The sequence below is a fragment of the Paraburkholderia diazotrophica genome, assembly GCF_900108945.1.
GTDB lineage: Bacteria > Pseudomonadota > Gammaproteobacteria > Burkholderiales > Burkholderiaceae > Paraburkholderia > Paraburkholderia diazotrophica.
On record NZ_FNYE01000013.1, the window covers coordinates 57672 to 113592 of the forward strand.

At 63.4% G+C, this 55921-nt stretch carries 58 protein-coding genes, 1 tRNA gene and 2 pseudogenes (2 of these 61 only partly in view); 33 read left to right on the forward strand and 28 right to left on the reverse strand.

The window, feature by feature from the left end; translation table 11 throughout:
* Positions 1–1480: the 3' portion of a sigma-54-dependent Fis family transcriptional regulator gene (locus BMW76_RS17975; RefSeq protein ID WP_090867395.1), read on the forward strand. It extends 473 nt beyond the left edge of the window; 1480 of the gene's 1953 nt are visible here — the last part of the coding sequence; its start codon lies off the left edge, out of view; it ends in the stop codon at positions 1478–1480.
* Between the two features lie 132 nt (positions 1481–1612).
* On the opposite strand, the gene BMW76_RS17980 is transcribed toward BMW76_RS17975, so the two are convergent.
* On the reverse strand, positions 1613–2584 hold the full coding sequence (locus tag BMW76_RS17980) for a helix-turn-helix transcriptional regulator (protein WP_090867397.1): 972 nt from the start codon (positions 2582–2584) through the stop codon (positions 1613–1615).
* A gap of 92 nt (positions 2585–2676) precedes the next feature.
* Here BMW76_RS17980 and BMW76_RS17985 point away from each other — a divergent pair, with 92 nt between their 5' ends.
* The 7 genes from BMW76_RS17985 to BMW76_RS18015 all read left to right on the forward strand — a co-directional run bounded on the left by BMW76_RS17985 (position 2677) and on the right by BMW76_RS18015 (position 10092).
* Positions 2677–3072, forward strand: a complete 396-nt coding sequence (locus BMW76_RS17985) for a putative quinol monooxygenase (RefSeq protein ID WP_090867399.1) — start codon at positions 2677–2679, stop codon at positions 3070–3072.
* Entirely contained in the window at positions 3069–4346 is a 1278-nt protein-coding gene (locus tag BMW76_RS17990; protein ID WP_090867402.1) for an APC family permease, read from the forward strand. Before BMW76_RS17985 ends, BMW76_RS17990 begins: the two co-directional genes overlap by 4 nt.
* A 275-nt stretch (positions 4347–4621) precedes the next feature.
* A complete protein-coding gene (locus BMW76_RS17995) occupies positions 4622–5008 on the forward strand; it encodes a DUF2917 domain-containing protein (protein WP_090867405.1) in 387 nt (128 codons plus the stop codon).
* Positions 5009–5153: 145 nt separating this feature from the next.
* A complete protein-coding gene (locus tag BMW76_RS18000) occupies positions 5154–5870 on the forward strand; it encodes an ABC transporter ATP-binding protein (protein WP_090867407.1) in 717 nt (238 codons plus the stop codon).
* The gene (locus BMW76_RS18005; RefSeq protein ID WP_090867409.1) at positions 5863–8484 is read left to right on the forward strand and encodes an FtsX-like permease family protein; all 2622 of its coding nucleotides are present in this window, start codon (positions 5863–5865) and stop codon (positions 8482–8484) included. Before BMW76_RS18000 ends, BMW76_RS18005 begins: the two co-directional genes overlap by 8 nt.
* On the forward strand, positions 8484–9617 hold the full coding sequence (locus BMW76_RS18010) for a lipocalin-like domain-containing protein (protein WP_090867411.1): 1134 nt from the start codon (positions 8484–8486) through the stop codon (positions 9615–9617). The genes BMW76_RS18005 and BMW76_RS18010 overlap by 1 nt, the downstream gene beginning before the upstream one ends.
* 163 nt (positions 9618–9780) lie before the next feature.
* Complete coding sequence (locus tag BMW76_RS18015; RefSeq protein WP_090867414.1) at positions 9781–10092, forward strand: DUF4148 domain-containing protein; 312 nt, start codon at positions 9781–9783, stop codon at positions 10090–10092.
* Positions 10093–10532: 440 nt separating this feature from the next.
* Here BMW76_RS18015 and BMW76_RS18020 read toward each other — a convergent pair whose 3' ends face one another.
* On the reverse strand, positions 10533–11888 hold the full coding sequence (locus tag BMW76_RS18020) for a TAXI family TRAP transporter solute-binding subunit (RefSeq protein ID WP_090867416.1): 1356 nt from the start codon (positions 11886–11888) through the stop codon (positions 10533–10535).
* A 197-nt stretch (positions 11889–12085) separates the two neighbouring features.
* Between BMW76_RS18020 and BMW76_RS18025 the strand changes: the two genes are divergently transcribed.
* A tRNA-Val gene (locus BMW76_RS18025) sits at positions 12086–12162 on the forward strand.
* 299 nt (positions 12163–12461) lie between these two features.
* Here BMW76_RS18025 and cyoD read toward each other — a convergent pair.
* The 4 genes from cyoD to cyoA are packed head-to-tail and all read right to left on the reverse strand — an operon-like array spanning position 12462 to position 16333.
* Positions 12462–12803, reverse strand: coding sequence for a cytochrome o ubiquinol oxidase subunit IV (gene cyoD / locus BMW76_RS41175; RefSeq protein ID WP_177200420.1), 342 nt, complete (start codon positions 12801–12803; stop codon positions 12462–12464).
* On the reverse strand, positions 12804–13418 hold the full coding sequence (gene cyoC / locus BMW76_RS41180) for a cytochrome o ubiquinol oxidase subunit III (protein WP_245763266.1): 615 nt from the start codon (positions 13416–13418) through the stop codon (positions 12804–12806).
* Positions 13418–15430: a cytochrome o ubiquinol oxidase subunit I gene (cyoB, locus tag BMW76_RS18035; RefSeq protein ID WP_090867419.1), complete on the reverse strand. Its 2013-nt coding sequence runs from the start codon at positions 15428–15430 to the stop codon at positions 13418–13420. The genes cyoC and cyoB overlap by 1 nt, the downstream gene beginning before the upstream one ends.
* A gap of 3 nt (positions 15431–15433) precedes the next feature.
* On the reverse strand, positions 15434–16333 hold the full coding sequence (gene cyoA, locus BMW76_RS18040) for a ubiquinol oxidase subunit II (RefSeq protein WP_090867421.1): 900 nt from the start codon (positions 16331–16333) through the stop codon (positions 15434–15436).
* A gap of 589 nt (positions 16334–16922) precedes the next feature.
* Between cyoA and BMW76_RS18045 the strand changes: the two genes are divergently transcribed.
* From BMW76_RS18045 to BMW76_RS18055, 3 genes are all read left to right on the forward strand, one after another.
* Entirely contained in the window at positions 16923–17423 is a 501-nt protein-coding gene (locus tag BMW76_RS18045) for an OmpA family protein (RefSeq protein ID WP_090867656.1), read from the forward strand.
* A gap of 180 nt (positions 17424–17603) precedes the next feature.
* A complete protein-coding gene (locus tag BMW76_RS41880; protein ID WP_245763267.1) occupies positions 17604–18143 on the forward strand; it encodes a septal ring lytic transglycosylase RlpA family protein in 540 nt (179 codons plus the stop codon).
* A gap of 71 nt (positions 18144–18214) precedes the next feature.
* Entirely contained in the window at positions 18215–18610 is a 396-nt protein-coding gene (locus BMW76_RS18055; RefSeq protein WP_090867424.1) for a hypothetical protein, read from the forward strand.
* A 6-nt stretch (positions 18611–18616) separates the two neighbouring features.
* On the opposite strand, the gene BMW76_RS18060 is transcribed toward BMW76_RS18055, so the two are convergent.
* The 4 genes from BMW76_RS18060 to ahpC all read right to left on the reverse strand — a co-directional run bounded on the left by BMW76_RS18060 (position 18617) and on the right by ahpC (position 22877).
* The gene (locus BMW76_RS18060) at positions 18617–19759 is read right to left on the reverse strand and encodes a branched-chain amino acid ABC transporter substrate-binding protein (RefSeq protein WP_245763273.1); all 1143 of its coding nucleotides are present in this window, start codon (positions 19757–19759) and stop codon (positions 18617–18619) included.
* 356 nt (positions 19760–20115) lie between these two features.
* A complete protein-coding gene (locus BMW76_RS18065) occupies positions 20116–20328 on the reverse strand; it encodes a DUF3079 domain-containing protein (protein ID WP_090867428.1) in 213 nt (70 codons plus the stop codon).
* 192 nt (positions 20329–20520) lie between these two features.
* Positions 20521–22113 (reverse strand): alkyl hydroperoxide reductase subunit F, encoded by a 1593-nt coding sequence (ahpF, locus tag BMW76_RS18070; protein WP_090867430.1) that lies wholly within the window; start codon positions 22111–22113, stop codon positions 20521–20523.
* Between the two features lie 200 nt (positions 22114–22313).
* Positions 22314–22877, reverse strand: coding sequence for an alkyl hydroperoxide reductase subunit C (gene ahpC, locus BMW76_RS18075; RefSeq protein WP_090867432.1), 564 nt, complete (start codon positions 22875–22877; stop codon positions 22314–22316).
* Positions 22878–23105: 228 nt separating this feature from the next.
* Here ahpC and BMW76_RS18080 point away from each other — a divergent pair, with 228 nt between their 5' ends.
* Complete coding sequence (locus BMW76_RS18080; RefSeq protein ID WP_090867658.1) at positions 23106–25475, forward strand: DNA polymerase II; 2370 nt, start codon at positions 23106–23108, stop codon at positions 25473–25475.
* An 18-nt stretch (positions 25476–25493) separates the two neighbouring features.
* Here the strand turns inward: BMW76_RS18080 and BMW76_RS18085 are convergent, their stop codons facing one another.
* The 3 genes from BMW76_RS18085 to BMW76_RS18095 form a co-directional block, all read right to left on the reverse strand.
* Positions 25494–26519: a S1C family serine protease gene (locus BMW76_RS18085; protein WP_090867434.1), complete on the reverse strand. Its 1026-nt coding sequence runs from the start codon at positions 26517–26519 to the stop codon at positions 25494–25496.
* Positions 26520–26656: 137 nt separating this feature from the next.
* Positions 26657–26848 carry a hypothetical protein gene (locus BMW76_RS18090; protein ID WP_090867436.1) on the reverse strand — a complete coding sequence of 64 codons (192 nt, stop codon included), beginning with the start codon at positions 26846–26848 and terminating at the stop codon, positions 26657–26659.
* Between the two features lie 221 nt (positions 26849–27069).
* Entirely contained in the window at positions 27070–27276 is a 207-nt protein-coding gene (locus BMW76_RS18095) for a hypothetical protein (protein ID WP_090867438.1), read from the reverse strand.
* A 398-nt stretch (positions 27277–27674) separates the two neighbouring features.
* On the opposite strand from BMW76_RS18095, the gene BMW76_RS18100 reads away from it, so the two are divergent.
* Entirely contained in the window at positions 27675–27965 is a 291-nt protein-coding gene (locus BMW76_RS18100) for a hypothetical protein (RefSeq protein ID WP_090867441.1), read from the forward strand.
* 64 nt (positions 27966–28029) lie between these two features.
* Entirely contained in the window at positions 28030–28173 is a 144-nt protein-coding gene (locus tag BMW76_RS41185; protein ID WP_177200421.1) for a hypothetical protein, read from the forward strand.
* A gap of 400 nt (positions 28174–28573) precedes the next feature.
* On the opposite strand, the gene BMW76_RS18110 is transcribed toward BMW76_RS41185, so the two are convergent.
* Positions 28574–28951, reverse strand: coding sequence for a DUF427 domain-containing protein (locus tag BMW76_RS18110; RefSeq protein WP_090867445.1), 378 nt, complete (start codon positions 28949–28951; stop codon positions 28574–28576).
* Between the two features lie 524 nt (positions 28952–29475).
* Here BMW76_RS18110 and BMW76_RS18115 point away from each other — a divergent pair.
* Both BMW76_RS18115 and BMW76_RS18120 read left to right on the forward strand, forming a co-directional pair.
* Positions 29476–30063 carry a DUF3331 domain-containing protein gene (locus BMW76_RS18115; RefSeq protein WP_090867447.1) on the forward strand — a complete coding sequence of 196 codons (588 nt, stop codon included), beginning with the start codon at positions 29476–29478 and terminating at the stop codon, positions 30061–30063.
* 186 nt (positions 30064–30249) lie between these two features.
* Positions 30250–30798: a YbaK/EbsC family protein gene (locus tag BMW76_RS18120; RefSeq protein WP_090867449.1), complete on the forward strand. Its 549-nt coding sequence runs from the start codon at positions 30250–30252 to the stop codon at positions 30796–30798.
* A gap of 168 nt (positions 30799–30966) precedes the next feature.
* Here BMW76_RS18120 and wrbA read toward each other — a convergent pair whose 3' ends face one another.
* A complete protein-coding gene (gene wrbA / locus BMW76_RS18125) occupies positions 30967–31566 on the reverse strand; it encodes an NAD(P)H:quinone oxidoreductase (RefSeq protein WP_090867452.1) in 600 nt (199 codons plus the stop codon).
* A 180-nt stretch (positions 31567–31746) separates the two neighbouring features.
* Positions 31747–31917, reverse strand: a pseudogene (locus BMW76_RS18130) (MgtC/SapB family protein); the annotation flags it as partial.
* 313 nt (positions 31918–32230) lie between these two features.
* Here BMW76_RS18130 and BMW76_RS18135 point away from each other — a divergent pair.
* Genes BMW76_RS18135 through BMW76_RS18145 form a run of 3 tightly spaced genes read left to right on the forward strand, consistent with a single transcriptional unit; the run spans position 32231 to position 33506 of the window.
* Complete coding sequence (locus tag BMW76_RS18135) at positions 32231–32599, forward strand: hypothetical protein (RefSeq protein WP_090867454.1); 369 nt, start codon at positions 32231–32233, stop codon at positions 32597–32599.
* A gap of 14 nt (positions 32600–32613) precedes the next feature.
* Complete coding sequence (locus tag BMW76_RS18140) at positions 32614–32979, forward strand: hypothetical protein (protein WP_090867456.1); 366 nt, start codon at positions 32614–32616, stop codon at positions 32977–32979.
* A 32-nt stretch (positions 32980–33011) separates the two neighbouring features.
* Entirely contained in the window at positions 33012–33506 is a 495-nt protein-coding gene (locus tag BMW76_RS18145; RefSeq protein ID WP_090867458.1) for a lytic transglycosylase domain-containing protein, read from the forward strand.
* 28 nt (positions 33507–33534) lie between these two features.
* Here BMW76_RS18145 and BMW76_RS18150 read toward each other — a convergent pair whose 3' ends face one another.
* A complete protein-coding gene (locus BMW76_RS18150) occupies positions 33535–33939 on the reverse strand; it encodes a helix-turn-helix domain-containing protein (protein ID WP_090867460.1) in 405 nt (134 codons plus the stop codon).
* 644 nt (positions 33940–34583) lie between these two features.
* On the opposite strand from BMW76_RS18150, the gene BMW76_RS18155 reads away from it, so the two are divergent.
* The 3 genes from BMW76_RS18155 (at position 34584) to BMW76_RS18165 (ending at position 35971) form a co-directional block, all read left to right on the forward strand.
* Positions 34584–34976: a hypothetical protein gene (locus BMW76_RS18155; protein ID WP_090867462.1), complete on the forward strand. Its 393-nt coding sequence runs from the start codon at positions 34584–34586 to the stop codon at positions 34974–34976.
* Between the two features lie 66 nt (positions 34977–35042).
* On the forward strand, positions 35043–35651 hold the full coding sequence (locus BMW76_RS18160; protein WP_090867466.1) for a copper resistance CopC family protein: 609 nt from the start codon (positions 35043–35045) through the stop codon (positions 35649–35651).
* A gap of 92 nt (positions 35652–35743) precedes the next feature.
* Entirely contained in the window at positions 35744–35971 is a 228-nt protein-coding gene (locus BMW76_RS18165; protein WP_090867660.1) for a DUF2964 family protein, read from the forward strand.
* A 56-nt stretch (positions 35972–36027) separates the two neighbouring features.
* On the opposite strand, the gene BMW76_RS18170 is transcribed toward BMW76_RS18165, so the two are convergent.
* The 3 genes from BMW76_RS18170 to BMW76_RS18180 all read right to left on the reverse strand — a co-directional run bounded on the left by BMW76_RS18170 (position 36028) and on the right by BMW76_RS18180 (position 37439).
* Positions 36028–36222, reverse strand: a complete 195-nt coding sequence (locus tag BMW76_RS18170) for a YqaE/Pmp3 family membrane protein (protein WP_087738637.1) — start codon at positions 36220–36222, stop codon at positions 36028–36030.
* Positions 36223–36275: 53 nt separating this feature from the next.
* The gene (locus tag BMW76_RS18175; protein ID WP_090867468.1) at positions 36276–36611 is read right to left on the reverse strand and encodes a YbjQ family protein; all 336 of its coding nucleotides are present in this window, start codon (positions 36609–36611) and stop codon (positions 36276–36278) included.
* 105 nt (positions 36612–36716) lie between these two features.
* Entirely contained in the window at positions 36717–37439 is a 723-nt protein-coding gene (locus BMW76_RS18180; protein ID WP_090867662.1) for a sulfite exporter TauE/SafE family protein, read from the reverse strand.
* 186 nt (positions 37440–37625) lie between these two features.
* Between BMW76_RS18180 and BMW76_RS18185 the strand changes: the two genes are divergently transcribed.
* The 8 genes from BMW76_RS18185 (at position 37626) to rpoD (ending at position 47337) form a co-directional block, all read left to right on the forward strand.
* On the forward strand, positions 37626–38780 hold the full coding sequence (locus BMW76_RS18185; RefSeq protein ID WP_090867470.1) for an acyl-CoA dehydrogenase family protein: 1155 nt from the start codon (positions 37626–37628) through the stop codon (positions 38778–38780).
* A 42-nt stretch (positions 38781–38822) separates the two neighbouring features.
* Positions 38823–39035: a hypothetical protein gene (locus tag BMW76_RS40380; RefSeq protein ID WP_143062279.1), complete on the forward strand. Its 213-nt coding sequence runs from the start codon at positions 38823–38825 to the stop codon at positions 39033–39035.
* A gap of 200 nt (positions 39036–39235) precedes the next feature.
* The gene (locus BMW76_RS18190; protein WP_245763275.1) at positions 39236–41467 is read left to right on the forward strand and encodes a DUF3141 domain-containing protein; all 2232 of its coding nucleotides are present in this window, start codon (positions 39236–39238) and stop codon (positions 41465–41467) included.
* 101 nt (positions 41468–41568) lie between these two features.
* Positions 41569–42522: a phosphate acetyltransferase gene (locus BMW76_RS18195; protein ID WP_090867474.1), complete on the forward strand. Its 954-nt coding sequence runs from the start codon at positions 41569–41571 to the stop codon at positions 42520–42522.
* 19 nt (positions 42523–42541) lie between these two features.
* Positions 42542–43723 (forward strand): acetate/propionate family kinase, encoded by a 1182-nt coding sequence (locus BMW76_RS18200; RefSeq protein WP_090867476.1) that lies wholly within the window; start codon positions 42542–42544, stop codon positions 43721–43723.
* Between the two features lie 2 nt (positions 43724–43725).
* Complete coding sequence (gene fabI / locus BMW76_RS18205; RefSeq protein WP_090867478.1) at positions 43726–44505, forward strand: enoyl-ACP reductase FabI; 780 nt, start codon at positions 43726–43728, stop codon at positions 44503–44505.
* A 272-nt stretch (positions 44506–44777) separates the two neighbouring features.
* A complete protein-coding gene (locus tag BMW76_RS18210) occupies positions 44778–45038 on the forward strand; it encodes a hypothetical protein (RefSeq protein WP_245763268.1) in 261 nt (86 codons plus the stop codon).
* A 301-nt stretch (positions 45039–45339) separates the two neighbouring features.
* Positions 45340–47337 carry an RNA polymerase sigma factor RpoD gene (gene rpoD / locus BMW76_RS18215; RefSeq protein ID WP_090867483.1) on the forward strand — a complete coding sequence of 666 codons (1998 nt, stop codon included), beginning with the start codon at positions 45340–45342 and terminating at the stop codon, positions 47335–47337.
* Between the two features lie 120 nt (positions 47338–47457).
* On the opposite strand, the gene BMW76_RS18220 is transcribed toward rpoD, so the two are convergent.
* The 6 genes and pseudogenes from BMW76_RS18220 to BMW76_RS18245 all read right to left on the reverse strand — a co-directional run bounded on the left by BMW76_RS18220 (position 47458) and on the right by BMW76_RS18245 (position 52418).
* A complete protein-coding gene (locus BMW76_RS18220) occupies positions 47458–47898 on the reverse strand; it encodes a PRC-barrel domain-containing protein (RefSeq protein WP_090867484.1) in 441 nt (146 codons plus the stop codon).
* 117 nt (positions 47899–48015) lie between these two features.
* On the reverse strand, positions 48016–48771 hold the full coding sequence (locus BMW76_RS18225; RefSeq protein ID WP_245763269.1) for a hypothetical protein: 756 nt from the start codon (positions 48769–48771) through the stop codon (positions 48016–48018).
* A 459-nt stretch (positions 48772–49230) separates the two neighbouring features.
* Positions 49231–49923: pseudogene (locus BMW76_RS18230) on the reverse strand (fumarylacetoacetate hydrolase family protein); the annotation flags it as partial.
* A 78-nt stretch (positions 49924–50001) separates the two neighbouring features.
* Complete coding sequence (locus BMW76_RS18235) at positions 50002–51009, reverse strand: LacI family DNA-binding transcriptional regulator (protein ID WP_090867488.1); 1008 nt, start codon at positions 51007–51009, stop codon at positions 50002–50004.
* A 217-nt stretch (positions 51010–51226) separates the two neighbouring features.
* Positions 51227–52117, reverse strand: a complete 891-nt coding sequence (locus BMW76_RS18240) for an SMP-30/gluconolactonase/LRE family protein (protein WP_090867490.1) — start codon at positions 52115–52117, stop codon at positions 51227–51229.
* 67 nt (positions 52118–52184) lie between these two features.
* The gene (locus BMW76_RS18245) at positions 52185–52418 is read right to left on the reverse strand and encodes a hypothetical protein (RefSeq protein ID WP_090867492.1); all 234 of its coding nucleotides are present in this window, start codon (positions 52416–52418) and stop codon (positions 52185–52187) included.
* Positions 52419–53073: 655 nt separating this feature from the next.
* Here BMW76_RS18245 and cobA point away from each other — a divergent pair.
* Positions 53074–53835, forward strand: coding sequence for a uroporphyrinogen-III C-methyltransferase (cobA, locus tag BMW76_RS18255; RefSeq protein WP_090867496.1), 762 nt, complete (start codon positions 53074–53076; stop codon positions 53833–53835).
* Positions 53836–53885: 50 nt separating this feature from the next.
* Here cobA and BMW76_RS18260 read toward each other — a convergent pair whose 3' ends face one another.
* A complete protein-coding gene (locus BMW76_RS18260; RefSeq protein ID WP_090867498.1) occupies positions 53886–54494 on the reverse strand; it encodes a CBS domain-containing protein in 609 nt (202 codons plus the stop codon).
* A gap of 225 nt (positions 54495–54719) precedes the next feature.
* On the opposite strand from BMW76_RS18260, the gene mnmH reads away from it, so the two are divergent.
* A complete protein-coding gene (mnmH, locus tag BMW76_RS18265) occupies positions 54720–55766 on the forward strand; it encodes a tRNA 2-selenouridine(34) synthase MnmH (RefSeq protein ID WP_090867500.1) in 1047 nt (348 codons plus the stop codon).
* Between the two features lie 43 nt (positions 55767–55809).
* On the opposite strand, the gene BMW76_RS18270 is transcribed toward mnmH, so the two are convergent.
* Positions 55810–55921, reverse strand: the 3' end of a protein-coding gene (locus BMW76_RS18270; RefSeq protein WP_090867502.1) for a diguanylate cyclase. Its footprint extends 2231 nt past the window's final position; the window shows 112 of its 2343 coding nt (coding positions 2232–2343); the start codon falls outside the window, past its right edge; its stop codon occupies positions 55810–55812.

Consider the following 55921-nt stretch of genomic DNA (forward strand, 5'->3'; position numbering starts at 1 on the left):
GCTCACGTGCAGCGCATCGCCGATCTTTTCGCCGTCGGGCGAACTGATCGGCGTGCTCGATGCGTCGGCCGTGCAGTCGCCCGACAACCGCGACAGCCAGCGGCTCGTGTTTCAGCTCGTGCGGCAAAGCGCGACGCTGATCGAAGACGGCTACTTCCTCAATCAGACGGCGCAGCATTGGGTGATCTTCGGACACCAGAGCCGCAACTTCGTCGAGGCGCAACCCGAAGTGCTGATCGCCTTCGACGAATGCGGCAACATCGCCGCGTCGAACCGCAAGGCGCAGGAGTGCATCGCGGGGCTCGCCGGGCCGCGTCATGTCGACGAGATCTTCGATACGTCGGCCGTGCATCTGCACGACGTGGCGCGCACGGATACCATCGTGCCGCTGCGTCTGCGCGCGACGGGCGCATTGCTCTATGCGCGCATTCGCGCGCCGTTGAAGCGCGCTTTGCGTGTCACGCCTGTCGCGTCTTCCGCGAGCGCCTTCAATGCATCATCATCCGATGCACGCGCGGACACGAGCCTCGACGCGATCAGCCGCTTCCTGCACAGCCGCGATTCGCGCATCGCGCGCAATGCGGAAGTCGCGTTGCGGATCGCCGGCAAGCATCTGCCCATCCTGATTCTCGGCGAGACGGGCGTCGGCAAGGAAGTGTTCGCGCAGGCGCTGCATGCGTCGGGCGCGCGGCGCGCGAAGCCGTTCGTCGCCGTGAATTGCGGCGCGATCCCCGATTCGCTGATCGAGAGCGAACTGTTCGGCTACGCACCCGGCGCGTTCACGGGCGCGCGCAGCCGTGGCGCGCGAGGCAAGATTGCGCAGGCGAACGGCGGCACGCTGTTCCTCGATGAAATCGGCGACATGCCGCTCAATCTGCAGACGCGTCTGTTGCGCGTGCTCGCGGAAGGCGAAGTGCTGCCGCTGGGCGGCGATGCGCCCGTGCGCGTCGATATCGACGTGATCTGCGCGACGCATCGCGATCTTGCGCGCATGGTCGACGAAGGCACGTTCCGCGAAGACCTGTACTACCGGCTGAGCGGCGCAACGCTGCATATGCCGCCGCTGCGCGAACGCGCCGATATTCTCGATGTCGTGCATGCCGTCTTCGACGAGGAAGCGCAAAGCGCGGGACATGTGCTCACTTTGGACGCGCGCCTCGCCGGGCGCCTCGCGCGTTTTGCGTGGCCGGGCAACATCCGCCAGTTGCGCAACGTGCTGCGCTATGCGTGCGCAGTGTGCGATGCGACGCGCGTCGAGCTGCGGCATGTGTCGCCGGATGTGGCGGCGCTGCTCGCGCCCGATGAGGCAGCGCCGCGCCCCGCGCTCGCCTCGATCGACGACGAGCGCGCGCGCATTGTCGATGCGCTCACGCGGCATCATTGGCGGCCGAACGCGGCGGCCGAAGCGCTGGGCATGTCGCGTGCGACGCTGTATCGGCGGATCGCCAAGCTGGGGATCGTCGGGCCGCATCGGGTTTGATGCTTGCGTTTGCTCGCCTGCGCGCGTTTGTGCCTTGTATGCATGAGTGCCTGCGTGTGAGTGCCTGCGTGTGAGCGCCTGCATGCGTTGTGCCGTCTGAACTGCCCTTGAGGTGCCTTCGCGTTCGCCCGATCAGCCCGCGTTGAGCGTTGCGATCTGCTCGCCGAGCTGGCGCAAACGCTCCCGCAATTCCGACGGATCGAGCACTTCGACATGGCCCGCGAAGCCGAGCAATTGCTCGGCCGCATAGCCGAACTGTTCGACGGGCAGCGTCACCTCCTGCCAGCCGTCCGGCTCCGAGGGCGGCATGATCTGCGCCTGTTCGACGGCCGCCGCGCCGAGCCGGTGCAGACGCGTCATGCCTTCCGGCGACAGGCGCAAGCGCGCCGTGTGCTTGAGCAGGCCCTTTTCGAACGCCGCGACAGCCGACGTCCATTCGTCGCGCAAGTCGAATCCGTCCGGACGTTCGAACGTTTCGTCATGCACCGTCAACTGCGTGATGCTCGACACGCGATAAGTGCGCAACTGCGTGCGCACGCGCGCGACCAGATACCATTCGCCGCCCTTCAGCACGAGCCCGAGCGGGTCGCGCACGCGCACGGCTTCGTTTTCGTCGCGGCCGTTCCACGTGCGGTATTGCATCGAGATGCGCTTCTGTTCCCACACCGCGCCCGCGAGCATCGTGAGCCACGGCGTGGGCGATGGCCGCTGATACCAGCCGACGGGATCGATGTGCAGGCGCGAGCCGATGCGCGAGGTGTCGGGCGCGGCGTCGGGCAGCGCGGTGACGAGCTTGAGCTGCGCGGCCCTTAGCTGCTCGGACAGGCCGAGATCGGATGCCGCGCCCGTCAGACCGGCAATCGACAGCGTTTCGGCTTCGGCCTTCGTGATGCCCGTCAGCTTCGCGCGATAGCCGTCGAGCAGCGCGAAGCCGCCGCCCGGCCCGCGATCCGCATAGACGGGCACGCCTGCCGCGCTCAGCTGGTCGATGTCGCGATAGACGGTGCGAATCGACACGTCGAACTCGTCGGCGAGCGCCTGCGCGGTCACGCGGCCCTTGACCTGCAGCATCAACAGCATCGATACGAGGCGGCTCGTCGCCAATTTTGAAACCCTTCCTAATTCATGACATCCGTTGTCAGCTATTGAAGAGTATAAAGGTAATCATCGTCGATGATCCAATGAGGATACGCAGTATGCATGTTACGTATGTGGTCCGTTTCCAGGTGCGGCCCGACAAGCTCGAACGCTTCTTGACGCTGCTGCACGGTGTGCTCGACGCGATGCGCGACGAGCCGGAGTTTCGCGAAGCCGTGCTGCATCGCGACCCCGATTCGCCCTGTCGTCTGATGCTCTACGAGACGTGGGAAATCCGCGAAGACGCGAGCGACGAACAGATTCACCGCCCATATCGGCGTGCGTATCACGAGGCACTTGCCGATCTGCTCGTGCGTCCTCGTGAGGTCACGGAATGGCGCACGATGCGCGCGGACCGCACCGAGCACGTCAAGCGCGCCGATCTTCACGGCCGTCACAGCACGCCGTCGCTTCAATCGCGCGACGCAAATGAGCCGGTCGGAGTTCACGCATGAGCGGCCCGCCGCGCGCCGGAAGTCTGAGCGTGATGCAGGGTGCCGCGCTCTATGTGGGCGCAGTGCTCGGCACGGGCGTGATCGCGCTGCCCGCGCTCGCGGCGGAGGCCGCGGGCCCCGCGTCGCTCGTTGCGTGGCTCGCGCTCGTCGTGCTGTCGGTGCCGCTCGCGGCCACGTTTGCGGCGCTTGGCGCGCGCTATCCGGACGCAGGCGGCGTATCGACGTATGTGCGCAACGCGTTTGGGCCACACATCGCGGCCATCGTCGGCTGGTGCTTTTACTTTGCGGTGCCCGCGGGCGCACCAGCCGCGGCGATGTTCGGCGGCGTGTATGTCGCGGCTGCATTCGGTGGCGGCGAATGGGCGGTGATTGGCACGGCCGCCGCGTTGATGCTCACCGTGACGCTCGCCAACGCGTTCGGGCTCACGGTATCGGGAAGGCTGCAACTGGTGCTCGCCGCGTTGCTCGTCGGGCTGCTGCTCGCGGCCGTGATCGCGTCGGCGCCGCATGCGCAAACGGCCAATCTGCATCCCTTTGCGCCGCACGGCTGGCTCGCGGTATTTCCGGCGGCGGCGCTGCTGGTCTGGAGCTTCGCGGGCTGGGAGGCCATCACGCATCTCGCCGCCGAGTTTCGCCGTCCTGCGCATGATCTGCCAATGGCGGCGGGCATTGCCGTCGTCGTGGTCGGCGTGCTGTACATGGGCGTCGCGACGGCGAGCGTGATGGTGCTCGGGCCGAACGCAGGCGCATCGGGCGCACCGCTTGCCGAACTGCTAGCGCGGGGGCTCGGCGGGAAGGTGCAGATACTGGCCGCCGTCGCCGCGCTGCTGCTCACGCTCGGCACGATGAACGCCTATTTCGCGGGCGCCGCAAAGCTCGGCGCAGCATTGGGGCGCGACGGCGCGCTGCCGGAATGGCTCGCACAAGGCAGCCGCGCCGGCGACGTGCCGCGCCGCAGCCTGTTCGTGATCGCAGCGCTCGCCACGTTCGCGCTCATCGTCGTGGTCATCGCGGGTGTCGGTCCGAAGCCGCTCGTGCTGCTCACGACGGGTTCGTTCGTCACCGTCTACGCGCTCGGCACGGCGGCAGCGCTGCGGCTGTTGCCGCGCGGCAGCTGGGCGCATCGTTGCGCGCGCGTTGCGCTCGTTGCGGTGGCGGGATTGTGTTGCGCGACGGGCTGGTATCTGTTGTGGCCGCTCGTCATCACAGGCTGCACATTGCTGTATCTGCGCGTGCGCCGTGTTTTCGTTTCGAGTTCGAGAGCCATTTCATGATGATGCAACGCGCGCGAGAAAACTGGTTGACAACGCATCGGCGTCACGACAAACTCGAATGCATGCTGACGCTCACCACCATCGCCTACGCGATTATTAATAACCCAATGGAACGCCATCGCGGCGGGCCTATGGGAGCGTGCGTGCGTTAGCTATCCGCAGCAGTAGTCAGCAGAACGATCAGCTGAACGATCCCAAGGCCCCGCCGGTAAACGGAAGGGGCCTTTTGTTTTAATGGCGCCTTCCGTCCTCCGGCTCATTTGACGGAGTGCATGATGGACAAGGTTTGCCAGCAGTTCACCGATGACGATTCGCTCTGCACATCGCGCTTGCAGGAAGAGCGATTACCCAGAGTCGTCGTCCACTTCGAAGTACAACCCGGCGCGACGATGTCATGGCGCGTCGAGGCGAACACCGAACTTATGGTGCAAGGCGCGCGTGTATGGCTGACGCGCGCGGCGTCACCGTATGACCACTGGCTGCAGGTCGGCGATACGTTTCGCCTGCAGCGCGGCGAGCGTGTCTGGGTCAGCACGGATGGCGATACGGCTGCACGGCTTTCGCTGACCGCCCATCTCGTGACATCACGCGGCATGCTGGCGCGATTGATGAAGCGTTGCACTTCGCTGGGCGCGGATATCTTTGCACCGTGGTCGCGATGAGTGTCTTGCGTTGCGGGGCGGGTTTCGTCGGTTGCTATCGTCGGTTGTTTGTACGCGCTGCGCGGCCAATAGCATGCGCGGATCGCAGCGGCATGCTAAAAAGACCAAATCCAAAGCCGCCGCAGACCCACAAGCACGGAGTTCCATGCAGCCTGCCGATAGCCCCGTCCTGCCCGCGCTCGAATGCCGTGCTTTGAGCAAGACATACGACATGAAGCGCGTCGTGCTCGATCGCCTCGATTTCGCCCTCGGCGCGGGCGAGTTCGTCGCGATCATGGGCGACTCGGGCGTCGGCAAGTCGACGTTGCTGAATCTGATCGCGGGCCTCGATCGCGCGGATAGCGGCGACGTGCTGATCGACGGCACGCCCATCTCCACGCTCGACGACGACGCGGCCACGCGCCTGCGCCGTCAGAAGCTCGGCTTTGTGTTTCAGGCGTTTCATGTGCTGCCGCATCTGACGCTCGCGCAAAACGTCGCGTTGCCGCTGCTGCTGAACGGCATCGCGACGGCGCGCGCGAACGAAATGCTTGCGGCCGTCGGACTCGAAGGACGCGGCGACGACCTGCCGCGCCAGCTTTCGGGCGGCGAACTGCAACGCGTCGCGATCGCGCGTGCGCTGGTGCACCGGCCCACGCTGATCCTCGCCGACGAGCCGACGGGCAATCTCGACCCCGACACCGCGCACGAAGTGCTGGCGCTGCTGCGCGAAGAGACAAAAGCAAACGGCGCGGCGGCGATGATGGTCACGCATTCGGAGGCGGCCGCGGCATTCGCGGACCGTGTCCTCGTTTTGAGCGACGGCAAGCTGCACGCAACGCACGTCCGCTCGTCGCATGCGCTGCGCCCCTCCGATGAGTGACTCGATATTCACGGGCAACACGCGACGCAAGACCCACGGTCTGCGCACGCTCACGCGCTGGCTGCTGGCCGCCGAATGGAAGAGCCACAAAGGCCGCGCGCTTATCGCGATTGCGACGATCGCGCTGGGCGTCGCGCTCGGCTACGCGGTCCAGCTGATCAACAGTGCTGCGTTCAACGAGTTTTCGGCGGCCACGCGCAGCCTGTCGGGCGAAGCGGACTTGCAGGTACGCGGCTCGCAGCCCACGTTCGACGAACGCGCGTATCCGCAGCTTGCGACACAGGCGGGCGTCGCGCTCGCGAGCCCCGTGCTCGAACTCGACGTGACGGTGCCGAGCCGCACGGCGCCGCTGAAAGTGCTCGGCATCGACGTATTCCGCGCAAGCCGCATCGCGCCCGATCTGACGGGCGTGATGGACAGCGATCATCCATTCGACTCGCTCGCCGACGACGCAATCTTCCTCTCACCCGCTGCACAGCAGTGGCTCGGCGTGCGCATCGGCGATACGGTGACGCTGCGCAGCGGCACATCGGACGTGCGCTTGCGCGTCGCGGGCGGCATTGTCCGTGCGCGGGCCGGGCAGCGCATCGGCGTGATGGATATCGCGGCCGCGCAGTGGCGCTTCGGGCGGCTCGGCAAGCTGTCGCGCGTCGATCTGCAACTGGAACGCGGCGTCGATCGCGAACGTTTTCGGCAGGCATTGCAGGCTCGGCTCGGTGGCCGTTTCATGGTGACGGCGGCGCGCGATGTCGAAAGCCGCACCGATCGGCTCTCGCGCGCCTACCGGATCAACATGAACGTGCTCGCGCTCGTCGCGCTTTTTACGGGCGCGTTTCTCGTGTTCTCGACGCAGGCGCTCGGCGTCGTGCGCCGGCGCGCGCAATTCGCGATGCTGCGCGTGCTCGGCATCACGCGCGCGCAGTTGCTGCGGCAGATCCTGCTCGAAGGCGCGTTGCTCGGTACGTTCGGCGCAATCGGCGGCATCGCGCTCGGCTTCGCGCTCGCTTATGCCGTGCTGCGCGTTTTCGGCAGCGATCTGGGCGGCGGCTATTTTCCGGGCGTGCAGCCGAGTGTCGGCTTCGAGCCGATTGCCAGCGCGATATTTCTCGTGCTCGGCATCGGCGTCGCGCTGCTCGGCAGTCTCGTGCCCGCGCTCGAAGCGGCGCGCGCGCATCCCGCGCCGGCGCTGAAGGCGGGCGGCGAAGAGACCGCGCTCGGCAAGCTCTCGACGCCGTGGCCGGCGCTCTGCTGCCTCGCGCTCGGTGTGGCGTTGACGCAAGCGCCGCCCGTCTTCGATATGCCCATCGCGGGCTATGTCGCCGTCGCGCTGCTGCTGATCGGCGGCATTGCGCTGATGCCGCGCGTCACGTCGCAGTTGTTCCGGGCACTGAGCCGTGCGCGCAACGGACGGCAGCGCGCGCCCGTCACGGCACTCGCGTTTGCGCGGCTCGCGAATGCGCCGGGGCAGGCGTCGATTGCAATGGGCGGCGTGCTGTCGAGCTTCACGCTGATCGTCGCGATGGCGATCATGGTGTCGAGCTTTCGCGTGTCGGTCGAGGAATGGCTCGCGCATCTGCTTTCCGCCGATGTCTACCTGCGTGTCGCGCCGAACGGCGACACGGGCGGACTGAATCCGCAGCAGCAGGCGGCAATCGCCGCGACGCGCGGCATCCGACACGCGGCGTTCGCGCGCACGTCGCAACTGACGCTCGATCCGTCGCGGCCGGCAGTGGCGTTGCTCGCGCGCGAAATCGACGCTGCCGACCCGGGCGCGAACCTGCAGATCACGGGCGAGACACTTTCACCGTCGGCGTTGAGAGAGGGCGAAACGCCCGTCTGGGCATCCGAAGCGATGGTCGATCTGTATGGCTATCACGTCGGTCAACGGTTGATGCTGCCCATCGGTACATCGGGGACATCCGGCGCATCGAGCGCACCTGGCACGCCCGGCGGGCGCGGCTCGGTGTTCGTCGTCGCGGGCATCTGGCGCGATTACGTGCGGCAGACGGGTGCGCTCGAAATCCGTCTCGCCGACTACCGGCGCCTGACGGGCGACACCAGCGCCACTGACGCCGCCCTCACGCTCGATCGCGGCGTAAGCGCTGCGCAGGCGATCGCCGCCTTGCGCGCGCTGCCGTTTGCAAGCGCGCTCGACTTCGCGCAACCCGGCGAGATCCGCGCGCGCACACTGACGATCTTCGACCGCAGCTTCGCCGTCACGTATCTACTGGAGGCCGTCGCCATTGTGATCGGGCTGTTCGGCGTCGCGGCGACCTTTTCCGCGCAGACGCTCTCGCGCTCGCGCGAGTTCGGTATGCTGCGTCACGTCGGCGTGACCCGCGGACAGATTCTCGCGCTGCTCGCGACGGAAGGGGGGTTGCTCACGGCGCTCGGCATCGCGATGGGCTGCGCGCTCGGTTTCGCGATCAGTCTGATACTCGTGTTCGTCGTCAATCCGCAGTCGTTTCACTGGAGCATGTCGCTGCATGTGCCGTGGATGTTGCTGTCGGTGCTGGCCGTCGTGATGCTCGCGTCGTCGTGCACGACGGCGGTGGCGGCAGGCCGGCGGGCCGTGTCCGTCGATGCCGTGCGCGCCGTCAGGGAGGACTGGTGATGCGCGGCATGCTTCTTCTGTCGTCCATGTTCGCTTGCACGTTGTGCGCGTCGTCTGCTGGGTATGCGGCCGAGCCGCCCGCCGATTCCCCATTCGCAAGCGTGACGCCCGAAAAGCCCGTCGTATTGCCGCAGGACACGGGCGCGCATCCCGCGTTTCGCACCGAATGGTGGTACGCGACGGGCTGGCTCGAAACACCCGATCGTCGACCGCTCGGCTTTCAGATCACGTTTTTCCGCTCGGCGACGGGCCATCCCGCGAGCGATCCGAGCGCTTTCGCGCCGACGCAACTGATCATCGCGCATGCCGCGCTGAGCGATCCGTCGTTCGGCCGCCTCGTGCACGATCAGAAGATCGCGCGACAAGGTTTCGGCCTTGCCTATGCGAAGCCGGATAACACCGACGTGCGGCTCGATACGTGGCGCATGATTCGCGCGCCGGACGGTCACTACGACGTCACGGCCGACGCCGCGGGCTTTGCGCTGCATCTCACGTTCACGCCGACGCAGGCGCCGCTCGTTCAGGGCGCGAACGGCTATTCGCGCAAAGGGCCGCTGCCGGAGCAGGCGAGCTACTACTACAGCGAGCCGCAACTGCGCGTGACAGGCAGTGTCACGCGCCCTGCCGCCAGCGGCGTCAGCGGCGCAGCGGCATCGACGTCCACGCCCGTGACGGGCAGCGCGTGGCTCGATCACGAGTGGTCGAGTGCACTGCTCGCCGCCGACGCCGTCGGCTGGGACTGGCTCGGCGCGAATCTGTCGGACGGTGCGGCGCTGATGGCGTTCAAGGTGCGCGGCGTCGACGGACGCGCGGTCTGGGCGCATGCCGCGCTGCGTGCCGCCGACGGACGCGTCACGCAATACGGTCCCGGCGCCGTCGACTTCACGCCCGTCCGTCAATGGCGCTCGCCGCGCACGAATACGCTGTATCCCGTCGCGACCGTTGTCCGGACAGGCGACACGCGCTGGCAAGTGACGCCGTTGCTCGACGATCAGGAACTCGATTCGCGCGAATCGACGGGCGCGCTGTATTGGGAAGGCGCCGTGACCGTCAGCCGTGACGGTCAGCCGGCCGGTCGTGGCTATCTCGAACTGACCGGCTACGGGAAAAAGTTGAAGCTGGAGCAGCGCTAACTCGCTGAGCCTTGATGCGGCGCGTAACCAGGTTAACCCTGAATTCTGGAAAAATCACTTCTACACGGCAGCCTTAATCTTAAGCGCCTACTTACCTACACTTCCTCTCACACTGATTGCGAACAGGGCTGTTCGCAAAGTCATAGCAAAGTTGGAGGTTGTCATGAAGTCGCTGATCAAGGCTGTCGCCGTTGCCGTTGTTTTCGCTGTTCCCGCCCTGTCGTTCGCTCAGGCGAACCAGCCTGTCACCCGCGCCCAAGTCCGCGCGGAACTGGTTCAACTGGAGAACGCCGGCTATCGTCCGGGCGCAGGGTCGGAAGCGCACTACCCGGACGAACTGCTCGCCGCACAGGCACGCGTGAACGCGCAAAACGGCGCGGCGAGCGGTTACGGCGGCGTCGCGAACAGCGTGTCGCAATCGGGTCGTCCGGGCGTGTCGGCTGCGGATTGGAACGCAATGTACGGGCGTCCGTAAGTCGTCGCACGACTCGAACGGATGGAACGGTGCGCCGCTGCGCCGTGCCGTGTCGATCGTTCCCGTCGATTCGTCGTTATGCATCGCGTCGCGGGAAAGTCTGTGTTCATGGGCGGACCTGCGCCCGATGTATGAAAAGCCTGTCAAGATCGCATCAGGACAGGCTTTTTTGTTCGAGAAAAGCGAGTTGTGCAGTGGGTTCAGGTTACGCAAAGTCGCATCGGATGTACTTCGGATTCCGTTGCATCTGGCTTCGAGCAATCAATTTTTTCGTCTAAGCCAACGCTCGTCCGGAGCGGATCAGCAAGCCTTTTGCTCGCCCCACCCTGCACTTACCCACAGATTTTCTTGATAACCCTGTGGACAACGCCCGGACTCCCGACGCATCTGCTTGACGCACCACGACTTTTCACGTCGGAGCAAGCACTCGGCACCCGCCGCTACTGATGCGCACGCACCCGCTCCGGAACGCCCTCCAACCGCTGCCGCACGAACCGCACATGCTCGCGCAGCACATAGAAGCCGTCGGCGTAGGCGAGCGGCATCCGCAACGTGTTCAACGAAGCGTCGATCTGATCGAGCTCCATCAGCAGCTTGCTGCGCTCCTCGGCGGACGAATCGCGCATCGCCTCGCGCTCGATCGCGATCAGCGAGCCGTAGTAGCGATAGATGCGCGAGCGCACGCGCCAGGTGAACAGCGCCGGAATCAGCCGCAATGCGGGAAACAGCAGCACCGCGATCGGCAGCAGCAGCACCAGCAGGCGGTCCACCACAGTGGCAAGCCAGAACGGCAGCGTCCGGTACAGGAAGCTCTTGCCTGACTTGTAGTAGCGCGTCGCGTCCTCGCTGATGCGGAACTCGCGCACCGTCGGATTCGGAAACTGCCCCGCCTTCTGCAACAGCCCGGCCATCCCGTGCACTTCCTGCGCCGCTTCGATCAACAGATCGGAGATCGCCGGATGAAGATTGTCGCGCGCGACGAGCTCGACGGTCGGGCTGATCAAATGCACCGTCTCCGGCGGAATCCGCCGGCGCAGATCGAGCACGCCGGGCGGCAGGTCGAGCTCGTCGAGATAGGGGAATATCCTCGTGTAGGCGCTCGCCTCGCCAAAGTCCATCACCGAAATGCCGGGAATGCCGAGCAGCCGCAGCATCAGCACGCGTGTGGCCGAGTCGCCGCTCAGCAGCGCGGCGTCGACCTGGTTCGAGACGAGCGCCTTCGCGGCATCGAGTCCGTCGAGCGGCAGCAGCGTCGTATTACCGCCCGCGTAGACGCCGTTCGCTTCGAGCAGATTCAGCGACAGCATCCGCGTCCCGCTGCCCTCGCGGCCAATCGCGATGCGCTTGCCCTCCAGATCCGACAGTTGCGTCAAGCCCCGGCCGCGATAGAACACGACGATCGGCACATACGTGACGCTTCCGAGCGACATCAGCGACGTCGTATTCCGTCCGCCGGACACGCCGCCCTGCACAAGCGCGATGTCCACCTTCTGCTTCGGGTCGAGCAGCCGGTCGAGGTTCTGCACCGAGCCGTCCGATGCCAGCACATTCAGCGTCACGCCGTTGCGCGCGAGTATCTTTCGATACTCCTGCGCGATCTGCATGAACGAGCTGTCGTGCGGGCCGGCGCTGATCGTGATCGTGCGCGGCGGCGCCGGATCGACGAGCCACACGACGAGCCAGACGACGACGGCGAACAGCAGCACGAATGGCAATGACGTCCATGCCAGATCGCGCCACACCGTATGCGTGTGGTCGCGAACGAAGTGCGGAAAATGCGGACGAAAACCTTTCATGAACCGGCTCGCCTCTGATGTGCGTCATCGTCAATCGTAGCCGTCTCGCGCCGTTCTGGGGAGCATCCGAGACAGGAGCAGCGCGGCGCCCGCACGTCGTTCAACGGCCCAGTACCCGCGCGACAGGGCCATCGGCACAAAATTACGTCGAGGGCTTGCGCGATCGAAAGTGTGTCTCTATAATTCGCGCCTTCGCTAGGCTCGTAGCTCAGCTGGTTAGAGCACCACCTTGACATGGTGGGGGTCGTTGGTTCGAGTCCAATCGAGCCTACCAACGAATATATGAAGTACATGAAAGCGGCAAGCATCGGATGCTTGCCGCTTTTTGCGTTCTGGCTCTGCGTGAGCTTCCCGTTGCGGGGTGCCCCTGCCCGCTTTCATTTCCACGATTCGCACGCCGAGTTGCGTCGCCTGATACGGCATTACGGCGGCGGCGTCGCTTCTCTTTTCGCGCGATAGTGGCATCCATAGGCACGGGCCAATAAAAAAGCCGAAGAACATTGCTGTCCTTCGGCCCTGCTTCCGCCTTCATCGCGCCTCACGACGCGATGCGCGGACACATCGTCAACGCTATTAGCGCGACATCATGTTCATGCTGACGTTGTTCATCACCCATACCGTCCCGAACACCAGGAACATCGCGGCCAGCACCGTGTAAGCGAGCGCGAGGGTATTCCAGCGCTGGCCCGACGTCGATACGCTCATGTGCAGGAAAAACACCAGATGCACGACGATCTGCACGACGGCAAGCGCGGCAAGCGCGAGCGGCGCCGAACTCGCGGGCAACCAGCCTTGCATCACGACGCCGAACGCGGCGGCCGTCAACACCACGGCCAGAACGAAACCGACCACATAGCTGCCGATACCGCCGTGGCCCGCTTCCGGATGAAGCGCATGTGAATTCGAGTGAGCCATTTAGACCATGCTCCCGAGATAGACAAAGGTAAACACGCCGATCCACACGACGTCGAGGAAGTGCCAGAAGAGGCTCAGGCACGTCAGACGCGTGATCTCGCGCTGCGTCAGTTGCGGCGCGCGCGCCACCTGAACGGCCAGCACGGCCATCCAGATCAGCCCCGTCGCGACGTGCAGACCGTGCGTGCCGACCAGCGCGAAGAACGACGACAGGAACGCGCTGCGCGACGGACCGGCGCCTTCCGCGATCAGATGCGAGAACTCGGTCAGTTCCAGCTTCAGGAACACGAGGCCGAGCACGAACGTGACGGCGAGCCACGTCAGCACGGCACGTGGGTTGTCGCGGCGCGCAGCGACCATCGCGAAGCCGTAGGTGATGCTGCTCAACAGCAGCGCAGCCGTTTCGAGAGCAACGCCGGGAAGGTCGAACAGATCCTTGCCCGTCGGCCCGGCGTTGAACTGGTGCGCCATGACGGCGAACACCGCGAACAACGACGCGAACAGCACGCAGTCGGTCATCAGGTACAGCCAGAAGCCAAATACCGAATGCGATTCGCCATGATGGCCGTGGCCGTCGACCTCGTTCAACGTTGCGGCAGAGACTTTTTGCAGCATCACTCGACCTCCGCGAGAGCCAGCGGCGCTTCAGCATGCTTCGGAAGCGGCGCGCGGCCTTTGTTTTCGATTGACCGCACCACGTCGGCCGGAATGTAGTAGCCCTCGTCACGGCTGAAGCTGCGGCCGATCACGGTCGCCGCGATCGCCACCAGGGATACGATCGCGAGCCACCAGATATGCCACACGGCGGCGAAGCCGAGCGCCAGGCTGAACATGCCGATGAAGAAGCCAGCGCCCGTGTTAGATGGCATGTGGATGTCCTGATAGTCCGCCTGCACGCCGAGACCCCGGCCTGTTTCCTTCATGTGCGCGAAAGCATCCAGTTCCTCGACGACGGGAATCGTCGCGAAGTTATAAACGGGCGGCGGCGACGAAATCGACCATTCGAGCGTGCGCGCGCCCCACGGATCGCCCGTGACGTCGCGATATTCCGGCTTGTTGCGGTTGATGATGCTGACCACCACCTGCGTGACCTGGAACACGACGCCCGTGGCGATCAGCGCGACGCCGCATGCCGCGACGATCATGTACGGCTGCCATGCGGGATTGTCGTAGTGGTTCAGACGACGCGTCGCGCCCATGAAGCCGAGCACGTAAAGCGGCGTGAAGGCCACGAAGAAACCAACGAACCAGCACCAGAACGCACACTTGCCGAGTCTGTCGTTCAGCTTGAAACCGAACACCTTCGGGAACCAGTAGCTGAAGCCGGCCAGATATCCGAACACCACGCCGCCGATAATCGTGTTGTGGAAGTGCGCGACGAGGAACAGGCTGTTGTGCAGCACGAAGTCCGCGCCCGGAATCGCCAGCATCACGCCCGTCATGCCGCCGATCGTGAACGTGACCATGAAGCCGATCGTCCACAGCACCGGCGCCGTGAACTGGAGGCGGCCGCGGTACATCGTGAACAGCCAGTTGAATATCTTCACGCCCGTCGGAATGGCGATGATCATCGTCGCGATGCCGAAGAACGCGTTGACGTCCGCGCCCGAACCCATCGTGAAGAAGTGGTGCGCCCACACGAGGAACGCCAGTACCATGATCGCGCACGATGCGTACACCATCGTCTTGTAGCCGAACAGCGGCTTCTTCGCGAATGTCGAGATCACTTCCGAATAGATGCCGAACGCGGGCAGAACCAGGATGTAGACCTCCGGGTGTCCCCAGGCCCAGATCAGGTTCAGATACAGCATCGCGTTGCCGCCGGCTTCGTTCGTGAAGAAGTGCATGTCCATGTAGCGGTCGAGACCCAGCAGCGCCAGCGCAACCGTCAGGATCGGGAACGTCGCCATGATCAGCACGTTCGAGCAGAGCGCCGTCCACGTGAACACGGGCATCTTCATCAGCGTCATGCCGGGTGCGCGCATCCGGACGATCGTCACGAAGAAGTTGATCGCCGTGATCAGCGTGCCGACACCGGACAATTCCAGCGCCCAGATGTAGTAGTCGACGCCTGCGCCCGGACTGAACTGCAATTCGGAGAGCGGCGGATATGCGAGCCAGCCGACCTGCGCGAACTCGCCGATCACGAGCGAAATGTTCATCAGGATCGCGCTGATCGCCGTCATCCAGAAACTCAGCGAGTTCAGGAACGGGAACGCGACGTCGCGCGCGCCGATCTGCAGCGGCACGACGATGTTGAACAGGCCCACCATCAGCGCCATCGCCATGAAGAAAATCATGATGACGCCGTGCGCGGTGAAGATCTGATCGTAGTGATGCGGCGGCAGATAGCCCGTCGCGCCGCCGCTCGCAAGCGCAAGCTGCAGACGCATCATCACTGCGTCAGCGAAGCCGCGCAGCAGCATCAGCACGGCCACGACGATGTACATCACGCCGATTCTCTTGTGATCGACGCTCGTGAGCCATTCGGTCCACAGCCAGCGCCACTTGTGCGCGCGTGTAATAAACACGGCGACGGCCAGAACGATCAGCCCCATGAGCGCGCCCGCGCCCATGATGATCGGCTGATCGAACGGAATCGCCTCTAAAGTCAGATTGCCGAACATGCGTTACTCCTTCGAAGCGTTCGTGCCGCAATTGGCGTCACGAAAATCGACGACATGGCCACTGTTGTATTTCGCAATGACGTTGTGGAACAGCTTCGGGTCCACCGACGAGAAATAGCGCACCGGCTCCTTCTCGCTCGGCTTCGCGACCACGCCGTAGTGGTCCATATCGAGCCGGTCCGGCGACGCCTTGACCTTTTGCACCCAGCCGTTGAAATCCGCCTGACTCACGGCGAGCGTGCGGAACTTCATGTCCGAGAAGCCCTTGCCGCTGAAATTCGCCGAGACGCCCGCGTAGTCGCCCGGCGCGTCCGCAATCAGATGCACGCGCGTCTGCATGCCCGCCATCGCGTAGACCTGCGTGCCGAGTTGCGGGATGAAGAACGAGTTCATCACCGAATCGGACGTGATGTGGAAATTGACGGGCGTGCCGACGGGCATCGCCAGCTGGTTCACGGAAGCAATGCCGAGGTCCGGATAGATGAAGAGCCACTTCCAGTCGAGCGCGACGACTTCGACGTCGATCGGCTTGACGTTCGATTCCAGCGGCTTGTACGGATCGAGCTCGTGCGTGGTTCTCCATGTGAGGATGCCGAGGAACAGAATGATCAGCGCGGGTATCGTCCACACGACCACTTCGATCGCCGTGGAATGCGACCACTTCGGCGCGTAGACCGCATTCCGGTTCGACGCCCGATAGCGCCACGCGAACAATAACGTCAACAGAATGACGGGAATGACGACGATCAGCATTGTCCAGGTCGCCGTCGCTATCAGCGACTTTTCGGCGACCCCGACGCTGCCTTTCGGGTCAAGCACTTCCAGTTGACATCCCGTGAGAAACGCAGTCAGACCGATGCTGACCGGTATGAGGCAACCTCTAAAGGTACTTTTGGCTAACATATTTGCCCAATGATCGTTGAACCACGCTATGCACGTGTGGGGGTTGCAAGGCAAAGTGCACAAGGTCTTATGTGCTCCGCGATTCTAGGGACGCGCCGTTTTTGAAATCGTGATCTCCGTCAAGGACACAGCCGGGAATGTGGTGTTAGGCGTGCGACCTGATGTCACACGGCCGATGCTCGGCGGGCGACTTGTCCCGTAGCAGCGGCCGATTTGGTCAGCGACGCAGAGACATTTCTTGGTCGGTCTCAGTCTCGTGATCGCTTCTCGATGCGCCCAGCGATTCATTTCACTTTCCGCGGACGGTGGCAGCGCTGTTGTTGAGTGCCGCCACCGAATGCGGATCGTTGATCTGTCACGCGCCGCCATCGGCGGCAAGTTTCACGCTTGTTTGCAATCCGGCGCACGCATGCGACACCTTCTTGTCAAATTTCGAAAAAACTATGGATAGCTGATCACCATCTTGTCTTTTCGGATAAAGAATCGAGGTTCGAAGCGCTAGGCTTCGCATCGCAGTCGTCGCGCGATGATCCGACTGTCGCCGCAAAAGCGCCTGTCCGTTCCCAACTTCCGCAAAGACATCACGATCATGAGAAAACTGTTGCCTCTCGTCACCTGCGCCTTGTCCCTTTCGCTGCTGGCCGCCTGCTCGGGACTCGATCGCCAGAATGAAGAAGCGCTCAACCGGAAAGCCGGCATCGAAGTGACGCAGGTCAAGGATGGCGTGCAGGTGCGTCTGCCCGAGAAAGTGCTGTTCAACTTCAACGAATCGAGCTTGCGGCCCGACTCCGAACCTGCCATCGCACGCGTCGTCGTCGTGCTGAACCGCACGAAAAAGCCGATGATCGTCGAAGGTCATACGGATAACGTCGGCACGCGCGAATACAACCAGCAATTGTCGGAAGCACGCGCAAAGACGGTCGCGAATGAGCTGGAGCGCCGCGGCATCGGCGCTTCGCGCGTTTCGCTGAAGGGCTACGCATTTGACCGCCCCGTCTCGGACAACGACACGCCCGAAGGCCGCTCACGTAATCGCCGCACGGAGATCGTCGTGACGGGCGAATCGCTCGAAGCCGTGATGGGCAAGTGACCACAGCGGCTCTGGCAGGCGTTTTCGGACGCCTGCCCTCCGTCGCGCTCATCTCACGCGTCACTCCCTCGCGACAACGGTAAACATCTGTCAAGAATTCGGCGCGACGCCGATATTTCGTCAACGCGAATTTTTCGAGACCCGTTAGATCCCGTTTCTCGTGACGATTCAGGATCGATCGTGCTGTCTATTCGCTACTTTGGAATACTATTTATTTCAGGTTTATGTGTCGCTTGTGCGCAAAACCCGACTGACCACCAGGCACCCAGTGCGAACGTAACCATCCCGGATCCGGCGCCGATCACGTCGACCGCCGCTTCTGGCGACATTTCAGCAAGCGAGCCACTCGCGCCGCCCTTGAACATCGCGTTCAAATCTATGGGTAGTGCGCCGCAATCAGGCGATGCCTCGTGGTATGCAACAAAGTTCCAGGGACGCCGGACCGCAAACGGAGAACGCTACGACCATCTGTCGATGACGGCCGCTCATCGCACGCTGCCGTTCGGGTCGTATGTGCGCGTCACTTTGTTGGCAACGGAAAAGTCGGTGGTCGTGCGCATCAACGATCGCGGTCCGTTCGTGAAGGGCCGCATCATCGATCTCTCTTACGCCGCGGCGAAGGCATTAGGACTGACACACGCGCGGTCCAGACGCGTACAGATCGAGCGGATCGGAAAGACAGCCGACAAATTGACGTCGGCCGCCGGATCGGAATCTTGATCCGTCAGAAGCCATATGCCCACGCTCGCGCGAGGCGGCGCATCGAAAGGCGTCACGAGTGGCGCGCACGCGTGCGTCTCATCACGTTAGTCCGTCGGCTCGCGCTCACGGCATGCGGGCTCGCCCTGTGTGCCGCCGACGTGTTAGCGGTTCAACACGGTCCCGAGCCGACGATCGTCGTGCTGCCGTTGGAAAGTCTCACTGGCGCACCTGCGAAGCCCGCCGCCAAAGTTCACGCGCCGAAACCGATGCCTGCGCGCACGATGCGGCGTAAGCGCAAAGCGGTTCGCAAGACTGGCGCGCATCGCCCGAACGTTTACTACCACTGGTCCAGCGAACAACTAATGCTGGGCGGCGTCAATCCATCCGGGATCGGCAAGGAAGCGGCTGGCGCAAGCGGAAAGCCGGTAACGGACAGCGCGGCTCGCGCCAGGCAGAAGCCGCGCCGGGTGCACCGACCCTCTTGATCCGACTCAGGCCGACGCGCCACCGAACTTCACGACATCGAGAAGTGTCTTCTTCCTGTCCTGATAGTGATACAGCGTGATCGCGCCTTCCTTCATGTCGCCGTGCGCATCGAATGCGATATGGCCGATGACGCCGTTGTAATCGGTGGCAGGGATGGCGTCCAGCACCTTTGCGGCATCCGTCGTGTTGGCCCGCTTCATCGCGTCGGCGACGACGTACACAGCGTCGTACGCAAACGGCGCGTTGAAGAGAATCGGCCCATTGAAGCGCGCCTCGAAGCGCTTTTCGAACTCAGCGCCCTTCGGCATGCGCGACACGGCGAGACTCGCTTCAGAACAGACAAGATTGTTCACCGCGTCGCCCGCGAGTTCGGCCACTTTCTCCGTGCACGCGCCATCGCCGCTCAGCACCTTGGCGGTCAAACCGAGCGCGGCCGCCTGGCGGATGAACGGGCCGACGGTCGAATCCATGCCGCCGAACATGATGACGTCGGGATGCGCACTCTTGATCGTGGTGAGAATGGCGCGGAAATCGGCTGCCTTGTCGGTCGTGGCCTCGCGCGCGACGATGCGTCCGCCGCCCGCCTGCGCCGCTTTCGCGAACTCGTCGGCGAGACCCTTGCCGTACGCCGTCGCGTCGTCGACGACTGCAATCGACTTCGCATGCAGCGACTTAAGCGCATAGTCGCCGAGCGCGGGCCCCTGCTGCGCATCCGTCGCGACCACGCGATACGCGCTCTTGTAACCCTGTTTCGTATAGTCCGGATTGGTCGACGACGGCGAAATCTCGACGATGTTCGCATCGTTGTAGATGCGTGACGCGGGAATCGAGACGCCGGAGTTCAAGTGGCCGATCACCGCGACGACGTGCTCGTCGACGAACTTCTGCGCGATCTGCGTTCCCGTCTTCGGATCGGCTGCGTCGTCTTCGCCGTCCAGTTCGAGACGCACCTTGTGCCCGGCGATCACGAGCCCCGTCTTGTTGATCTCTTCCACGGCAAGACGCGCGCCGTTCTCGTTGTCCTTGCCGAGGTGGCTGCTGCCGCCTGTCAGCGGCCCCACGTGGCCGATCTTCACCACTTCTTCATCAGCCCCGCCAGCGCCTTGAGCGACAGCCTGAGACTGCGGCTCTTTCTTGCCGCAGCCCATCAGCGTCAAAGCGGTCAACGAGAGGCCGATCAACGTCAGTTTTGCAAGATTCTTCAACAGCTTTCTCCTCCAAGAATTTCCGGTTAAGTGCGATCACGATGCCTTGATTTATCGATTTGCATTCCGAATCGATATTCAAAAAACGGTAGCACAGAGGATTGGTCGTTACTGTCAAGATTGGTCAATCGACCCGAACACCGATGCACCTTCATGTCAGCGGCGATCGAGGAAAAGGACGACAGGTCGATGACGTCGACTCACGAAGCGGAGATTGCTTCGCGGAAGTATCGAGCGCGCTGGCTCGTTCAGGAGGAGATGAGTGAGATGAGTGTGCAACCGCTTCGAGGACGCAAGGTCTACTGCGGCACGCTATGCGATTCATTCGCTACTTCAGGAACCTCGATGCCCCAGTCGCCGACCGTGTACCAGTCGTCGCCGAGCAGTTCGATGGGGTGCTGTGTTCTGCTGGACCCATTGCCGCACTGCATCGAATCTTTAGGGCAGTAATGATCGCATCCCCAGCAGATCCGTTCAGGATGCATCGGATGCAGTGGAAATTTCTTGGCCATTGTCGAATCGATGTGTGCAGGTCGGGAACACGTTCATGATAGTGCGCGCATGCGCAACGGCCGTGCGACATGATTTCGCAGCAGCCGACGGCAGCCTTTCGAACGAGCGCGCCCGCGCATCGGGCCCGCCCAAACAAAAAACGGGCTAGCCGAAGCTAGCCCGTCCACCTGCATCGATTCTGGAACCGTCGATCAAGCCTCGGCCAGTTCCGCGGCCTGCGCGTCTTCCGCATCGTCGACGCTCGTGCGGATGAGGTGATCGAACGCCGCCAGCGATGCCTTCGCGCCCTCGCCCACGGCGATCACGATCTGCTTGAACGGCACCGTCGTTACGTCACCCGCGGCGAATACGCCGGGCACCGAAGTCGCACCCTTCGCGTCGACGACGATCTCGCCGTGCTTCGACAGTTCGACCGTGCCCTTCAGCCATTCGGTGTTCGGCACGAGACCGATCTGCACGAACACGCCTTCGAGCTCGACATGCTTCGACTCGCCCGACGCGCGGTTCGTGTAGGTCAAGCCGTTGACCTTCTTGCCATCGCCTGTGATTTCCGTCGTTTGCGCCTGCGTGACGACCGTCACGTTCGCGAGGCTGCGCAGCTTGCGTTGCAGCACTTCGTCGGCGCGCAGCGTTGCGCCGAATTCGATCAGCGTGACCTGGCTCACGATGCCCGCCAGATCGATCGCCGCTTCGACGCCCGAATTGCCGCCGCCGATCACCGCGACGCGCTTGCCCTTGAAGAGCGGGCCGTCGCAATGCGGGCAGTAGGCGACACCGTGATTGCGATACTCGCGCTCGCCGGGCACGTTGATCTCGCGCCAGCGCGCGCCCGTTGCCAGCACGATCGTCTTCGCCTTCAGCACCGCGCCGCTCGCGAGCCGCACTTCGTTGATGCGCCCCGGAATCAGCGCTTCGGCGCGCTGCACGTCCATTACGTCGACTTCATAGCTCTTCACGTGCTGTTCGAGAGCCGTGGCGAACTTCGGTCCTTCCGTCTCCTGCACCGAAACGAAGTTTTCGATCGCAAGCGTATCGAGCACCTGGCCGCCGAAACGTTCCGCGACCACACCCGTCTTGATGCCCTTGCGCGCCGAATAGATCGCAGCCGCCGCACCCGCGGGACCGCCGCCCACGATCAGCACGTCGAACACCGGCTTCTTCTCCAGTTCCTTCGCGGCGCGCGCGCCGGCGTTGGTATCGAGCTTCGCGAGGATTTCCTTCACGCCGCTGCGGCCCTGGCCGAACACTTCGCCGTTCAGGAACATCGTCGGCACCGCCATGATCTGACGCGACTCGACTTCGTTCTGAAACAGCGCGCCGTCGATCGCCGTATGGCGGATATGCGGGTTGATCAGCGCCATGATGTTGAGCGCCTGCACGACTTCCGGGCAGTTCTGGCACGACAGCGAGAAGTACGTCTCGAACGCGTAGTCGCCGTCGAGTTCGCGAATCTGCTGGATCACGGCATCGTCGAGCTTGATCGGATGGCCACCCGTTTGCAGCAGCGCGAGCACCAGCGACGTGAACTCATGGCCCATCGGAATGCCGGCGAAGCGGATGCCGGCAGCCTTGCCCGGCTCGCCGATCGAAAACGACGGCTTGCGAGCGTCGTCGCCGCGGCGCTCGATCACGCTCACGCGCTCCGACAGCGTTGCGATGTCGTTCAGCAGCGCGATCAGTTCCTGCGATTTCGCGCTGTCGTCGATCGAAGCGACGATCTCGATGGGACGGCTGACTTTCTCGAGGTAGGCTTTGAGTTGGGTCTTCAGATTCGCGTCGAGCATGGTTTTTCGGGTCCGTGGCGAGATGGGAATGGATGTTCGATTCGTGCCCTGCGCGCTTTTTCGACAAAGCGGACGCGCGGCAGTAAAGCAGTTCGCAAGGCGTGACCTTGCGGACTGCCTCACGCGGCGCCACTTCATCAGTGGCGCCGCTGAAAGCAGAGGTACAGCGAAGAGCGTGTGGCTTCTGGCGGACCAGCGGCTTAGATCTTGCCGACGAGGTCCAGCGACGGCGTCAGCGTCTCGGCGCCGGGCGTCCACTTGGCGGGGCAGACTTCGCCCGGGTGCGCCGCGATGTATTGCGCAGCCTGCACCTTGCGCAGCAGCTCGCCTGCGTCACGGCCGATGCCGTTGTCGTGGATTTCGCACAGCTTGATCTCGCCTTCCGGGTTGATCACGAACGTGCCGCGCAGCGCGAGGCCTTCTTCTTCGATCAGCACGTCGAAGTTGCGCGAGATCGCGAGCGTCGGGTCGGCGATCATCGGGTACTTGATCTTCTCGATCGTGTCCGACGTGTCGTGCCATGCCTTGTGCGTGAAGTGCGTATCCGTCGACACGCTGTAGATTTCAACGCCGATTTTCTTCAACTCTTCGTAGCGATCGGCCAGATCGCCCAGTTCGGTCGGGCACACGAAGGTGAAGTCGGCCGGATAGAACACGACGACGGACCACTTGCCCTTGAAGCTCTCGTCGGTGACGGTCACGAAATCGCCGTTGTGGTATGCGGTGGCCTTGAACGGTTTGACCTGGGTGTTGATGATCGGCATCTGATGCGTCCTCTTCAGTTGAGTTGGGTTGGGTGGTGCGTTGGATTGAAGTATGAAGAAGACGCCGAATTTAATAAATTTGATTGTTACGATTCAGTCAATTTATATTTTCTATCGACTGCCCAAACCTGGCCCGAACGCCCGTCCGACAAGGGAAAGCGCCTGCGGCGCACGCCTTCTGTCGCGGGTAGAATGACGGCAAAAAGTGTCCGCGCAGGGGTTTTCAGCTTGTCCGAGCTTCAACAGGGGTTCCTCCTCACCCGCCATTGGCGCGATACGGCCGCCGGGACGGAAATCGAGTTCTGGCTCGCCACCGATGACGGTCCGCGCCACGTCCGCCTGCGCCCGCAGCCGTGCGTCGCGTTCATTCCCGCCACGCAGCGCGAGCGCGCGCAAGCCGTGTTGCACCGTGAGAAGAACGTCGAATTGCGCGAACTCGACCTGTGCGATTTCAACCATCGGCCGGTGCTGGGGCTGTATTGCCCGCAATACCGGCAGCTCATCGCACTCGAAAAGCGGCTGAAGCAAGGCGGCGTCGACGTGTACGAAGCCGACGTGTTTCCGCACGAGCGCTACATGATGGAGCGGTTCATCACCGCGCCCGTGCTGTTCGGCGGCGAGCCGAATCCCGCTGGTGGCCCGCTGCTGAACGCCGACATGAAGTCCGCGAGCGGCTACCGTCCAAAGCTCAGGCTCGTGTCGCTCGACATCGAAACCAGCGCGCGCGCCGAGCTGTATTCGATTGCGCTCGAAGGCTGCGGGCAGCGTCAGGTGTATATGCTCGGCCCGCCCAACGCTGAGAACTCGGACCTCGACTTCGCGCTCGAGTATTGCGACACGCGCGCGCAACTGATCGAGCGGCTGATCGAATGGTTCGAGCGGCACGATCCCGATGCGATCATCGGCTGGAATCTCGTGCAGTTCGACCTGAAGGTGCTGCGCGATACGGCGGAACAACACGGCGTGCCGCTGCGCATCGGACGCGGCGGCGCCGTGATGGAATGGCGCGAGCACGGCCTCAAGCAGAACCATTTCTTCGCGGGCGCGGCGGGGCGGCTGATCATCGACGGCATCGAGGCGCTGCGTTCCGCGACGTGGAGCTTTCCGTCGTTCAGCCTCGAATACGTCGCGCAGGCAGTGCTCGGCGAGGGCAAGTCGATCGATAACCCGTATCAGCGGATGGACGAAATCCAGCGCCGCTTCGACGAAGACAAACCCGCGCTCGCCCGCTACAACCTGAAGGACTGCGAGCTCGTCACGCGCATCTTCGAGAAAACGGAGCTGCTGCCCTTCCTGCTCGAACGCGCGACCGTCACAGGACTGCCCGCCGATCGCAGCGGCGGATCGGTCGCTGCGTTCACGCATCTGTACATGCCGCGCATGCACCGGCTCGGCTACGTCGCGCCGAATCTCGGCGACGTGGCGGGCGCGGCGAGTCCCGGCGGCTTCGTGATGGATTCGAAGCCCGGCCTCTACGATTCCGTGCTCGTGCTCGACTACAAGAGCCTGTATCCGTCGATCATCCGCACGTTTCTGATTGATCCCGTCGGCCTCGTCGACGGCGTGCGCCATCCCGACGACGCGCATTCGGTGCCCGGCTTTCTCGGCGCGCGCTTTTCGCGCACGCGCCACTGCCTGCCGTCGATCGTCGCGCAAGTGTGGGAAGGACGCGAAGCCGCGAAGCGCGAGAAGAACAAGCCGCTGTCGCAGGCGCTGAAGATCATCATGAATGCGTTTTACGGCGTGCTCGGCTCGACGGGCTGCCGCTTCTTCGATCCGCGGCTCGCGTCGTCGATCACGATGCGCGGCCACGAGATCATGCATCGCACGCGCGAGCTGATCGAAGCGAGCGGCTACGCAGTGATCTACGGCGATACCGACTCGACCTTCGTCTGGCTCAGGCACGCGCATGACGAAGAAGACGCGGCGCGCATCGGGCGCGAACTGGTCGGCAAGATCAATGCGTGGTGGCGCGACCACGTGCGCGAGCGATTCGGTCTGGAAAGTGCGCTCGAACTGCAATTCGAGCGGCACTACAAGCGCTTTTTCATGCCGACCGTGCGCGGCGCGGAAGAAGGCAGCAAGAAGCGCTACGCGGGCCTGACGGTGGCCGCCGACGGCAGCGAGGAAGTCGTCTACAAGGGGCTCGAAACCGTGCGCACCGACTGGACGCCGCTTGCGCAGCGCTTCCAGCAGGAACTGTATCTGCGCATCTTCAAACAGCAGCCGTATCGCGACTACGTGCGCGATTACGTGCGGCGTACGCTCGCGGGCGAGTTCGACGATCTGCTCGTCTATCGCAAGCGGCTGCGCCGGCCGCTCTCCGACTACGAGCGCAACGTGCCGCCGCACGTGCGCGCCGCGCGCACCGCCGACGAATTCAACCGGCAGCGCGGCCGCCCGTTGCAATATCAGAACGGCGGCTGGATCAGCTACGTGATGACGAGCGGCGGCCCCGAACCGCTGGAAACGCTGCGCTCGGACATCGATTACGAGCACTACCTGACGCGCCAGCTCCAGCCCGTCGCCGATGCGATCCTGCCGTTGCTGCGCGACGATTTCACGACGCTCGCGTCAGGCCAGCGACAGCTCTTTTAGGCCGCTTTCAGGCCGCTTTCAGGCGGTCTGCTCGACGGGCGTCACAGTCACTTCGACCCGCTGCGTGCCGCGCAGCACGCTCACGTTCACCGCACGGCCGATCTTCGTGCCGTCGAGCGCACGCTGCAACGTATCGACGCCATCGACGATCTGCCCGTCGATCGCGACGATCGTATCGTCGGTGCGCAGGCCGCCCGATGCCGCGGGACTGCCCTTGACGATCTCCATCACGCGCACGCCGCTGTCCGAAGTCAGATCGAAATAGCGCTGCACGCGGCGCGGCAGCGCCATCGTCGTCCCCGCCACGCCGATGTACGCGCGCCGCACGCGGCCATGCGCGAAGATCTGCATGATGACCCACTTGGCCGTGTCGATGGCCGTCGCGAAGCTGATCGACTGCGCGCCCGGAATGATCGCCGTGTTCACGCCGATCACCTGCCCCGCCGAATTGATCAGCGGACCGCCCGAGTTGCCGGGATTGAGCGCGGCGTCCGTCTGGATCACGTCGTAGATCATGCGGCCTGAATTCGAGCGCAGCGAGCGGCCGAGCGCGGACACGACGCCCGCCGTGACCGTCTGTTCGAGCCCGAGCGGATTGCCGACGGCAACCGCGATCTGCCCGACGCGCAATTTTCCCGATTCGCCGAGCGCGACATGCGGCAGCGGCTCCGGCGAGCCGATGCGCAGCACGGCCAGATCGCTGTGCGGATCATCGCCGACGAGATCGGCGTCGAACCTGGTACCGTCGGCGAGCTGCACGCGGATATGCGTCGCGCCGTGCACGACGTGGCTGTTGGTGAGCAGATAGCCATCGGGCGTGAAAATGAAACCGGAGCCGGTGCCCGCGCGCGCGTGGCGCTCCGGCGCGCCCGGCACGCGGCGCTCGACGGTGATGAAGACGACGGCCGCCCGCACCCGTTCGAGCGCATCGATGATGGTGCGCGAATAGGCGTCGAGGAGAGCATCGTCGTCGGACGATCCGGGCGCGGCGGCGTTCAACGAGGCGCCCGACAGATCGTCGATAAAACGGGGACGGCTTCCCATGAGAAGGCTCCGGATGGACGAGAGCCAGACATGCGGGGCAAGCAAGCCGTTTTCAAGCGGACGCGGCCGGCATTGGAAACCGGCCGCGAGGGTGGGAATGGCGAATTGGCGTCAGATGTGGCGTCAGACGCGGAGCGTCAGATGAGCTTCAGATTGCGAATGCGGCCAATGCGCGGCGAGCGTTCGAGAATCAGCTTCTCGATGACTTCGGGCAACAGCGCCCTTGGAATATTCGACGGCACATCCGATACCAGTTGTGACGGCACATTCACGATGAAGTCGTCGGGGGCGGTGGCGAGGCTGTGCTCGTAGGTAACGCGGTAGTCCATGCTCGGTGTGAAAACGTAGGTGGCGTTGCGGAGTCGTTGCATTGAGAGCGCCGGGTATGTCGGGCGTTCCCAGCCCCGTGATCGTACCTCAGACGCAGTCCGCGCCGCGGTCATGTGCGCGCGCGCAACAGTGGCGCCGAATGCCCGATGCGCGCTGTTCACTCACGCGCTACCCGTTTCGCATCCCTCCCGTAGAATCGCGCGCGGCGCATGCAAGCCACCTATCGATGCCACCCGCCATGGCCCCATCCGCCGTGGCCCCAGCAGCAGCTATAGCCGACGCCGACGCTCACCGACGGTCCCGCGTAATATCCCGGCGCGTAGCCATAGTCCGGTGCATACGCATAACCATAAGGCGGTGCGACGACGCAGCCCCCCAGCGCGATCGTCGCCGTGACGACGGCTGCCAGCGTCAGTAATTTTTTCATGATCGTTCTCCCTTCTCCTTGCGACATTGGAGCAGACGCTGCAGAAACTGTTCGCAAACAGTTGTGACCGCACATTACGGCACGCCGACGGAGCGGGCGCGCGAGCCACGCACTATGACCCGCGCGGTAACGGGCGGCGACGCAACCCAGGGCCAGCCCTTGCAGACCGCGCGATAACAGTTGCTTACTATTCGTCCGAAGCGGAAAAGAGAGCGTGTGTGTGCATAGCTGGATAATCGCAGCGCGCGATCACCGCTGCTCGCGGCGCAAATGCTCAGCGGAAAGCGAGGTTGGCGCGGCGGTGCTGGAATGGGTTGAAAACCGGCCTCTGTTCGACGAATTGAAAAGAGGTCCCGCGGCGCACACTTCAATCGTGCTAGTGCACCGAGGAGCCTGAGATGTCTTACCGATACAACAGAAATCTGGAGTTCGAAACCGGCTCGCCGGAAGCCTCGGTGCCGGAATGCAACAGCGAGGCCGAGTTCGCGCAGGAGGATCTGATGCGCGGCCTGCAGCTAGCCTCGGACACTGTGCTGCGTCTTGCTACCCAGACGCACGCTGCCGTGGCGCGCGGCGACGCGGCAAGCGCGGAGCTGGCGCGCATGTCGCTCGAAAAGCAGCTCGAGATGACCACGCGCATGATCGACGAGCTTCTGTTCGACGGCCAGGACCATCACACCGTGCATTGACCGACAGCGATCGCGGCCGACGGCAGTACGTAACCGCAGTCCCGTTTTACTGGAATGATCTGAAATGAGCGCTTTGACCGTTATTTTTTGCGTCTGGACCTTGGTGGCGTTGTGCGCGGTCTTCTTCATCCGCGGCGCGAGCGCGCGTATCGAACAGCCCGTCGGGGTGAAGCCGGCGCAGCCGTCGCGCTACTCGATCGCCGAGTAACGTTGCATCAATCCGGCGCGGGCGTCCGTTGACGCCCTCGCCGCTCCTTTCTTTTCTCGCCTTCGCTAGCCGTCGCGCGCAGCGACGGCAGCAACGCCGATCCTTCCCGCGCAGCGGGCTCCCGCCAGCGCAAACGCGCGACGCTGATTTGCCGTCGCTGCGCATCGCCCCAAAACACATCGAGCATGTCGCGAATATCGCGGACGATGAATTCGGCGCACTCGGCGTCGTGAACCGGCGCGCGATCATGAAGCGCATCCGTTCACGCGCGCTTTATTTTTGTCACGTTTTATCTTTGTCACTTGTGTCACGTTTGATCAGATTGTCGAAGACAGTTCACAGTGCCTTTCGATCTGCAAGCGAATGAACCACAGCGATAGCGGTTCATTCGCGAGTTCTTTTATTGCGCGCTGACTTCGAACGAATCCACGCGATCGCGATAGAACGCGACATGTTCCTTGATCGATGCAACGGCATCGTAGGGGCTCTCGTAAGTCCATACGGCATTGACCGAACGCTCGCCGCCGATGGGAATGCTGTAGTAACTGCACTCGCCCTTGTATGGGCAATACGTCGAATGATCGGTGCGTTCCAGCAACGACATGTCGACGTCCTTGCGCGGAATGTAGAGCACCTCGGGATACGACGCTTCGTGAAAGGAAAGCGCATCCTTGCTGTCGGCGATCTTGCGCCCCGCCACGGACACGACGACGCGCGATCCGCTCTTTGCAATCGTGATGGGATGATCGGGGCCGGGCACCTTCACTGTCTTGTCCATAACGGTCGTGTCCTTGCGATGAATTGAGCTCGTGGCGAAGCGCCAAAGCCTCAATCGAGTATGGACGCCCGCATTTCGAAGTCAAGGCAAGACCCTGCTCGACGTAGCTTCTATGGCGTGCATCTGCGCGATTCGCGCGCGATTTCTGTGCATATGCATCGACGCAATCGCACGACGGGCAAGCGATTGCCCCCTATCGCACATCAAAGGGGCCCCATTGTTTGAATTAGATAAATTGAGTGTTCAATTTCGCGGCATTTATCCCGCGATAGCAAGCCGTTAGCATGCTCGCCATGTGACCGGCCATTTTTGCCGGCCGTGACAAGCTTATCGCTACGCTGTCTTGCAGCGTGCAGCCGCTTCGTTCGTTCGCCGCGAGGGCGCAACGACGCGCGGCGCATGCGTTTTCGCCCGCGCGCAAGTGGCCGCTTTTACGGCTGCGGGCGGCCATCAGAAACAGAACGTAAGGTTCTGTCGTAGGGACATGGCCGCTTCGAAGGGCCGTGCTTTGAAGAGGAGTCGACGTGAGCAGGATTGGAACTGCAACTGGTACTACGGCCGAACCCAGGCGTCCCGCCCACGCAAACCGGCGCAACAGTACCGAAGTCGAACTGCGCCGCACACAGGCGCTTTATGCCGACGTAGGACGCGAGACGGCAAGCGGCGGCTCGGCGCCCGCGAAGCCCGCTCTGCGCGATCCGTGGACGACGACCATCTCGCGGCTAGGCAAGCTGCCTTCGCAGGACACCAGGGCCGCATCGTCCGACAAATGCGACAACGGCGCATGCGCGGCGCGCGCGGCCCGACGCACCGCGAATGCTGAGCGCGCGAGGTCGCAGGCGACATCGGACGAGCACAGCGCTGCCGTCATCACATTCGTCGAACGTTTCGGCGCGAAGTCGGTTTCGATCACGTGGCGCGACTCGACGGCCGGTCGCTACACCGAACAGCTGTGGGTGCGCCGCATCGCGCGCTCACGCGGCGTGTGCGCATTGACGGGCGCGGAGATCGTGCGCGGCGATGCCGTCTATGGACCGTTCAGCCGTCCTTCGAGCCGTCCGCGCAACATGTCGCAGATGATTCTCGCCAATCTGCTCGACGACCTCGGGTGACGTGATGGTTTCTCTCTTGAAGAAAGAAGTCTGCCCTTCCGAAGGTTGCGGACGCAGCGGTCCGCAATCGCCTTGAATCCGCGCATGAGTATCGATGCGGCACGGTGATGTGCGGATCAGCGGCGCGCGACAGGCAATCGTACAATGTGTGCGCCCTGTCCTTGTCCTCGATCGTTCATACCCATCATGCTTTCGCACGAACCGCTTCAGAAGCTCGATATCATCGCGCCCGATCAGATCGGCGCGCATCTTCCCGCGCACGTCGCCGCATCGATCGCAAGCCGCGACATCGTCGTGTTCTCCGTCACCGACGATGCATCGGATACCGCCGACTTCAGCGCCCGCTACGGCTTTCCGATGGAAGACTGCGCGAACACGATCGTCGTTCGCTACAAGAGGGATGGCGGCGAGCATCTCGCCGCGCTGGTAACGCTCGGCTCGCTGCGCCTCGATGTGAACGGCGCGGTGAAAGCGGCGCTCGGTGCGAAGCGCATTTCGTTCGCGCAACGCGAGGTCGCGACGGAACAGAGCGCAATGGAATTCGGCGGTATTACTGCGTTCGGGTTGCCCGCGGGCTGGCGCATTCTCGTCGATGCGGCCGTGATGGAACGTCAGCAGGTCGTGATGGGCGCAGGCATTCGCAAGGCGAAACTGTTGCTCACGCCCGCCGTGCTCGAGCAACTCGATACCGTTGAAATCGCGCAATTGACGTTGCCGCCCGGCGAGACTGCGTAACGCGCAATCAAACGGTTGAGCTTGCAACGTTATCCCCGGCAAGCAGACGCCATCACTTGCACGCACTGAACGGCAGACTGCATTCCGTGCGCTGGGCGTTCAGTCCGTCATTCCCTTTGCAATCGAACGACTGCGATCGGCAGCAATCGACTGCAATAAGAACCACGCTCAGCCAAACAGCTTCGCCGCCGTCTTCGCGACAATCGCGCCCTGATGCCGCGCGCCTTCGAGATCGATTGCACTGGGTTGCCGCGAGCCGTCTCCCGATGCGATCGTCGTTGCGCCATATGGCGCGCCGCCGACGATCTCCGTCATGTTCATCATCCCCTGATGGCTGTACGGCAAGCCCACGATGATCAGGCCAAGGTGCATCAGGTTCGTGATCACCGAGAAGAGCGTCGTCTCCTGCCCGCCGTGCTGCGTCGCCGTCGATGAGAACGCCGCGCCCACTTTGCCGTTCAGCGCGCCGCGCATCCACAGTCCGCCTGTCTGGTCTAGAAACGCGGCCATTTGCGACGAGATGCGTCCATAACGCGTCGGCGTGCCGACGACGATCGCATCGTATTGCTCGAGATCCGCCACCGTCGCGACGGGTGCCTGCTGATCGAGCTTGAAGTGCGCGTTCTTCGCGACCTCTTCGGGAACGGTCTCCGGCACGCGCTTGATATCGACCTGCGCGCCCGCACTGCGCGCGCCTTCGGCCATTGCTTCGGCCATCTTTTCGATGTGACCGTACGACGAGTAATAGAGAACGAGAACCTTGGCCATTGCAATCTCCTGAGAAGAGGCGAAGCCATCGCGCTTCGCATTGAGAAGCAGGCATGCCACCTTGCCGTGCCGCTCACGATACTCCGGACGCGCATCGCATGTCTCGCGAGGGTCCCGTTGGCGAGCAGCGCGTTGCCGTGCTTCGCGCAAAGGCTTGCAATGCGCTTCTCACCCGGGCGTCGGATCGGCTTCGAAGCCCTCGCTCGTCAAGGTCTGAAACGACAAAGGCTGCGAGTACATCGAGTTCGAAAGCAGCGTGCGAATGTGGATCTCATCCTGTTCCCGGCATACGACTGTCAGCACGTATTCGCGCACGAGGTCTGCGTTCGATACAGGCGTCGCGTTGATCGCGCTGACCGTGTGACACGAATATGTCCGGCGGCGGTATCGCGAGCCTGTTACATCTCATCGCGCACGTAAAGCGGCGAAACCGCTGTTCGCCGAAGGCACACGCCCGCCATCCGCCGAAAACGTGCGAGACAACCTCACCGTTTTTCCGCGCCTTCGACGGTCAGAGTTTCCGCACGACGGCCGTTCGTGAGTCAAGTTTCCCGATTTGCCAAACGTTTGCGGATCGCATATCAAGTTCGCCGCGGCCGTGCCGACAAACCGATGTAGCGTCAACGACTTCTGGGAGCGGTCCGTGAAGCAGCTTGCGTTTTGTATGGTTCTCGTCGCGATGGCCGGTTGCGCGCAATTGCCCACGAACACGGCATCGCAGGCAGACAGGCCGCCCGTGTCGACCGACCTCATCAGCTTCACGATTCCGCCCGATGCGCTCGGCGCCCGCGATCCGCAACTGTCGGCCGTGCTCGCCAAAGCGGGCGCGCTGGCCGCCTCGCAGAAGCAGCCGACGACGATCCTCGTCACCGCCCTCGGCCAGGACCTGCCGTATCTGAATCAGGCCATCTGGCGAGGCGTGCCGTCGCAGCATCCGGCGAAGATCAGCCTGGAGAACCTGACGGCAGGCGCGAACCAGCCGTATAGCGTGTCGATCAGGCCAATCTCCGCGACACCCTCTGCGACACCATGAAGGGAAGCCCCGCCATGTTCAGGACCGCTCTCCTCGCGGCGAGCCTCGCGCTCGCCGTCCTAAGCCAGACCGCTCACGCGGGCCAGCCGGCCGTCGCCGGAACGCTGTCGGCAGGCAGCGCAAACGTTGCACCGGGCGTCTCCGGTCTGCCCGCTGCCGACAAGGTCTATCCGCCGCTGCCGACGCTCTCGATGCTGCCGCCCGCATCCGACGACGATGACGAACCCGTCGTGCCGAAGCGCACGTCGAAAAAGCGCAAGCCGCGCGCCGTCGCCGACGTGAGGCCCACGGCGCCCGCCGCGCGCCTCGTCGTCTCCGACGCTTCGCGCACCTATCTGCGCTCGGTCGAAAAGCAACTCGAACTCGCAATGGCGAAATAACCGCAACGGAGCGTCCAATCGTGTCCACTCATGTGTCCACTCATCGGCCTCTTGCGACGCGCCGCTCGCGCCATCTGCTCAAATGCGTACTCGCCGCGCTCACGTTGTCCGCATCGTCGCTGACATGCGACCTCGCGCGCGCCGACGACTGCTTCGAACAGGCAGCCGCCTACCAGGGCGTCAATCCGCTGATTCTGCGCGCAGTCGCGTGGCACGAATCGAAGGGTGACGCGAGCGCGATCAATCGCAATGCGAACGGCTCGATCGACGTCGGGCAATTGCAGATCAACTCCGTTCATTTCAGCGATCTGAAGCGCCTCGGCATTCCGCATCGCGCGCTCACCGATGCCTGCGTGAACATCTATGTCGCCGCATGGCTCATCAAGCAGAAGATGGTGAAGTACGGCAACACATGGCGCGCGATTGGCGCATATCACTCGGAGTCGCCGAAAGAGCGCGACTCCTACGCGCGCAGCATCCAGAAGATTCTCGTCGCATGGGGCGAACTGCTGCCCTCCGCGCGCTGAAGACCGCGTAAAGCGGCCCGTCGCACGACTATTTGCGTGACTTCGTGAGCCGGTGCCCGAGACCGAGATTGGTCGCGATCTGCCACGTATAGACACGCGAGTAGCTGACGCCGAAGTGCGCGCGTATCAGTTCGCGCAGACGGTTGCTGGTCCATGCGTCGGACGGGAAACCGTGAACGCTCGCGGGGCCGCTTAACGCAGAAGCGATCCATTGCATCGCCGCTTGGTCGAGCACCGACGAACGGCCACCGACGCTCATCTGCCTCAACGAATCCAGCCCGCCCTCGTTCAGCAGCGCGCGATATTTGCGCACGGTGTTTTCGGAGATGTGCAGTTGCGCAGCGACGTCGCTGATCGACGCGCCTTCCATCAGCATCCTGCCCGCGGCGAGTCTGCGCATGACGGTCGGCAGTTCTTCGTTTCGTGAAGGCATGAGCGACCTCGTCGATAGTCAGAACACGAGCGCCCGGATTGCCGGATGACGGACATGGCGCAGCAAATGCAACGCATCTAAAAGACCGATATATGTTTACAGTGCACCTGTGTCTCTCGCCCGTGAAATTTCATGGGCGTTAAAAAATCATTTATGGATTTTATTGCGGAACATCCAACAAAAGGATAACCATGTCCGTTTCGGTAAACAATAAATCATCATCATACGTTTCAAGGCGTTTGGATGTTTTCTTGAACTTGCCGAAATCGTTTGCTAGCATGCTGTAACCATTACTGCATCGCATCGACTCCAGCCTCACGGCCCGCACCCAGTACGTGCGCCTGCTGCGTTTTCATAGGGAACGTCGTATGGCAATACGTGCATTTCAGCACGCAACATCCTAGCCGGCGGACTATCGCACTCCAGCCGGCATGATCCGTCATGCCTGTTTTATTTGCTGCTTTAAAAAGCGGTGAGAATTTTATTTAGAAAAACAAAATGCATAACGACAATTGAATTAGATCAAGCCTTATTGGCAAAAAAACAGTTTCACTGATAAAAGGCAAAGCGGACCATTTGCAACACGCCATCGCGCGACATTCGATTCCGTATGCGACGGCGCATTTTCACGCGTGGAGGGCAACATGGAAGTGGAACGGGTTGAACGTATCGTCGTGGCGTTGCGACGCGCCGCCGAGCACGAGCGGCTCCTCACCTATCAGCGATTTCACGCGATGTTCGGCGCGAGCGATCCGCTCACTGCGCGCTATGACGCGCTGGAGCGAGCCATCGCGTCGCTCGGGGAAGTATCGACGATCGACTACGGCGTGCTGCTTGCGCTCAGCAACGGCCTGCCCGGCCCCGACTTCTTCCGCCGTTTCCAGAAGCACCGCTACAACGACTACGTGGCCGTGATGGGCCCGCCCATTCACCGGCAATCGATCAAGCGCAAGCGGATGCTCGTGGAAGCGGAGCGGCGCCGCGTATACGACGACGCGAGACAGAAGGCAGCAAACCACGCGGCCGAAACAGTGTGACCACTACACTGCCACGGCCCCGAGCCGGACGATTGGCCCATTCAACGCACAAACGAGGAGTCTCATATGCAACGTGCAGTTCGCGGTTCGATTCGCATCCTGGCCATCGCGGCGGCTTGCGCGACGCTGGCCGCGCCCGCCATCGACGCACGCGCGCAGGACAATCCGGCATCGTCGCCCGCTGCGAATGCGGTCGGCACGGCTGCCGTCGCCGAAGTGACGGCGCGCATTACGCATATCGACACCGACAGGAACGAGGTGACGATTCGCGGCCCGCGCGGCAACTCGACGATCGTCGAAGTCGATCCTGATGTCGGCGACGTGAAGAAGCTCAAGGTCGGCGATCAGGTGCACATCTCGTACAAAGGCGCGCTGCTGCTGTCGGCGGACAAGGTCGACTCGAAGGGCGTGCGCTCGCGCATCGAATCGCAATCGACGACGCCCGTGGAAGGCGGCGCGTCGACGCAGAAGCAGAACATCGAAGTGGTCGCGACCGTGCAGAAGATCGACCACAAGAAGCGTCAGGTGACGCTGCGCGGACCCAACCGCAGCGTGATCCTGCAAGTCGCACCCGACGTGCCGCTCGACAAAATCAAGGTCGGCGACAGCGTCCGCGCGAACTACGTGTCAGCGACGGCCATTCAGATCACGCGCGACGGCACGCCCATTCAATAACGAGCGCTCGACTTCGACAGCCGGCCCGTCTTGCCCTCGCAGCGAGACGGGCCGGCTTCGGCAGCCTATGCGGTCGCATCATGACCACTGCGATGCCCATCGAACCCTGGAACTCTCCGAAGCGCCAAGCACGCCGCAAGATGATCTGGAGCAAGGCGCACGTCGTGCTGGCGGCGATCGGCACACTGTCGGCCGTCGTCGGCATCGCCGTTGCGATCAACGGCGGGCTCGAATTCAACCGCGCGAAAGTGTTCGTCGGCGTCGGCATCATCGTCGTGTCGACGATCCTTTATGTGTCGATGCTGTTCGTCGACGACTAGCGCGACATCGTGGCTCGCTCCACGCACGCGGTCGAGCCGCATGCGCGCGGCGCGGCTTACGTGCGCCGGCCGAGCGCTTCTTCTATCTTCCTGTCGGTCTTGTACTGGCTCAGCGCGTACACCGACCAGATCGCGGCGGGCAGCCAGCCGATGATCGTCAGTTGCAGCACGAGACAGATGATGCCCGCGATCGGACGGCCAATTGTGAAGAACTGGAACCACGGCAAGATCAGGGCAAGCAACAGGCGCATGAGATTTCCTTCGGCATTGAATTCGGGTTGAACTTCGGGTTGAAAAACTTCGATCACACGTTGCGGCGCACGCGCACTGCCGTGCCGTAACAGAGCACTTCCGTGACGCCCGAGGCGATCTCGGTCGCATCGTAACGCATGCCGATGACAGCGTTCGCGCCGAGCGTCCCAGCTTCCGCAAGCATGCGCTCGTACGCGTCCAGACGCGCCCGCTCGCACAGCGACGTGTATAGCGAGATGTTGCCGCCGAAGATCGTCTGCAGCCCCGCTCCGATCGCGCCCACCACCGAACGCGAGCGCACGATGATGCCGCGCACGATGCCAAGCGAGCCGTCGACGGTGTAGCCGGGCAAGTCGAAAGTCGTGGAGACCATATTTCGTTCGATCATGTCGTTCCTTTCGTGTCGAGTGATTGCATCGGGTTCAACGGAACATGCACGGCAGGCCGACAAGGCAGCACGCATCGCATGGCCCCAGCAGGCAAGGCGCGCAGATCAGCGCCCCGCCGCCCACAACAGCGACAGTCCCGACGACAGCATCAGCCCGTCGACGACCAGCCTGAACGTGCCGGGACTCATGCGCACGACGATGCGGCGCGCGCAGAACGCGCCCGCCATCAGCGCGGAGCCGACGATCAGCCCGTCCAGCACGACATGAACGGGCAGCGCACCGAAGCGGCCGAACGTCATCACCTTGGCCACATATACGCCGACCGAGCCGGCCGCTTCCGTCGCGAGGAACGCGCCTTTCACGAGACCATAGCCCATGAACACGGGCACCGTGATCGGGCCCGTCGATACGACGATGCCCGTCAGAAAGCCGATGGGCGCGCCGATCGCCGCCAGATGCCATAGCTTGAGACCGATCGAACGGCGTGTGAGCCAGCGACGCGCGGGCACCATTGCGACGAAGAACACGCCCAGTGCGATCTCGACGGCATGCGGCGGCAGCGCGAGCAGCGTGCGCACGCCGAGCGCAGCGCCCGGCACGGCCGTCGCGCAATACGCGCCGCAAGCGCACCAGTCGATTTCGCGCCACCACGCAAGCACCTTGCCGATGTTGCCCATGATCGCGGCGATCGCCATGATGGGCACGGCCTGCTGCGGGCCGAACATCATCACGAGCACAGGCATCAGCAACATCGACGAGCCCGTGCCTATCACGCCGCTCAATGTCCCCGCCGCCAGGCCGACGGCCAGTACCAACAGATAGCCCACGCGTGTCCCCGGAAAATGCGCTGGCGCCATGCTACGCGAAAATGGCGGCATCGCAACCGCGATAAGGGCAACCGAAGCGAACGGAAAGCACAACTCGCGCATCGGCAACGAAGCCGGTCCACATGACGAACCCTCAAGGGTGCAGGCACAATTGCAACATGACTTTGCACACAGGTAATACGAACGATGATCCGCGATCAGGAAACACTGTCTATTCTTCTCGATTCGCTGTCGCGCTTCGTGCGCGAGCGTCTCATGCCCGCAGAAAACGAAGTGGCCGAAACGGATGAGATTCCCGCTGCCATCGTCAGCGAAATGCGTGAACTCGGCCTCTTCGGTCTGTCGATTCCCGAGGAATACGGCGGCCTTGGTCTGACGATGGAAGAGGAAGTGCTCGCCGCATTCGAGATCGCCAGAACATCGCCTGCGTTCCGCTCGCTGATCGGCACGAACAACGGCATCGGATCGCAGGGGCTCATCATCGACGGCACCGACGAACAGAAGCGCCACTATCTGCCGAAGCTCGCATCGGGTGAACTGATCGCATCGTTCGCGTTGACGGAGCCGAATTCGGGTTCCGACGCCGCATCGCTGCGCACGACGGCCGTACGCGACGGGGATCATTACGTGATCAATGGCACCAAGCGCTTCATTACCAACGCGCCGGAAGCGGGCATCTACACGGTGATGGCGCGCACCAACCCCGACATCAAGGGCGCAGGCGGCATCTCGGCGTTCATCGTCGAGAAGGGCACGCCGGGTCTGTCGCTCGGCAAGCTCGACAGGAAGATGGGCCAGAAAGGCGCACATACCTGCGACGTGATCTTCGAGAACTGCCGCGTCGGCGCCACGAACATCATCGGCGGCAAGGAAGGCATCGGCTTCAAGACCGCAATGAAAGTGCTCGACAAGGGACGCCTGCACATCTCGGCGATCTGCGTCGGCGCCGCCGAGCGCATGCTCGACGACGCGCTGCGCTATGCGATGGAGCGCAAGCAGTTCGGCCAGCCGATCGCCGAATTTCAGCTCGTGCAGGCAATGCTCGCCGACAGCCGCGCGGAAATTTACGCCGCGCGCTCGATGGTGCTCGATGCCGCGCGCCGCCGCGACAACAAGGAAGATGTGTCGACGGAAGCGTCGTGCTGCAAGCTCTTCGCGTCGGAGATGTGCGGACGTGTCGCGGATCGCGCCGTGCAGATCCACGGCGGCGCGGGCTATGTATCCGACTATGCCGTCGAGCGCTTCTATCGCGATGTGCGCCTCTTCCGTATTTACGAAGGCACGTCGCAGATCCAGCAGCTCGTGATCGCGCGCAACATGATTCGCGACGCAAGCCGTTGACGCATCGATCGCGCTTATCCTAGCGCAACGCGCGGACGGCGCATGTCGTCCACGCTTTTCACTCTTTCATTCCGCCCCTACAGACAGGCATCGCTTTTTGATTGCCAGAAAAAACATCCCGACCTAAACTGGTTTGATGACGCAACGCAACAAGCCTCTTCGCGCGCGTATCGCGCATCCGATGGCCGCATTCATACTCGCGTCATGCAACTGCCTTCTTTATCGCTGATCTTGATCGAAGCCGCGCCTCGATGAGGCGTGTTGAAGTCTCGCTCTGGTTTCAGGCGCGTGACCCAGTGCAACGATGCACGCCTGGTGTACGAGTTCGATGTACATGCGATGCGTGCAAGGCGCGCGTCGCATGGGACCGTGGCACCGACTCTTTGAGGGAGTTCGAAGCGACCATGAATCAGTCTCTCCCGACATCCGTTTCGTCCAGCTTTTCCATTCCGCCGATGCCCTTCGCGTCGATGCCGGGCAATCTGCTGACGCAAGCGTCCGCCTACGCAGTCGATGCATGGCAGCGCAGCGTGCTGTTTGCCGACGTGATGCGCGAGCGCGGCAATCAATATCAGTCGCACTTGCAGGAACGCGTGCCCAACGTGCTCGACTTCGACAGGCAACTGATCGTCGACGGGCGGCAGCTGCCGCGCCCCGTCAACTACGGCCTCGTTCGCATCGTGCCGCCCGATGACCTGAAGCCCGACCGCGTTCTCGCGGACGGACGCGATCCCGGCCGTCTGCGTCCGTTCGTCGTCGTCGATCCGCGCGCGGGACACGGCCCCGGAATTGGCGGCTTCAAGCGCGAAAGCGAAATCGGCGCCGCGCTGCGCGCAGGGCATCCGTGCTATTTCATCGGTTTTTTGCCCGACCCCGTGCCGGGACAAACGGTCGAAGACGTGATGCATGCAGAAGCGGCGTTCCTCGAAAAAGTGATCGAGCTGCATCCCGACAGTCCCGGCAAGCCCGCCGTGATCGGCAATTGCCAGGCTGGCTGGCAAGTGCTGATGACGGCCGCGATGCGCCCCGAGCTGTTCGGCCCCATCGTCGTCGCGGGCGCGCCCGTGTCGTATTGGGCAGGCTGGCGCGGCAAGAATCCGATGCGCTATTCGGGCGGCATGCTGGGCGGCTCGTGGCTCACGGCGCTGACGGGCGATATCGGCGACGGCCGCTTCGACGGCGCGTGGCTCGTGGAGAACTTCGAGAGCCTGAACCCCGCCAACACGCTGTGGACGAAGCAGTACAACCTCTACACGAACATCGACACGGAAGGCCCGCGCTATCTCGGCTTTGAAAAGTACTGGGGCGGGCACGTGTTCCTGAACGCGGGCGAAATGCAGTACATCGTCGACAACCTGTTCGTCGGCAACCGGCTCGTCAAGGGCGAGATCGTGACAGCGGACGGCGTGCGGCTCGACTTGCGCAACATCCGCTCGCCGATCGTCGTGTTCTGCTCGTATGGCGACAACATCACGCCGCCGCCACAGGCGCTCGGCTGGATCACCGATCTCTATCGCGACGACGCCGATCTGTTCGGCCACGATCAGACCATCGTCTACGCGACGCACGACAGCATCGGCCACCTGGGCATCTTCGTGTCGAGCAGCACGGGACGCAAGGAACATCGCGAGTTCGTCAGCAATATCGATCTGATCGATCTGCTGCCATCCGGCCTCTATGAAGCGCACATCGGCGCGAAGACGGACGCGACCGAGCATACGGACCTCGTGATCGGCGACAACGTGCTGTCGATTTCGCCGCGCACGATCGCAGATGTACGCGAGATCGTGCAGCCCGACCCGGAAAGCGACCGGCGCTTCGCAACGGCCGCGTATCTGTCGCGCTTCAATCTCGGGCTGTACCGCAGCATCATGCAGCCGTGGGTGCACGCGAGCGTGATGCCGTGGATGGCCGATTTCGCGAGCAAGCTGCATCCGCTGCGCGTGACCTACGAGCTGTGGTCCGATCGCAATCCGCTCGCCACGTCCGTTGCGCAGGCTGCGCAAAGCGTGAAGGAAGCGCGCGCGCCCATCGCGGCCGACAATCCGTTCCTGCAGATGCAGACGTTCATGTCAAACGCAATCGAAGCGTCGCTCGACTACTATCGCGACATGCGCGACGCCGCCGTCGAGCAGATGTTCGAAACGGTGTACGGCGCGCCCTGGCTACAGGCGTTCGCGGGTCTTCCGCCGCAAACGGGCGGCGAGAAAGCGGCGGCATTGACGGAACCCGGCGACACGGAAGAGCGCGAAGCATCGATCGTCGCCGAGCACGCGCGTCTGCGCAACGACATGACGCAAGGCGGCCTTCTCGAAGCGAGCGTGCGCGCGCTGCTCTACGTCAAGCGCACGCACGGCGAAGCGGACGAGCGCCGCTTCAACCTCGCGCGCGAAATGCTCAGCACGCTATCGGATCAGGGCATCCTGGCGTTCAAGCACGTCGTGCGCGAGCAGGCCGAATTGCTGCGGCTCGACACCGAGGCAGCGATCGACGCCCTGCCCGGCTTGCTGGCCGACGCGTCCGCCACGCACATCCGCAACGCCGCGCGCGACATCGACAAGATCAGCACGTCGCTGCCGCTCGACGACCACGAGCGCGCCGATCTCGCCCGCGTGCTGACGATTTTCGAATCGGCGTCGAAGAAGAAAACGGCGCGGCGCACGGAAGCGGGCCAACAGGTCGAATGAACGATGCATCGACGTAGCGCGAGCGGGCGGCCACAGCCCGCCGCGCGCATCGACGATGCAAGGTCGCTTTTCACACGACGACACATACGAGGGCACTCACGATGGAACCCCAACGGGAACACAAGCGCGACAAGTACGAGCGTCTCGTCGACTTTGCCGCAAGCCTTCCGCCGACGCCGACAGCCGTCGCCCATCCGTGCGATCACGATTCATTGTCGGCCGTCGTCGAAGCCGCGCGCCTCAAGCTGATCGCGCCGATTCTCGTCGGACCGCGCGCGAAGATCGAGGCGGCCGCAAAGGAAGGCGATCTCGATCTCGGCGACCTGCCCATCGTCGATGCGCCGCACAGCCACGCGGCCGCCGAATACGCGGTGCGTCTCGTACACGAAGGCAAGGCACAGGCGCTGATGAAAGGATCGCTGCACACAGACGAGCTGATGGCCGCCGTGGTCGCGCGCGAAACGGGCCTGCGCACGGAGCGGCGCGTGAGCCACTGCTTCATCATGGACGTGCCGGGCCGCGAAGATGCCCTCATCATCACGGACGCCGCCGTCAACATCTCGCCGACGCTCGACGAAAAGCGCGACATCGTGCAGAACGCGATCGACCTCGCGCATGCGCTGCGTTTTCCGGAGGCGCGCGTGGCGATCCTGTCGGCGATGGAAACGGTCAACTCGAAAGTGCCGTCGACGCTCGAAGCCGCCGCGCTCTGCAAGATGGCCGATCGCGGACAGATCACGGGCGGCATTCTCGACGGCCCGCTCGCGCTCGACAACGCGATCAGCGAAGAGGCCGCGAAGATCAAAGGCATCGTGTCGCCTGTCGCGGGCCATGCGAACGTGCTTGTCGTCCCCGATCTCGAAGCGGGCAACATGCTCGCGAAGAGCCTCACGTTTCTCGCGGGCGCGGACGCGGCCGGCATCGTGCTCGGCGCGAAGGTGCCCATCATCCTGACGAGCCGCGCCGACTCGGTGATCACGCGGCTCGCTTCGTGCGCGGTCGCGTCGATGGTCGCGCTCGCGCGGCGCGAGCAACCCTCGGCCGCCATCGTCTGAGAACGTTTGAGGAACCGGCATGGACGTCATCCTCGTCATCAACGCGGGTTCGTCGAGCATCAAGTTTCATGCGTTCGCCGTGAACGACGCGCAGCTCGATCCCATTGCGGGCGGCAAGATCGAAGAGATCTACTCGAACCCGCATTTCATCGCGAAGCGGCAAAGCGGCGAAGTGCTCGAAGACAAGAGCTGGCGGGAGGGCCAGCAGCTCGGGCATGACAACGCGATCGCGTTTCTGCTCGACTGGCTGCGCAGCCACGGCGAGGGCCGCGCGACCTTGCGCGCGGTCGGCCATCGCGTCGTGCATGGCGGCGACCGCTATTCGGAGCCCGTGCGCGTCGATGCGCGCGTGATGGAAGCACTCGAAGCGCTCGTGCCGCTCGCGCCGCTGCATCAGCCGCACAATCTCGCGGCAATCCGCTCGATCATGGCGCGCAACGAACGCGTGCCGCAGATCGCGTGCTTCGACACCGCGTTTCATCACACGCAGCCCGCCGTCGCGACGCGCTTCGCGCTGCCGCCCGACATCACGAGCCGCGGCGTGAGGCGCTACGGCTTTCACGGACTGTCGTACGAATACATCGCGAGCGTGCTGCCGGAGCGCGACGAACGCGCGGCGCGAGGCAAGACGGTCGCGCTGCACCTGGGCAACGGCGCGAGCATGACGGCACTCGACGGCTGCAAGAGCATCGCGAGCACGATGGGCTTCACGGCCGTCGAAGGGCTCGTGATGGGCACGCGCTCGGGCAGCCTCGATCCCGGCGTCGTGCTGTGGATGCTCGAAGAAGCGAACATGGATGCGCGCGCGATCGAATCGCTGCTGTATAAGCGCTCGGGCCTGCTCGGCGTATCCGGCATTTCCAGCGACATGCGCGAGCTGCTCGCGAGCAACGACCCGAGAGCCGCCGAAGCCGTCGAGCTGTTCTGCTACCGCATCTCGCGCGAGCTCGGCTCGCTCGCGGCCGCGCTCGGCGGACTCGATGCGATCGTGTTCACGGCAGGCATCGGCGAATACGCGGACGCCGTGCGCAAGCGAGTCTGCGAGCTGGCGGCATGGCTCGGCGTATCGCTCGACGAAGAGGCCAACGCGCGTCACGGTCCGCTCATCAGCGATGCGAAAAGCGCCGTCGACGTCTGGGTCATTCCCACCAACGAAGAACTGATGATCGCCCGGCACGCGCTCAGCCGGCTGGAGGGTTAAGCATGGACAAGCCAACGGGTCAGCCGCTCGCGCAACGCAAGGTGCTGATCATCGGGATCGCCAATGAGCACTCCATTGCGTATGGCTGCGCGCGCGCGTTTCGCGAACTCGGCGCGGAGCTGGCCATCACGTATCTGAACGACAAGGCGAAGACCTACGTCGAGCCGCTCGCGCAGGAACTCGGCGCGTCGCTGCTGCTGCCGCTCGACGTGTCGAAGCCCGGCGAACTCGAAGCCGTATTCGACGCAGTCCGCAACGAATGGGGACGGCTCGACGTCGCCCTGCATTCGATCGCGTTCGCACCGAAAGCCGATCTGCAAGGCGGCTTGCTGAACAGCTCGGCGGAGGGCTTTTCGGTGGCAATGGACATCTCGTGCCATTCGTTCATCCGCATGGCGCGCCTCGCCGCGCCGCTGATGGACGAAGGCGGCTCGATGTTCGCGATGAGCTATCTGGGCGCGACGCGCGTCGTGCCGAACTACGATCTGATGGGTCCCGTGAAGGCGGCGCTCGAAGCGTCGTGCCGCTATCTCGCGCACGAACTCGGGCCGAAGCACATCCGCGTGCATCCGATTTCGCCGGGGCCGCTGAAGACGCGTGCCGCGTCCGGCCTCAAGGACTTCGATCTGCTGCTCAACGAAGCGGCCGAACGCGCGCCCATCGGCGAACTCGTCGACATCATGGACGTCGGCTATACATGCGCATTCCTCGCGACACCCTACGCGCGACGCGTGACGGGCAACACGGTGTTCGTCGACGGCGGGGTCAATATCGTCGGCTGAATATCATCGGCTGAATGCAGGGCGCCATTCGATAGTGGCGCCCCGCTCCCGCGTGTAAACCATTCGCGCCCGACAGACGTTGTACTTCTGCACGCAGCCGCGTCCTCCGGCTGACGCCGGCAAGAACATCTCATAACATGATGGATCGTGCGCCGGCCGCCCGCAGCGGCCTACGCGCATTTCAGTCAACGATCCGAAAGCAACACGTAGTCGAAATGAACGATGCGTCGCATAAGATAACTTCCATCTCTTCTTCGTCGAAAACGCACGCCGTGCCTACGCCTTCCATCATTCCGGAGCAGGACAACGCCCGCGACGCGGCCCCCGCCGCGCGCGAAAACAAGGTCGCGCATGGCGGCACGCCGTGGGCGATGTTCGCGCTGTCGGCGATCGGGCTGCTGGTCGGCGCGTTTGCGGTGATCGGACCGGAGCATGTGTCGATGGCCGTCGCCAAGACCTTGCTGACGGTCGGCTGCGTGGTGGTCGCGGCGCTCGCGGGCATCGTCGCCGCGGACCTTTCCAGAAGGCAATGACTCCCCGTCGCACCACGGCGGCGCATTTCATGCTACATAAAGTGGTGCACTGCACCACTTTTCTGCTATACTCACAGATTCACTTTTTTCGCACGCGTCGAATTGCGTCCTAACTGGAAGGCACTGCGCGGAAGGTCCAGCGAACGCACGGGCATTTCAGTGCGCTTCGGCGGCCTTCAACGCATTGTTTCGCGTCAATCGATTCGTGCAACACCCCGCCCTCCCTCACGATCCGACAGGTCGCGCTGCCTGCCGCGCGCGTGCGCGCGGGGAAGCGAAACAGCCTGCCGAGGAGAACGTATTGGCAAAGCTTGACCGGGATAACTCCCAGTTCGAAACCACCGCACCGAAGGCGCCGAAGCGCGCCGCAAAGGCGAAGGCCCAACCCGCCGTCGTGCCGCAAGACGCGACCCTGCTGGAATCCCTCGCTGAAGAACGTCAACGTCAGATGCGCGCACTGATCGCGCTAGGCCGCGAGCGCGGCTATTTGACGCACTCCGACATCAACGACCACCTCCCGGACAATTTCACCGAAACGGCCGCGATGGAAACCATCGTCAGCACGTTCGGCGAAATGGGCGTCGCCGTGTACGAAACGGCGCCCGACGCGGAAACGCTGTTGTTGAACGACGGCCCGTCGGCTGCCGCATCGGACGATCAGGCCGATGAAGAAGCAGAAGTCGCACTGTCCACCGTCGACTCCGAATTCGGCCGCACGACCGACCCCGTCCGCATGTACATGCGCGAAATGGGCGCGAGCGAGCTGCTCACGCGCGCCGGCGAAATCGAAATCGCGAAACGCATCGAAGGCGGCCTGCAGGACATGGTGCAAGCCATCGCCATGTGCCCGTCCATCATCTCGACGATTCTCGCGGACGTGGACCGCGTCGTGGCGGGTGAAATCCGCATCGACGAACTGGTCGACGGCATCAGTGATGCCAGCGAAGCTGCCGAGATGGACGACGAAGCAGCCGACGCCGCAGCGGAAGAAGAACTCGAAGCGAGCGCATCGGACGAAGAGTCGGATGACGACGACGGCGATCTCTCCGACGACGGCGGCGAAAAGGCCAACGCCGCGCGCCTCGAACAGCTGACGGCGGATAGCCTCGCGATTTTCGAGCGCGTGCGCGCGCTGTTCGCGAGCGTGCCCGACATGCCCGTCACGGACAAGCGCCGCGCGACGGCCATCGCGAACCTGCGCGAGTCGATCCAGCAGGAACTCACGCCGATCCGCTTCACCGCGAAGACCATCGACCGCCTGTGCGCGGACGTGCAGGCTCAGGTCGCGCAGGTTCGCGCGATCGAACGCAATATCCTGTCGATCGCCGTCGACCGTTGCGACATGCCGCGCGAAGCATTCGTCGAATCGTTCCCGGGCAACGAGACCGATCTCGAATGGACGACGCGCACGGCCGCGAAGTCGAAGGCGTATGGTCCGGCGCTCGAGCGTCACCTGCCCGCGATTCAGTCCGAGCAGCAGAAGCTCGTCGATATCGAAGCCGCGATCGCGCTGCCGCTGCAACAGCTCAAGCAGATCAACAAGCAGCTGAACTCGGCGGAATCGAAGATGCGCCAGGCCAAGCGCGAGATGATCGAAGCGAATCTGCGTCTCGTCATTTCGATCGCGAAGAAGTACGTCAATCGCGGCATGCACTTCCTCGATCTGATCCAGGAAGGCAACATCGGCCTGATGAAGGCCGTGGACAAGTTCGAATACCGCCGTGGCTGGAAGTTCTCGACGTACGCGACGTGGTGGGTCCGTCAGGCCATCACGCGCGCGATCGCGGACCAGGCGCGCACCATCCGCGTGCCTGTCCACATGATCGAATCGATCAACAAGCTGAACCGCATTCAGCGCGAGATCGTCCAGCAGACGGGCCAGGAACCGCATCCGTCCGTGCTCGCCGAGCGCATGGACATGCCCGAGGCGAAGATCCGCAGCATCCTGAAGATCGCGAAGAATCCGGCGTCGCTCGATTCGCCCGTCGGCGAAGATGCCGACACGACGCTCGGCGACATGATCGAGGACACGTCTGCGACGTCGCCCGCCGATGCCGCCGTGCACGCGAACATGCGCCGCGCAATCGACGAAGCGCTCGACGCGCTCACGCCGCGCGAAGCGAAGGTGCTGCGCATGCGCTACGGCATCGACACGGCATCGGAACTGACGCTCGAAGAAGTGGGCCGCCAGTTCGACGTGACGCGCGAGCGTATCCGCCAGATCGAGGGCAAGGCGATCCGCAAGCTCAATCACCCGAGCCGCGCGGACAAGCTGCGCCCGTTCCTCGAGCGCAGCTAACGGCTCGAAGCCGCGCATCGCCGTGATGCGCAGCACGCAATAACAAAACGCGCGACAGCCTTGGGCTGTCGCGCGTTTTTTATTGCATTCGCTATGTGCGGTCGACGAATGCGATGGCGCTCAATGATGCTCGCCGTATTCCTTGCGAGCCATCGGCGTCGCGCGCACCTTCGAATACTGGAACGCGGGAATCGACTTCACCGCGTCTTTCGTCGCGCCGGCCCATACGAGCTTGCCGCCCGTATAGTCGAGTTGCGACATCGGGATCGCGACATCGTGCTGCGACACGCCAAGGAACTGATGCGCAGCGACGACCGCAAACGAAGCGGCATTGTCCGGCGAAATGATGATGTCGTGCAGCACGCCGACCTTCTGGCCCTGCTCGTTGTAGATCGGCTTGCCCAGCAGGCTCTTCTTCGCGCTCCAGCCGTTGATGATGATCGATTCCTGCTCGACGCTCACGCCAATGGTCTGTGCGCCCGCCACCTGTGCGCTGGCTTGACCCGAAAACACGCCGACCGTCGACGCCGCGATCAGAACCGCTGCCCACTTTGCCTTCATAGCTTATTCTCCGATGTGAAATGTTGCGAGGGACTGCCGCTGCTGTGAGAAGCGACATACCTTACCGCATCGGCAATAAACCGTCAGAGAAGGGTACACAGGGCGCTTTTCGTCGCGCTACTTCGCGAGGCTCAGCCCTTTGCCCAGCACGGAGCCATCCTTCTGGTCCACGAGCCACACGGCCTGAACGCTTGCGTGAAGCGTGGAGATTCGACGGGTGATGTCGGTCGGCTCTTCATCGGTTGGATCGCTGTGCTCGCTTGTCTCCGTCAGATACGGCGGCTCAAGCGTGCAGACGAGCACGATCGCGAAGTTGTCGCCGGCGCTTTCGAATGCCTCTTGCGAGAGCATCAGGCGGCCGCGCGCGACGGTCTTCGTCGCGCCTTCTGTCTTCAGCTGGATCAGGTCGATCTTCTGGATGAAGCCCTTGGCCTTCGCGTCGGGCGCGATCACGAGCCCGCGCCCTCTTGGGCCGACGATGTTCAGATAGAGCTGGATCGCTTCAGGATGCTCGTCACTGGCAAGCGGCACGTTCACGCTCAGCCGATGCGTCGCCGAGCGGTACAGAATGCCGTGCGGCGCGGGAATCATGAACAGGAACGTGCGCTGTCCGTTCTCCGTGGTCGCCGCATGGCCGTGAAAGATGCGATCGAACGGCTGACGCGCGAGATTGCGAATCCGGTCGCTGAGCGATTGCGTCGCGGCAGCGGGCATCTGGCCAGCGAGCGCATCGCGCACCTTGACGGGATCGTCGGCGGTGACATGCTCAGGCATTGACGTCGTGCTCGACGCTCCCGGCTCGACGGCTTTGGAGGCGGCATTCGTCGATGCATTTGTCGATGCATTCGTCGCCCCATAGGCAACCGCGCTCATGCACAGTGCCGCCGCAATACACAGCCTGAGCCCGACTCCATTTGCTCGGGCAACCGTGCGATTCAGAAAATGCACAACATCCTCTCCGTTGATGGTGACGCTATCGGCGCGTCTTGTTCTTCTCACGGTTCGTCTCGACGGGTCGAACGCGCTATCAGTTCGCATTCTAAGCGTATTCGATGAACGGGATGCGGCAAGCGGGCTACGGCTCTGCCAAGCGTTCCGGCAAGTACTCCGGAAAGAAAAAACGCCAGGCACCGAAGTACCTGGCGTGCAGTTCGACTACACAGGCGCTCGACGCGCCTTTTATTCTTGCCTTTATATCGACTGCGAATCGCAGATCTTTAGGCCTTCGCGCAACCATTTAATCAGGGAAGAATGAAGGCAATGTGGTTAGCTTTGCCGTCCTGAGCAGACTAAACCTTGCGAGTCCATGGAGCGGGACTCGCAAACGTTATTTTAATTCGTCGTCGCACCCATTTGACATGCACCCACTACTTCGCGATCTATTGTGCCCGAAGCTAGCAGCCCGCGCGCGGCGAGATTCGCGTACAGCGAGCGCACGCCGAACGTCCACGGTGTAATTTCCGTGCACGGCTGCACGGTATTGCTCAGCGCGCCGAGTTGCGACGTCGAGATCGTCACGATGTCTCCAAGGTGATGCGTGAAGCCGCCGCCCTCTGCATCGCGATCCTTGATCGGCGAGAACATTGTGCCGAGAAACAGCATGAAGCCATCGGGATACTGATGATGCCTGCCGCACGTCTGCGCGACGAGATCGGCGGGAGCGCGGCTGATCTCCGACATGTGACTCACGCCTTCGAGCAGAAAGCCGTCGTCGAAGCCTTCGACGCGCAACGCGACAGTCGCGCGCCGCACGGAGTCGAGCGTGAATTCGCCGTCGAAGAGCCGCACGAACGGCCCGATCGCACACGAGCCGTTGTTGCCCTTGCACTTGCCGAGCAGCAGCGCCGAGCACCCTTCGATATCACGCAGGTTCACGTCGTTGCCGAGCGTCGCGCCCGTGACCGTCCCCTTGCTGTTCACGGCGAGCACGATTTCCTGCTCGGGGTTGTTCCATGTCGATGCCGCCAGCAAGCCGACGTCGTCGCCGAAACCGACCGACGACATCGGCTGCGACTTCAAAAACAATCGATCCTCCGATGATGAACGGCCCGCACCTTGCCATGCACGACAGGCCGATGGTCCGATGGCCCGATGAAAAGCGCGCTACGCGCTCTCGCGCGCGATCACGCTGAAGTCGATCTTCACGCTCTTGCGCGCCGAAGCGCGCGTCGCTCCTGCCGCGCCGTCCTGCGCCGCGAGCGCGGCCAGCAATGCTTCGCCCGTGCGCGTGCCGATGCCGTACGCGTCGACGGAAATCGTCGTGATGGTGGGCGCGCAGCACGCGGCCACTTCGAAATTGCCGAAGCCCGCGACCGCGATATCGCCCGGCACCGACAAGCCGCGCCGGCGGCATTGCATGATCGCGCCGAACGCGGACATGTCGCTCACGCACATCACGGCATCCGTATCGGGCCATTGATGCAACAGCGCATCGAGCGCGGGCGCGCCGTGGCTCATCGTGATGGGTGACTCGCCGAGTCGCACGACGCGCGGCTCGCCGAGGCCCTGCATCTTCACTTCCTGCAGATAGCCCTTGAGACGTTCGAGACCGCGCCGGTCGAGCTCGCTCGCGCCGCCGAGAAAGCCGATGCGCCGATAGCCGCGTTCGACCAGATAACGAACCATCTCGCGCGCAGCTTTCGCATTGGAAAAGCCCACGGCCGCATCGATCGGCGAGGTCGGCAGATCCCACATCTCGACGACGGGCACGCCCGAACGCAACAGCAACTCGCGCGTCCCGCTCGTATGCTGCGCGCCCGTCAGCGCGATGCAGCGCGGCTGATGGCGCAGCATCGAGCGCACGAGCCGCTCTTCACGTTCGAGATCGTAGTCCGTATCGCCGATCAGCAGTTGCAGTCCTTGCGGCTCGAGCGCGGCCGTGAGCCCGCGCACGGTGTCGGAGAAGTTGGAGCTGGCAAGCGACGGCACGAGCACCGCCGCAAACGCCGAACGCCCCGACGACAACGCGCCCGCCGCCGCATCGGCGACGTAGCCGAGTTCATCGATGGCCCGCTGCACGCGCTCGCGCGTGGCGGGTGCAACGCCGCTGCCGGCGAGCACGCGCGACACTGTCATCTTCGATACGCCCGCGAGCGCCGCGACATCCGACATGCGCGGCGGTCCCGCGAGCGCGTTGCGTGTTTCGGTGGCGCGTCTGGTGCTGCGTGGAGTGCTGGACATGCTGATGGTTTGGGGTCGCGTTCTTTATCAGCCGCATATGATAACGGCAGATAACGGCAACCTCGCGCGCGACCGTCCGTCTGCGACGCAAGCGCCACGAAGCATGGTGAACGCAGCGCGGGATTCGATGCGTGCGCGTTTCCCCCATTCAATCCGTCACGCGCAACGCGCTGCGCTTTTCGATCAGCCCCGGCACCGACACGCGCATCGCAAAGACCCCGCCCGATTGCGGATACTGTTCGAGTTCCTCGGCGGGGCGGCCCTGGCGCGCGGTGGTCACATAGAGCGTGCGCAGATCGTCGCCGCCGAACGCGCACATCGTCGGGCAGCGCGCCGGCAACGGATATTCGCCGACGACCTTGCCTTCCGGCGAAATGCGCACGACGCGTCCGCCTTCGTACAGCGCGGACCAGTAGAAGCCTTCGCTATCCACCGACGCGCCATCGGGGCGCCCGCGATCCGTCTGCGTCGGCTCGAACTTCACCCAGTCTTCGCGCGGTCCGACCTGGCCGCTGTCGACGTCGTACGGGTGCCGGTAGATCGTGAGGCGCGGCGTATCCGAGTGATAACACCAATGGTAGTCGGGACTGAACGCCATGCCGTTCGACGTCAGCAGGCCCGCGTCGATCTTCGTCAGCTGGCCGTTTGCATACCGATACAACGATGCCGCATTGCCCGCTTTCGGTTCGTCCAGTGTGCCGAGCCAGAACCGGCCACGCGCATCGCAGCGGCCATCGTTGAAGCGGCTCGTCGCGGGATTCTCGGGGTTCGCGCAGAGCTTGCGCGCCACCTGCCCTTTCGCGTCCAGCAGAAAGATGCCCGTGCGCATGCCGGCAACGAAGCCGTCGTCTTCCGTCAGCGAAAAGCACCCAATGTGCTCGGGCATCGGAATCGCCACGTGCTGCCCTGTCTTCGGATCGAAACCATGCAGCGCCGGCGCCTGGATATCGACCCACCACAGTTTCGCGCGGCGCTCATCCCAGCGTGGACATTCGCCAAGCGCGGCGGCGGCGGGCAATACACATTCGAACGTCTGCATGATGACGGTCCTCTCTCGTGGCTCTGGAAAACGCACGCGGCGCGGATCGATCCACAGTAGCAAACAATCATGCAATGTTCAGCGTCGTAGCCGTTCTTCGCACGCAGCCCTTCGCGCGAGCGATTCTGTACGCCTCGCCGCGTTGCATCCGCGCGCGCGGTCCACGCCGCTCCCTGAGCCGTTCGGGACGCATGCTCGCGCCATGACGCTGGCGGATGTCATCGACTTCGCTCGCGAGGGCAGCCACGGGCACGCGATCGCGGGTGAAGAAGTCGATCAACGTCGAGAGGCGCTGCTTCATTTCGTCTCCAGGTGCTTGTCGTGCTGCGTTCGTGCGCATGCAACGCGAAGAACGCGCAAAAGTAAACGCCAACGGCGTCCCGCCAGTCCGGTTCGAAAACCAGACCGAGGGGACGCCGTTGTCCAATTCGATGCTGCAAAGTGCTGCGAATGCTATAAAGATTTGCTGCGGCGCGGCTCGTCGTTGGCGCCGCGCCAGTTTGACGATGCAAGTCATATGCCATGCGAGACGTTATGGCGGAGAGCCGCGCGCGCAGGCGATGCGGCGATTGCGCTGCCTCCACAGCCGCCAGGGTTAACGAATCATGATGATGCTCGCAAGCACTTTCGTGGTGCGTCGCAGCACTACGCGCGTGCGCGACACGGCACGACGAAATCTTCAGACGCTTTGCATCGCACACTCGAGCCGCCCGCTCGCAACGAAGCCCGCCGCGCGTTGCACACATAAAAGCATCGGGGCGTTTCAGCGACTGGCCTCGTTCTTGCGACAACGCCGTTCGCCGGCAAAGGCGCCGGCATCCCGTCCGCGCATGGAGCGCGCCACGGGAACGGGCAAAAAAGCAGACAGGACAGCGGCGTCCCCTTCGTGCGAGCACGAGCGGGACGCCGCTTGCATTGGCGATATCGACTGACGAACATACGCGATGGAGAAACGGATGAACACGGGCAAAGTCACACTGGTCAGCGCGGGACCCGGCGATCTGGACCTGCTCACCTTCAGGGCGGCGAAGGCCATCGCGGCCGCCGACGTGCTGCTGATCGACGATCTCGTCAATGACGAGATCACGACGCTGAAGGCCGCTCATGCGCGCGTCATCAAGGTCGGCAAGCGCGGCGGCTGCAAGTCGACGCCGCAAGCGTTCATCCAGCGCCTGATGCGCCGCTATGCGCTGCAAGGCCGGCACGTCGTGCGGATCAAGGGCGGCGATGCGCTGCTGTTCGGCCGCGCGGGCGAAGAGATCGCCGATCTGCGCAGCGCGGGAATCGACGTCGATATCGTCAACGGGATTTCATCCGGCTTCGCAGCGGCAGCGGGGCTCGGCGTGTCGCTCACGCATCGCGACCATTGCCAGGGCGTGATCTTCGTGACGGCGCATCTGCGCGACGGCAGCGAACCCGACTGGCCGACGCTTGCGGCCACGGGCATGACGCTCGCGATCTACATGGGCGCGAGCCGCATCGAAGGCATTAGCGAAGCGCTCGGCAAGACGCTGCCCATCGATACGCCCGCCGCCGTCGTGCAGTGGGCCGGCACGTCGCGCGAAAGGCGCGTGTGCGCAACGCTAGGCGAGATTGCGGCGCGGGCCGCGTCGGAAAACATTGCGAGCCCGGCCGTGATCCTGATCGGCGGGGCGATTGGCGAAGGGGCCACGCAACTGGCCGCGCGCAGCGAGTCACTGTGCCGGCTGAGCGCGTGAGCGTGCCGACTTATTGCTGATCAGTCGCTTATGGGTGGCTTGGCGGCCGCTCATTGCCCGCACATGATCTTCATGATGTCGGCCTGCGTCAGAACGCCGACCACACGGCCGTCGTCGTCCACGACGGGCAGATGATGATGCCCTTCTTTTTGCGTGAAGAGCCGGATGACGTCGGTGAGCGGCGTCGTCTCGGCCACGCAGCGGACCTGGCGCGACATCACCGTAGTCACGGGCCGCTGGCGCCGCTCGCTCTCGGGCGCGGTGGTATCGGATGCGAGCTTGAGAAAAGGCAGGACGGCATCGAGCGGCTGCAAGTCGACATGCGTGACCACGCCTTTCAGGCAGCCCTCTGCATCGACGACCGGCAGCAGCTTGATATGGTGCGAATCGAGCACCTTCAACGCGGCGCCGATCGTATCGTCGACGGTCACGGTGACGGGCGGCTTGCGCATCACGTCCGCGCAGGTGAGCCGCAGCAACTGCTGGAAATAGGCCTGCCGTTGCAACTCGCCGAGCGCCGCTCGCCGATCGTCCTGTTGCTCCCGCGCACTGCGATCACCCCGGTTCGCTTCACCGTCGCCCTTCGCGCGGTCATCCGTGGCCCCGACATGATGGCCCGGGTTCCCGAAACACCAGTTCAATACCGACGAGATCGACATGTTGGCCCTCCCCAAGGGTGCGTTGACTGTGCATGAAACGGCAATTCCAGCGACGCATATCAGCTTTCATCGCTTGCTGCCAGTTTACATCATAACGTGAGGCATTTGCGCGCGGCGCGCTGTCGCTGCCGGAGCACGGAAAAGGCCGGCAAAAACAGGGCAAAAACGCCGACATGCGATAATTACCCATTACGTCGCATCGCAACGGCCCGTGTGCCCCAACCCTTGAAATCGCTTCTCGCCCCGCTCGACCAGATATCGGAGTTCGACGAAATCGTCGATGTCCGCACGCCGCTCGAATTCGCCGAGGATCACATTCCCGGCGCAATCAATGCACCCGTGCTGTCCAATGAGGAACGCGTCATCATCGGCACGATGTACAAGCAGGTGTCGCCGTTCGAGGCGACCCGGCAAGGCGCGGCCATGGTTTCGCGCAATATCGCCGGGCACCTCGAAACGACCTTTGCGGACCGTCCGCGCAACTGGCGGCCGCTTGTCTATTGCTGGCGCGGCGGCAAGCGCTCGGGATCGATGACGACCTGGCTCAACCTGATCGGCTGGCGCGCGCGGCAACTGGACGGCGGCTACAAGAGCTACCGGCACGCGGTCGTCCAGTCGCTCGACACGCTGCCGGGGCAATTCCGCTACGTCGTTCTCGCGGGCCATACGGGCAGCGGCAAGACGCGGCTCCTGCACGCGCTGGCCGAAACCGATGCGCAAGCGCTCGATCTCGAAGGGCTCGCATCGCATCGCGGCTCGATTCTCGGCATGCTGCCGAACGAGGCGCAGCCTTCGCAGAAGGCCTTCGATACCGCGCTCGTCTCCGCGTTGCGCGGGTTCGACCCGAGTCGGCCCGTATTCGTCGAAGCGGAAAGCCGGCGCATCGGTTCCGTCTCGCTGCCCGTCTCGTTGACGGAGCAGCTTCATCGCGGCACGTGCATCCGTGTGGAAACGGAGCGCGGCGAACGCATCCGCCTGCTGCTGCAAGACTATGCGCACCTCTTCGACGACCGCGAGTTCTTCAAGGCGCAACTCGCGAAGCTGATCGAGTTGCACGGTCGCGCGAGAATCGGCGAATGGCAGACGATGATCGACGAAGACAAACGCGTCGAACTCTTCGAGCAGTTGATCGACCTGCACTACGATCCCGCCTACGCGCGCAGCACGGGCAAGCACTATGCGCAGTTGCCCCAGTCGATGCGCTTCGCGCTGCGGCCCACGGACGCCGATCTCCACGAGCAGGCGCGCGCGCTGCTCGCGCAACTGCGCTAGCGCGTCAAAGGACGGATGCGCTGAAGCACTAGCGCGCAGCGCATCACCAATGCTCGGCCGTCGGCCACGGAAGACGCCGCAGCGACCAGTCCAGTTCCGCTCCGACCACGCAGCGCCCCTCGGGCGACTGCAACGCGACCGTCACCGCGATGCAC

Coding starts and splice junctions, on each gene's coding strand:
- BMW76_RS18000 (WP_090867407.1), top strand. CDS start 5,154: ATGCAGCCTGCCGATAGCCCCGTCCTGCCCGCGCTCGAATGCCGTGCT.
- BMW76_RS18225 (WP_245763269.1), bottom strand. CDS start 48,771: ATGAGCGCGGTTGCCTATGGGGCGACGAATGCATCGACAAATGCATCG.
- BMW76_RS18020 (WP_090867416.1), bottom strand. CDS start 11,888: ATGAAAGGTTTTCGTCCGCATTTTCCGCACTTCGTTCGCGACCACACG.
- BMW76_RS18170 (WP_087738637.1), bottom strand. CDS start 36,222: ATGCGCCTGTTGCTTGCCCTGATCTTGCCGTGGTTCCAGTTCTTCACA.
- BMW76_RS18155 (WP_090867462.1), top strand. CDS start 34,584: ATGGAAGTGGAACGGGTTGAACGTATCGTCGTGGCGTTGCGACGCGCC.
- BMW76_RS40380 (WP_143062279.1), top strand. CDS start 38,823: ATGTCGTCCACGCTTTTCACTCTTTCATTCCGCCCCTACAGACAGGCA.
- BMW76_RS18090 (WP_090867436.1), bottom strand. CDS start 26,848: ATGGACTACCGCGTTACCTACGAGCACAGCCTCGCCACCGCCCCCGAC.
- BMW76_RS17985 (WP_090867399.1), top strand. CDS start 2,677: ATGCATGTTACGTATGTGGTCCGTTTCCAGGTGCGGCCCGACAAGCTC.
- BMW76_RS18135 (WP_090867454.1), top strand. CDS start 32,231: ATGGTTCTCGTCGCGATGGCCGGTTGCGCGCAATTGCCCACGAACACG.
- wrbA (WP_090867452.1), bottom strand. CDS start 31,566: ATGGCCAAGGTTCTCGTTCTCTATTACTCGTCGTACGGTCACATCGAA.
- cyoA (WP_090867421.1), bottom strand. CDS start 16,333: ATGTTAGCCAAAAGTACCTTTAGAGGTTGCCTCATACCGGTCAGCATC.
- BMW76_RS18045 (WP_090867656.1), top strand. CDS start 16,923: ATGAGAAAACTGTTGCCTCTCGTCACCTGCGCCTTGTCCCTTTCGCTG.
- BMW76_RS18200 (WP_090867476.1), top strand. CDS start 42,542: ATGGACGTCATCCTCGTCATCAACGCGGGTTCGTCGAGCATCAAGTTT.
- BMW76_RS18110 (WP_090867445.1), bottom strand. CDS start 28,951: ATGGACAAGACAGTGAAGGTGCCCGGCCCCGATCATCCCATCACGATT.
- BMW76_RS18220 (WP_090867484.1), bottom strand. CDS start 47,898: ATGAAGGCAAAGTGGGCAGCGGTTCTGATCGCGGCGTCGACGGTCGGC.
- BMW76_RS18095 (WP_090867438.1), bottom strand. CDS start 27,276: ATGAAAAAATTACTGACGCTGGCAGCCGTCGTCACGGCGACGATCGCG.
- BMW76_RS18165 (WP_090867660.1), top strand. CDS start 35,744: ATGCCCATCGAACCCTGGAACTCTCCGAAGCGCCAAGCACGCCGCAAG.
- cyoD (WP_177200420.1), bottom strand. CDS start 12,803: ATGGCTCACTCGAATTCACATGCGCTTCATCCGGAAGCGGGCCACGGC.
- fabI (WP_090867478.1), top strand. CDS start 43,726: ATGGACAAGCCAACGGGTCAGCCGCTCGCGCAACGCAAGGTGCTGATC.
- cyoB (WP_090867419.1), bottom strand. CDS start 15,430: ATGTTCGGCAATCTGACTTTAGAGGCGATTCCGTTCGATCAGCCGATC.
- BMW76_RS18100 (WP_090867441.1), top strand. CDS start 27,675: ATGTCTTACCGATACAACAGAAATCTGGAGTTCGAAACCGGCTCGCCG.
- BMW76_RS18260 (WP_090867498.1), bottom strand. CDS start 54,494: ATGTCGATCTCGTCGGTATTGAACTGGTGTTTCGGGAACCCGGGCCAT.
- BMW76_RS18010 (WP_090867411.1), top strand. CDS start 8,484: ATGCGCGGCATGCTTCTTCTGTCGTCCATGTTCGCTTGCACGTTGTGC.
- BMW76_RS41185 (WP_177200421.1), top strand. CDS start 28,030: ATGAGCGCTTTGACCGTTATTTTTTGCGTCTGGACCTTGGTGGCGTTG.
- cyoC (WP_245763266.1), bottom strand. CDS start 13,418: ATGCTGCAAAAAGTCTCTGCCGCAACGTTGAACGAGGTCGACGGCCAC.
- BMW76_RS18065 (WP_090867428.1), bottom strand. CDS start 20,328: ATGGCCAAGAAATTTCCACTGCATCCGATGCATCCTGAACGGATCTGC.
- ahpF (WP_090867430.1), bottom strand. CDS start 22,113: ATGCTCGACGCGAATCTGAAGACCCAACTCAAAGCCTACCTCGAGAAA.
- BMW76_RS18140 (WP_090867456.1), top strand. CDS start 32,614: ATGTTCAGGACCGCTCTCCTCGCGGCGAGCCTCGCGCTCGCCGTCCTA.
- BMW76_RS18185 (WP_090867470.1), top strand. CDS start 37,626: ATGATCCGCGATCAGGAAACACTGTCTATTCTTCTCGATTCGCTGTCG.
- BMW76_RS18120 (WP_090867449.1), top strand. CDS start 30,250: ATGCTTTCGCACGAACCGCTTCAGAAGCTCGATATCATCGCGCCCGAT.
- BMW76_RS18245 (WP_090867492.1), bottom strand. CDS start 52,418: ATGAAGCAGCGCCTCTCGACGTTGATCGACTTCTTCACCCGCGATCGC.
- BMW76_RS18195 (WP_090867474.1), top strand. CDS start 41,569: ATGGAACCCCAACGGGAACACAAGCGCGACAAGTACGAGCGTCTCGTC.
- BMW76_RS18150 (WP_090867460.1), bottom strand. CDS start 33,939: ATGCCTTCACGAAACGAAGAACTGCCGACCGTCATGCGCAGACTCGCC.
- BMW76_RS18005 (WP_090867409.1), top strand. CDS start 5,863: ATGAGTGACTCGATATTCACGGGCAACACGCGACGCAAGACCCACGGT.
- BMW76_RS18015 (WP_090867414.1), top strand. CDS start 9,781: ATGAAGTCGCTGATCAAGGCTGTCGCCGTTGCCGTTGTTTTCGCTGTT.
- cobA (WP_090867496.1), top strand. CDS start 53,074: ATGAACACGGGCAAAGTCACACTGGTCAGCGCGGGACCCGGCGATCTG.
- BMW76_RS18175 (WP_090867468.1), bottom strand. CDS start 36,611: ATGATCGAACGAAATATGGTCTCCACGACTTTCGACTTGCCCGGCTAC.
- BMW76_RS18240 (WP_090867490.1), bottom strand. CDS start 52,117: ATGCAGACGTTCGAATGTGTATTGCCCGCCGCCGCCGCGCTTGGCGAA.
- BMW76_RS18190 (WP_245763275.1), top strand. CDS start 39,236: ATGCCCTTCGCGTCGATGCCGGGCAATCTGCTGACGCAAGCGTCCGCC.
- ahpC (WP_090867432.1), bottom strand. CDS start 22,877: ATGCCGATCATCAACACCCAGGTCAAACCGTTCAAGGCCACCGCATAC.
- BMW76_RS18235 (WP_090867488.1), bottom strand. CDS start 51,009: ATGTCGGATGTCGCGGCGCTCGCGGGCGTATCGAAGATGACAGTGTCG.
- BMW76_RS17995 (WP_090867405.1), top strand. CDS start 4,622: ATGGACAAGGTTTGCCAGCAGTTCACCGATGACGATTCGCTCTGCACA.
- BMW76_RS18060 (WP_245763273.1), bottom strand. CDS start 19,759: ATGGGCTGCGGCAAGAAAGAGCCGCAGTCTCAGGCTGTCGCTCAAGGC.
- BMW76_RS18085 (WP_090867434.1), bottom strand. CDS start 26,519: ATGGGAAGCCGTCCCCGTTTTATCGACGATCTGTCGGGCGCCTCGTTG.
- BMW76_RS17990 (WP_090867402.1), top strand. CDS start 3,069: ATGAGCGGCCCGCCGCGCGCCGGAAGTCTGAGCGTGATGCAGGGTGCC.
- BMW76_RS18160 (WP_090867466.1), top strand. CDS start 35,043: ATGCAACGTGCAGTTCGCGGTTCGATTCGCATCCTGGCCATCGCGGCG.